This window comes from Tropicimonas sediminicola (assembly GCF_900188335.1).
Lineage (GTDB): Bacteria > Pseudomonadota > Alphaproteobacteria > Rhodobacterales > Rhodobacteraceae > Tropicimonas > Tropicimonas sediminicola.
Genome location: NZ_FZOY01000002.1, coordinates 56,714 through 112,810 on the forward strand (window position 1 = coordinate 56,714; position 56,097 = coordinate 112,810).

Annotated in this window: 55 protein-coding genes (2 of these 55 only partly in view); 25 read left to right on the forward strand and 30 right to left on the reverse strand. The window is 66.6% G+C overall.

The annotated features are described in order from the left end of the window. A protein-coding gene (locus tag CHB86_RS04505) for a trimethylamine methyltransferase family protein (protein ID WP_089231727.1) crosses the window boundary here: on the reverse strand, nt 1–64 show its start. It extends 1,478 nt beyond the left edge of the window; only the first 64 of its 1,542 coding nucleotides appear in the window; it begins with the start codon at nt 62–64; its stop codon lies beyond the left edge, outside the window. Between the two features lie 113 nt (nt 65–177). Further along, nucleotides 178–1,179: an NAD(P)-dependent alcohol dehydrogenase gene (locus CHB86_RS04510; RefSeq protein ID WP_176442770.1), complete on the reverse strand. Its 1,002-nt coding sequence runs from the start codon at nt 1,177–1,179 to the stop codon at nt 178–180. A gap of 96 nt (nt 1,180–1,275) precedes the next feature. Here CHB86_RS04510 and CHB86_RS04515 point away from each other — a divergent pair, with 96 nt between their 5' ends. From CHB86_RS04515 to CHB86_RS04565, 11 genes are all read left to right on the forward strand, one after another. Then, nucleotides 1,276–2,202 (forward strand): LysR family transcriptional regulator, encoded by a 927-nt coding sequence (locus CHB86_RS04515; RefSeq protein WP_089231730.1) that lies wholly within the window; start codon nt 1,276–1,278, stop codon nt 2,200–2,202. A 178-nt stretch (nt 2,203–2,380) separates the two neighbouring features. Further along, nucleotides 2,381–3,946: a glutamine-hydrolyzing GMP synthase gene (gene guaA / locus CHB86_RS04520; protein WP_089231732.1), complete on the forward strand. Its 1,566-nt coding sequence runs from the start codon at nt 2,381–2,383 to the stop codon at nt 3,944–3,946. Continuing rightward, on the forward strand, nt 3,937–4,218 hold the full coding sequence (locus CHB86_RS04525) for a putative quinol monooxygenase (protein ID WP_089231734.1): 282 nt from the start codon (nt 3,937–3,939) through the stop codon (nt 4,216–4,218). Before guaA ends, CHB86_RS04525 begins: the two co-directional genes overlap by 10 nt. Nucleotides 4,219–4,462: 244 nt before the next feature. Continuing rightward, nucleotides 4,463–5,347 carry a DMT family transporter gene (locus CHB86_RS04530; protein ID WP_089231736.1) on the forward strand — a complete coding sequence of 295 codons (885 nt, stop codon included), beginning with the start codon at nt 4,463–4,465 and terminating at the stop codon, nt 5,345–5,347. Nucleotides 5,348–5,468: 121 nt separating this feature from the next. Beyond that, a complete protein-coding gene (locus CHB86_RS04535; protein ID WP_089231738.1) occupies nt 5,469–6,698 on the forward strand; it encodes an OmpP1/FadL family transporter in 1,230 nt (409 codons plus the stop codon). Nucleotides 6,699–7,112: 414 nt separating this feature from the next. Continuing rightward, the gene (locus CHB86_RS04540) at nt 7,113–7,988 is read left to right on the forward strand and encodes an ATPase (protein WP_089231739.1); all 876 of its coding nucleotides are present in this window, start codon (nt 7,113–7,115) and stop codon (nt 7,986–7,988) included. A 41-nt stretch (nt 7,989–8,029) separates the two neighbouring features. Continuing rightward, nucleotides 8,030–8,956, forward strand: a complete 927-nt coding sequence (metA, locus tag CHB86_RS04545) for a homoserine O-acetyltransferase MetA (RefSeq protein ID WP_089231741.1) — start codon at nt 8,030–8,032, stop codon at nt 8,954–8,956. After that, on the forward strand, nt 8,931–9,833 hold the full coding sequence (locus tag CHB86_RS04550; RefSeq protein ID WP_089231743.1) for an alpha/beta fold hydrolase: 903 nt from the start codon (nt 8,931–8,933) through the stop codon (nt 9,831–9,833). The genes metA and CHB86_RS04550 overlap by 26 nt, the downstream gene beginning before the upstream one ends. Nucleotides 9,834–9,874: 41 nt before the next feature. Continuing rightward, nucleotides 9,875–10,747 (forward strand): polyphosphate kinase 2, encoded by an 873-nt coding sequence (ppk2, locus tag CHB86_RS04555; protein ID WP_089231745.1) that lies wholly within the window; start codon nt 9,875–9,877, stop codon nt 10,745–10,747. Then, a complete protein-coding gene (locus CHB86_RS04560; protein WP_089231747.1) occupies nt 10,740–11,360 on the forward strand; it encodes a TetR/AcrR family transcriptional regulator in 621 nt (206 codons plus the stop codon). The genes ppk2 and CHB86_RS04560 overlap by 8 nt, the downstream gene beginning before the upstream one ends. A 236-nt stretch (nt 11,361–11,596) precedes the next feature. Beyond that, on the forward strand, nt 11,597–11,836 hold the full coding sequence (locus CHB86_RS04565) for a hypothetical protein (protein WP_089231748.1): 240 nt from the start codon (nt 11,597–11,599) through the stop codon (nt 11,834–11,836). A gap of 24 nt (nt 11,837–11,860) precedes the next feature. Here the strand turns inward: CHB86_RS04565 and CHB86_RS04570 are convergent, their stop codons facing one another. Then, nucleotides 11,861–12,496: a helix-turn-helix domain-containing protein gene (locus tag CHB86_RS04570; protein WP_089231749.1), complete on the reverse strand. Its 636-nt coding sequence runs from the start codon at nt 12,494–12,496 to the stop codon at nt 11,861–11,863. Between the two features lie 268 nt (nt 12,497–12,764). On the opposite strand from CHB86_RS04570, the gene CHB86_RS04575 reads away from it, so the two are divergent. The 3 genes from CHB86_RS04575 (at nt 12,765) to CHB86_RS04585 (ending at nt 16,523) form a co-directional block, all read left to right on the forward strand. Then, entirely contained in the window at nt 12,765–14,279 is a 1,515-nt protein-coding gene (locus CHB86_RS04575; RefSeq protein WP_089231751.1) for a class I adenylate-forming enzyme family protein, read from the forward strand. A 282-nt stretch (nt 14,280–14,561) separates the two neighbouring features. Continuing rightward, nucleotides 14,562–15,194, forward strand: coding sequence for a DsbA family oxidoreductase (locus CHB86_RS04580; RefSeq protein WP_089231753.1), 633 nt, complete (start codon nt 14,562–14,564; stop codon nt 15,192–15,194). An 84-nt stretch (nt 15,195–15,278) separates the two neighbouring features. Beyond that, on the forward strand, nt 15,279–16,523 hold the full coding sequence (locus CHB86_RS04585; RefSeq protein WP_281251209.1) for a multidrug effflux MFS transporter: 1,245 nt from the start codon (nt 15,279–15,281) through the stop codon (nt 16,521–16,523). Here the strand turns inward: CHB86_RS04585 and mfd are convergent, their stop codons facing one another. From mfd to CHB86_RS04600, 3 genes are all read right to left on the reverse strand, one after another. Continuing rightward, a complete protein-coding gene (gene mfd / locus CHB86_RS04590; RefSeq protein WP_089231756.1) occupies nt 16,524–19,982 on the reverse strand; it encodes a transcription-repair coupling factor in 3,459 nt (1,152 codons plus the stop codon). It abuts the gene before it with no gap. A 129-nt stretch (nt 19,983–20,111) separates the two neighbouring features. After that, entirely contained in the window at nt 20,112–21,989 is a 1,878-nt protein-coding gene (locus CHB86_RS04595) for a hypothetical protein (protein ID WP_245837743.1), read from the reverse strand. Nucleotides 21,990–22,319: 330 nt separating this feature from the next. Then, nucleotides 22,320–22,820: a component of SufBCD complex gene (locus CHB86_RS04600; protein WP_089231760.1), complete on the reverse strand. Its 501-nt coding sequence runs from the start codon at nt 22,818–22,820 to the stop codon at nt 22,320–22,322. 204 nt (nt 22,821–23,024) lie between these two features. On the opposite strand from CHB86_RS04600, the gene hemB reads away from it, so the two are divergent. Together hemB and CHB86_RS04610 are read left to right on the forward strand one after the other, a co-directional pair. Further along, nucleotides 23,025–24,026 carry a porphobilinogen synthase gene (gene hemB, locus CHB86_RS04605; protein WP_089231761.1) on the forward strand — a complete coding sequence of 334 codons (1,002 nt, stop codon included), beginning with the start codon at nt 23,025–23,027 and terminating at the stop codon, nt 24,024–24,026. A gap of 157 nt (nt 24,027–24,183) precedes the next feature. Then, nucleotides 24,184–24,753 (forward strand): lipid-binding SYLF domain-containing protein, encoded by a 570-nt coding sequence (locus tag CHB86_RS04610; RefSeq protein ID WP_089231763.1) that lies wholly within the window; start codon nt 24,184–24,186, stop codon nt 24,751–24,753. Nucleotides 24,754–24,768: 15 nt separating this feature from the next. On the opposite strand, the gene CHB86_RS04615 is transcribed toward CHB86_RS04610, so the two are convergent. The 6 genes from CHB86_RS04615 to CHB86_RS04640 all read right to left on the reverse strand — a co-directional run bounded on the left by CHB86_RS04615 (nt 24,769) and on the right by CHB86_RS04640 (nt 30,758). After that, complete coding sequence (locus tag CHB86_RS04615; protein WP_089231765.1) at nt 24,769–26,385, reverse strand: Na/Pi cotransporter family protein; 1,617 nt, start codon at nt 26,383–26,385, stop codon at nt 24,769–24,771. A gap of 88 nt (nt 26,386–26,473) precedes the next feature. After that, the gene (locus CHB86_RS04620; RefSeq protein ID WP_089231766.1) at nt 26,474–27,442 is read right to left on the reverse strand and encodes a DUF3179 domain-containing protein; all 969 of its coding nucleotides are present in this window, start codon (nt 27,440–27,442) and stop codon (nt 26,474–26,476) included. An 83-nt stretch (nt 27,443–27,525) separates the two neighbouring features. Beyond that, nucleotides 27,526–28,848, reverse strand: a complete 1,323-nt coding sequence (locus tag CHB86_RS04625) for a hypothetical protein (protein WP_089231768.1) — start codon at nt 28,846–28,848, stop codon at nt 27,526–27,528. After that, nucleotides 28,814–29,545 carry a gamma-glutamylcyclotransferase gene (locus tag CHB86_RS04630; protein ID WP_217898274.1) on the reverse strand — a complete coding sequence of 244 codons (732 nt, stop codon included), beginning with the start codon at nt 29,543–29,545 and terminating at the stop codon, nt 28,814–28,816. Before CHB86_RS04630 ends, CHB86_RS04625 begins: the two co-directional genes overlap by 35 nt. Before the next feature lie 102 nt (nt 29,546–29,647). After that, complete coding sequence (locus CHB86_RS04635) at nt 29,648–30,265, reverse strand: peptidylprolyl isomerase (RefSeq protein ID WP_089231770.1); 618 nt, start codon at nt 30,263–30,265, stop codon at nt 29,648–29,650. Further along, entirely contained in the window at nt 30,258–30,758 is a 501-nt protein-coding gene (locus CHB86_RS04640) for a peptidylprolyl isomerase (RefSeq protein ID WP_089231772.1), read from the reverse strand. Before CHB86_RS04640 ends, CHB86_RS04635 begins: the two co-directional genes overlap by 8 nt. Nucleotides 30,759–30,901: 143 nt before the next feature. On the opposite strand from CHB86_RS04640, the gene CHB86_RS04645 reads away from it, so the two are divergent. From CHB86_RS04645 to CHB86_RS04685, 9 genes are all read left to right on the forward strand, one after another. Beyond that, complete coding sequence (locus tag CHB86_RS04645; RefSeq protein ID WP_089231774.1) at nt 30,902–32,077, forward strand: phosphoglycerate kinase; 1,176 nt, start codon at nt 30,902–30,904, stop codon at nt 32,075–32,077. A 274-nt stretch (nt 32,078–32,351) separates the two neighbouring features. Then, nucleotides 32,352–32,615 carry a hypothetical protein gene (locus CHB86_RS04650; RefSeq protein ID WP_089231776.1) on the forward strand — a complete coding sequence of 88 codons (264 nt, stop codon included), beginning with the start codon at nt 32,352–32,354 and terminating at the stop codon, nt 32,613–32,615. 167 nt (nt 32,616–32,782) lie between these two features. Beyond that, nucleotides 32,783–33,376, forward strand: coding sequence for a hypothetical protein (locus CHB86_RS04655; protein WP_089231778.1), 594 nt, complete (start codon nt 32,783–32,785; stop codon nt 33,374–33,376). A gap of 222 nt (nt 33,377–33,598) precedes the next feature. Beyond that, nucleotides 33,599–34,528, forward strand: coding sequence for a class I fructose-bisphosphate aldolase (locus CHB86_RS04660; RefSeq protein ID WP_089231780.1), 930 nt, complete (start codon nt 33,599–33,601; stop codon nt 34,526–34,528). A gap of 243 nt (nt 34,529–34,771) precedes the next feature. Continuing rightward, nucleotides 34,772–36,529, forward strand: a complete 1,758-nt coding sequence (locus tag CHB86_RS04665; RefSeq protein WP_245837828.1) for an AMP-dependent synthetase/ligase — start codon at nt 34,772–34,774, stop codon at nt 36,527–36,529. A gap of 161 nt (nt 36,530–36,690) precedes the next feature. Continuing rightward, nucleotides 36,691–36,993: an FtsB family cell division protein gene (locus CHB86_RS04670; RefSeq protein ID WP_089231784.1), complete on the forward strand. Its 303-nt coding sequence runs from the start codon at nt 36,691–36,693 to the stop codon at nt 36,991–36,993. A 363-nt stretch (nt 36,994–37,356) separates the two neighbouring features. Beyond that, on the forward strand, nt 37,357–38,367 hold the full coding sequence (gene pdhA, locus CHB86_RS04675) for a pyruvate dehydrogenase (acetyl-transferring) E1 component subunit alpha (RefSeq protein WP_089231786.1): 1,011 nt from the start codon (nt 37,357–37,359) through the stop codon (nt 38,365–38,367). A 14-nt stretch (nt 38,368–38,381) separates the two neighbouring features. Then, nucleotides 38,382–39,755, forward strand: coding sequence for a pyruvate dehydrogenase complex E1 component subunit beta (locus CHB86_RS04680; protein WP_089231787.1), 1,374 nt, complete (start codon nt 38,382–38,384; stop codon nt 39,753–39,755). 10 nt (nt 39,756–39,765) lie between these two features. Continuing rightward, nucleotides 39,766–41,079, forward strand: coding sequence for a pyruvate dehydrogenase complex dihydrolipoamide acetyltransferase (locus CHB86_RS04685; RefSeq protein WP_089231789.1), 1,314 nt, complete (start codon nt 39,766–39,768; stop codon nt 41,077–41,079). Between the two features lie 13 nt (nt 41,080–41,092). Here CHB86_RS04685 and CHB86_RS04690 read toward each other — a convergent pair whose 3' ends face one another. The 18 genes from CHB86_RS04690 to CHB86_RS04775 all read right to left on the reverse strand — a co-directional run. Then, nucleotides 41,093–41,959, reverse strand: coding sequence for a hypothetical protein (locus CHB86_RS04690; RefSeq protein ID WP_176442772.1), 867 nt, complete (start codon nt 41,957–41,959; stop codon nt 41,093–41,095). Between the two features lie 10 nt (nt 41,960–41,969). Continuing rightward, the gene (gene cysE / locus CHB86_RS04695; protein ID WP_089231792.1) at nt 41,970–42,785 is read right to left on the reverse strand and encodes a serine O-acetyltransferase; all 816 of its coding nucleotides are present in this window, start codon (nt 42,783–42,785) and stop codon (nt 41,970–41,972) included. 98 nt (nt 42,786–42,883) lie between these two features. Beyond that, a complete protein-coding gene (locus CHB86_RS04700; RefSeq protein WP_176442773.1) occupies nt 42,884–43,594 on the reverse strand; it encodes a DUF2793 domain-containing protein in 711 nt (236 codons plus the stop codon). Next, nucleotides 43,587–47,513 (reverse strand): baseplate multidomain protein megatron, encoded by a 3,927-nt coding sequence (locus CHB86_RS04705; RefSeq protein ID WP_089231796.1) that lies wholly within the window; start codon nt 47,511–47,513, stop codon nt 43,587–43,589. Before CHB86_RS04705 ends, CHB86_RS04700 begins: the two co-directional genes overlap by 8 nt. Beyond that, nucleotides 47,513–47,992 (reverse strand): C40 family peptidase, encoded by a 480-nt coding sequence (locus tag CHB86_RS04710; protein WP_245837744.1) that lies wholly within the window; start codon nt 47,990–47,992, stop codon nt 47,513–47,515. Before CHB86_RS04710 ends, CHB86_RS04705 begins: the two co-directional genes overlap by 1 nt. Then, the gene (locus CHB86_RS04715) at nt 47,985–48,884 is read right to left on the reverse strand and encodes a DUF2163 domain-containing protein (RefSeq protein WP_089231797.1); all 900 of its coding nucleotides are present in this window, start codon (nt 48,882–48,884) and stop codon (nt 47,985–47,987) included. The genes CHB86_RS04710 and CHB86_RS04715 overlap by 8 nt, the downstream gene beginning before the upstream one ends. Then, on the reverse strand, nt 48,884–49,516 hold the full coding sequence (locus tag CHB86_RS04720) for a DUF2460 domain-containing protein (protein ID WP_089231799.1): 633 nt from the start codon (nt 49,514–49,516) through the stop codon (nt 48,884–48,886). Before CHB86_RS04720 ends, CHB86_RS04715 begins: the two co-directional genes overlap by 1 nt. Before the next feature lie 21 nt (nt 49,517–49,537). After that, nucleotides 49,538–50,200 (reverse strand): phage tail tape measure protein, encoded by a 663-nt coding sequence (locus CHB86_RS04725; RefSeq protein ID WP_089231801.1) that lies wholly within the window; start codon nt 50,198–50,200, stop codon nt 49,538–49,540. After that, a complete protein-coding gene (locus CHB86_RS04730) occupies nt 50,190–50,387 on the reverse strand; it encodes a rcc01693 family protein (protein WP_089231802.1) in 198 nt (65 codons plus the stop codon). Before CHB86_RS04730 ends, CHB86_RS04725 begins: the two co-directional genes overlap by 11 nt. A 4-nt stretch (nt 50,388–50,391) precedes the next feature. Continuing rightward, complete coding sequence (locus CHB86_RS04735; protein WP_089231804.1) at nt 50,392–50,715, reverse strand: gene transfer agent family protein; 324 nt, start codon at nt 50,713–50,715, stop codon at nt 50,392–50,394. Nucleotides 50,716–50,718: 3 nt separating this feature from the next. Continuing rightward, nucleotides 50,719–51,132: a phage major tail protein, TP901-1 family gene (locus CHB86_RS04740; protein WP_089231805.1), complete on the reverse strand. Its 414-nt coding sequence runs from the start codon at nt 51,130–51,132 to the stop codon at nt 50,719–50,721. A 36-nt stretch (nt 51,133–51,168) separates the two neighbouring features. Then, nucleotides 51,169–51,579 (reverse strand): DUF3168 domain-containing protein, encoded by a 411-nt coding sequence (locus tag CHB86_RS04745; RefSeq protein WP_089231806.1) that lies wholly within the window; start codon nt 51,577–51,579, stop codon nt 51,169–51,171. Then, the gene (locus CHB86_RS04750; RefSeq protein ID WP_089231808.1) at nt 51,576–51,923 is read right to left on the reverse strand and encodes a head-tail adaptor protein; all 348 of its coding nucleotides are present in this window, start codon (nt 51,921–51,923) and stop codon (nt 51,576–51,578) included. Before CHB86_RS04750 ends, CHB86_RS04745 begins: the two co-directional genes overlap by 4 nt. After that, nucleotides 51,920–52,519 carry a head-tail connector protein gene (locus CHB86_RS04755; protein WP_089231810.1) on the reverse strand — a complete coding sequence of 200 codons (600 nt, stop codon included), beginning with the start codon at nt 52,517–52,519 and terminating at the stop codon, nt 51,920–51,922. The genes CHB86_RS04750 and CHB86_RS04755 overlap by 4 nt, the downstream gene beginning before the upstream one ends. A gap of 164 nt (nt 52,520–52,683) precedes the next feature. Further along, nucleotides 52,684–53,859, reverse strand: a complete 1,176-nt coding sequence (locus tag CHB86_RS04760; protein ID WP_089231811.1) for a phage major capsid protein — start codon at nt 53,857–53,859, stop codon at nt 52,684–52,686. Nucleotides 53,860–53,902: 43 nt separating this feature from the next. Beyond that, a complete protein-coding gene (locus CHB86_RS04765; RefSeq protein WP_089232559.1) occupies nt 53,903–54,457 on the reverse strand; it encodes an HK97 family phage prohead protease in 555 nt (184 codons plus the stop codon). A 29-nt stretch (nt 54,458–54,486) separates the two neighbouring features. Then, the gene (locus tag CHB86_RS04770) at nt 54,487–55,680 is read right to left on the reverse strand and encodes a phage portal protein (protein WP_089231813.1); all 1,194 of its coding nucleotides are present in this window, start codon (nt 55,678–55,680) and stop codon (nt 54,487–54,489) included. 319 nt (nt 55,681–55,999) lie between these two features. Continuing rightward, nucleotides 56,000–56,097, reverse strand: the 3' end of a protein-coding gene (locus CHB86_RS04775) for a DNA-packaging protein (protein ID WP_176442774.1). The gene runs 1,246 nt beyond the window's last position; only the last 98 of its 1,344 coding nucleotides appear in the window; its start codon lies beyond the right edge, outside the window; it ends in the stop codon at nt 56,000–56,002.

Here is a 56,097-nt window from a genome sequence, read left to right on the forward strand (position 1 = left end):
CCGCCCGTCGGGCCGCCCCGCCGCCACCGCTGCGCCCGCGCCGCCGCCCTGCTGCTTCCGACATGTCTCGCCCTCGTCTGGATCCTGTTCGACCAGTATCTACCCTCTCGCCGCACGTTCTCAGCGAAAGTTTGCGGCCTGTGGAGGACAAATGCGACATCCGGGCGCCTGTCCGGATCAGGCGGCAAGTTCCTCCGCGTCGGTGAGGCTCCCCTCCACATCGAGGACGATCGCACCCGCCCGGTGGCGCGATTCCACGTGCCGATAGGCGGCGCGGATCTGCTCCAGGGGGTAGATCGTGTCGATCACCGGGCGAAGCTGGCCGGCCGCGATCATCGCGAGCAGGTCTTCGAGGTACTCCCGTCGATCCTCGTTCACCCCGACCCGAACGGAAGGCCCCCGCCGAAACCGGTTGGTCAGGGCGTGCAGAATGTCCCGCGCCCCCATGTTCAGCGGCACGAAGCGCCCCTCCTGCGTCAGTGCCGGGCGGGCCTTCGCCAGCGTGGTGACCCCGATGGTGTCGAGCACGACGTCCCAGCTTTCTCCTGACGCCGCGAAATCCTCCGCGCGATAGTCGATCACTCGCTCCGCCCCCAACCCGGCCACGAAATCGGCATGGGCCGCGCTGCAGACACCCGTGACCCGCGCACCGAGTGCCCGGGCGATCTGCACAGCATAGGCCCCGACCCCGCCGGAGGCTCCCAGCACCAGCACCGATTCGCCGGGCCGGACCTCGGCGAAGTCCCGCAGGAACACGAGCGCCGAGGTGGCGCCGAACGGCAGCGCCGCTGCCTCGTGGAAGCCAAGATCGGCAGGCTTGTGCACGATCGCCCCGTCTTCCGGCAGCAGGACGCGCTCCGCATGGGCGCCAAACGCGCTGAAGCCGAACACCTCGTCGCCTTTCTGGAAATGCGTCACGCGGCTGCCCACCGCCACCACGCGGCCGGCGAACTCCCCGCCAAGCACCGTCTTGCGGGGACGGCACAGGCCGAACATCAGCCGCCCGATCAGGCGGAACGGCGGTGGAAAGGCCGCCGCGCGCAGCCGCCAGTCGCCGGTCGTCACCGACCCCGCGACCACCTCCACGACGACCTCTCGCTCGCCGGGTACCGGAAACGGAACCTCCGCCAGCGAAAGGACCTCCGGCCCTCCGTAGTTTCTGTAAACCACCGCTTTCATAACCAGGCTCCACGATCCTTGTCCTGGCACCTGAATAATCCATGCGAAGGGATCCGGTGAATTGACCGAATCTGTCGAATCGCTATGCATATTCGCATGGATTGGAGATCGGTCACCTTCGACTGGAACCGCGCCCGCGCCTTTCTCGTCACCGCCGAGGAAGGCTCGCTCTCGGCCGCCGCCCGCGCCCTCAACGTCGCCCAGCCGACGCTGGGACGGCAGGTGTCGGCGTTGGAGCAGGAACTCGGCGTCGCGCTCTTCGAACGGGCCGGCCGCGGGCTGACCCCCACTCCGGCGGGGCTGGAACTGCTGGAACACGCCCGGGCGATGGGCGCCGCGGCCACCCGGCTCTCGCTGGCCGCCAGCGGACAGAGCGAGGAAATCGCAGGGCCGATCTGTCTCACCGCGTCAGATCTGTATTCGGCCTACCTCCTGCCGCCCTTCGTCGCCCAGTTGCGAAAGCTCTATCCCGGAATCACGGTCGAAATCCTGGCCTCCAACGCGCTGAGCGACCTGCGCCGCCGCGAGGCCGACATCGCGATCCGTAACACGCGGCCGGAAGACCCCGCGCTGATCGCCCGAAAGATCCGCGACGACACCGCCCGGTTTTATGCCACGCCAGGCTACATCGCAGGGCTGCCGACACCCGTCACGCTGGAATCGCTGAGCCAGGCGGATTTCATCGGCTTCGACCACGGCCCACGCTACCGGGAGCAGTTGAACGCTCTCGGCCTCGCGCTCGAGGAAGGCAACTTCCCGATCGTGACCGCCGACCACGTGGTGCATTGGCAGCTGATCCGCCAGGGCGCGGCCATCGGCGTCGTTCCGACGGCCCTGGGTGAAGCCGACCCCGCGGTCGCGCGGGTCCTTCCCGACCTGCCGCCGATCACATTCCCGATCTGGCTCGTCGCCCACCGCGACCTCGCCACCTCGCGCCGGGTCCGCACGGTCTTCGACCTGCTCGCGGAGTTTCTTGCCACGCCCGGCGGTCCCGACATCTCGCAGGACAGCGCTCCGGTATAAGGTCCGACGACCGCCCCCCGGGTAGCCGGGACACCGCTGACAGAAGCCCCGGACCGAGGGGCCATCGAAGCTCTCGCTGCCACCGCCGCGATCTTTCGGAGAAAGATCGTTTCCGTCCAGGGGCAGCGACATGCGCTGACCTCTTGCGCCGAACCCAAAGCCACCCTAGTCAGGCGCCATGACCAGCCAGATCCACGACCGCCTCCTGATCATCGACTTCGGCTCCCAGGTGACGCAGCTCATCGCCCGTCGCCTGCGCGAACTGAATGTCTATTGCGAGATCCACCCCTACCAGAACGTCACCGACGCCTTCCTGGCCGATTTCGCGCCGAAAGCGGTGATCTTCTCGGGCGGTCCGGACTCGGTCTGCCGCGAAGGCAGCCCGCGCCCGCCGCAATCCGCCTACACGCTGGGCGTGCCGATCCTCGGCATCTGCTACGGCCAGCAGGTGATGATGCAGGACCTCGGCGGCAAGGTCGAAGCGGGCGAGCACGCCACGGCAGAGTTCGGCCGCGCCTACGTCACCCCGGCGCAGGCGAAGCTTTCCATCCTCGATGGCTGGTTCGAGGGCGGGCGCGAGCAGGTCTGGATGTCCCACGGCGACCACGTGAGCGCGATCGCGCCCGGCTTCGAGGTCTACGGCACCTCGCCCGGCGCGCCCTTCGCCATCACCGCCGACACCGAGCGCCATTTCTATGCCGTGCAGTTCCACCCCGAGGTGCACCACACCCCGAACGGCCGGCGCCTGTACGAGAACTTCGTGAAGCTCGCGGGCTTCAAGGGCGACTGGACCATGGGCGCCTACCGCGAGGAGGCGATCGCCAAGATCCGCGAGCAGGTGGGCGACGGAAAGGTCATCTGCGGCCTCTCCGGCGGCGTCGATTCCTCCGTTGCCGCCGTGCTGATCCACGAGGCGATCGGTGACCAGCTGACCTGCGTCTTCGTCGACCACGGCCTGCTGCGCAAGGGCGAGGCCGAGGAAGTCGTCTCGATGTTCCGGGACAATTACAACATCCCCCTCATCGCGGCAGACGATTCCGAGCGGTTCCTCGGCGAACTGGAAGGCGTCACCGACCCCGAGGTGAAGCGCAAGACCATCGGCCGGCTTTTCATCGACGTGTTCCAGGAGCATGCCAACGAGGTCGGCGGCGCCGAGTTCCTGGCCCAGGGCACACTCTATCCCGACGTGATCGAGTCGGTCTCCTTCTCCGGCGGCCCCTCTGTCACCATCAAGTCGCACCACAACGTGGGCGGCCTGCCGGAAAAGATGGGCCTGAAGCTGGTGGAACCGCTGCGCGAGCTGTTCAAGGACGAGGTCCGCGCGCTCGGCCGCGAGCTCGGCCTGCCCGAGCGGTTCATCGGCCGGCATCCCTTCCCCGGCCCCGGCCTCGCCATCCGCTGCCCCGGCGAGATCACCCGCGACAAGCTCAAGATCCTCCGCGAGGCGGACGCCGTCTACATCGACCAGATCCGCAAGCACGGTCTCTACGACGAGATCTGGCAGGCCTTCGTCGCCATCCTGCCCGTCCGCACCGTCGGCGTGATGGGAGACGGCCGGACCTACGATTATGCCTGCGCCCTGCGCGCGGTGACGAGCGTCGACGGCATGACCGCCGACTATTATCCCTTCACCCACGATTTCCTTGGCGAGACCGCCACCCGGATCATCAACGAGGTGCAGGGGATCAACCGCGTCACCTACGACATCACCTCCAAACCTCCGGGAACGATCGAGTGGGAGTGAGACTGACCGGGCATTTTGACGTGCCCGCCGACCGACTGGCGGCGGTGACACGCGCCCTGCTCGACCACATCCGGCTCACCCGCGCCGAGCCCGGCTGCCGTCTGTTCGACGTGCAGGCCGATCCGGAGGTCCCGGGCCGCTTCACCGTTTCCGAGGAATTCGTCGACCGTGCCGCCTTCGAGGCGCACCAGGCGCGTATCGCGGGGTCGGACTGGGCCAGCGCAAGCGAGGGCATCGCCCGCCATTACCGGATCGAGGAAACCGACGCCTGACCGGAGCGCCGCAGCGCGCTGGCGGCAAAAGTTCTACGAAATTTCAGTGCCCTCCACTCACTTCCTGAAGTGACGTCGAAGAACGGCAGCTCACGAGACGAAACGACCCGTCAAACTTTCACCGGATGCGATGACTTCAGGAAGCCGCCGCCGCGCAGGGATTCCGACACCGCGCTCTTGCATCCGCCGCCATTTCGCGCAACGCCTTGGCAGCCCCCCATCATGTTCACGGAAAGCGACCCCAATGTACCAGGCCCATCCCCTGCGCGCTGCTCTCTGGATGTGCGGTGCCATCGCCTCCTTCTCGCTGATGGCCGTGGCCGGGCGGGCCGTGTCGCTCGAGCATGATACGTTCGAGATACTGCTCTACCGCTCCATCGTCTCCTTCGGGATCGTGCTCGTGGTGGGTGGCGCGGCCGGCGCGCTCGGGCAGGTCACCACGCGCAACATGAAGTGGCATCTCGCGCGCAATCTCAGCCACTTCACCGCACAGAACCTGTGGTTCTATGCCCTTGCCATCCTGCCACTGGCGCAGGTGATCGCGGTGGAATTCACCTCGCCGATCTGGGTCGCGCTGCTGGCGCCGCTGGTGCTGGGCGAACGGCTGACGGCGGTGCGGGCGCTGGCCGCGCTGATCGGCTTCGTCGGCGTCCTGATGGTGGTGCGTCCGCAGGTCGGGGGGATCTCGCCGGCGATGGTGGCGGTGGCGATCTCGGCGGTGGGCTTTGCCGGCTCCGCCCTCTTCACCCGGCGCCTGACCCGCACCGAGACCATCACCTGCATCATGTTCTGGCTGACCCTGATGCAGGCCGTCATGGGGCTGATCTGCGCGGGAATCGACGGCGACATCACCCTGCCCTCGGCACGGGCCATGCCGTGGCTGGCGCTGATCGGGGTCACCGGGCTCGCCGCGCATTTCTGCCTGTCGAGCGCGTTGGCCATCGCGCCCGCCGCCATGGTCATGCCGATGGATTTCATGCGGCTGCCGGTGATGGCTCTGATCGGGCTGCTTGTCTATTCCGAACCCGTCGACGCGATGGTGGTGCTCGGTGCGCTGGTCATTTTCGGCGCCAACTGGCTCAACCTGCGCGTGCGTCCCGAAAGCCGCAGACCGGAAACTGCGACTTGAATGTGACGGAGCGTCAAAATTGACGCAGCCATAAACCCGCTCATAGGGTTTGCGGACTAAAAGACAAAAAACGACGGCGTGAACGTGCGCCAATTACTGAAAATCTAGGGAAGAGACCACCATGAAGAAGCTTCTGACCGGTGCTCCGGTCATTGCGGCAATGGCCAGTGGGGCCTATGCCGGAGGACTCGATCGCACCGGCCAATCGATCAACGTCCTGTTCGAGGAAGGCGGCGCGACCGGCAGCTATTTCGAGCTGTCCTTCGCACAGACCAGCCCGGATCTGTCGGGCAAGGGCGTCGGGATCGCGGCAGCCGGGTTGCCGAGCGGCACCAGCTATTCGGATGTCGGAAACAGCTTCTGGAGCATCGGGACCGCGCTGAAGGTCCGCTTTAGCGACAAGCTGTCCGGCGCGCTGATCTTCGACCAGCCCTATGGCGCCGACGTTTCCTATTCCGGAAACCCGGGCAGCACGGAGCTTGGCGGCACCAGCGCCTTTGCCGAGACCAACGCGATCACCGCGCTCGTCCGCTACAAGTTCGACCAGCGTTTCAGCGCCTATGGCGGCCTGCGCATCCAGACGGCCGAGGGCGAGATCGACCTCAGTGGCCTCGCCTATGGCCCGACCGAGGCGATGTACCCGGCGCTGCCGTCTGAGGCCCGTCGCTCGGCCAACGGCTACAGTGTCGACCTCGACCGCGACACTGCGCTTGGCTATGTCATCGGCGCGGCCTACGAGATCCCGGAAATCGCCCTGCGGGCGTCGCTGACCTACAGTTCCGAGATCACCCACGAGATGAAGACCAAGGAAAGCGGTCCGAACGTCGAGGTGACCATCCCCGGCATCGGCGGTGTTCTCGTGAACCCCTACGAAGGTTCCTCGACCACCGACGTCAAGACGCCGCAATCGGTCAATCTCGACCTGCAGACCGGCATCGCGGAAGACACACTGCTCTTTGGCTCGGTTCGCTGGGTGGACTGGAGCGAGTTCCGGATCGATCCGAAGAACTTCGTGAACGCCACCGGCGGCGGGCTCGTCGAACTCGAGGACACGACGACCTACCAGATCGGCCTCGGACGCCGTTTCAATGACCAGTGGGCGGGATCGTTCGCGGTCAGCTACGAAGCGGAAACCGACAAGCTCGTCTCCCCGCTCGCGCCCTCAAACGGCCTCTGGGCCGTGGCGCTCGGCGCCTCCTACGACATGGGCGACGTCAAGATCTCCGGCGGCGCCCGCTACACCTGGCTCGGCGACGCGACGCCCGAGACCGGCACGCCGGACGTGGCGCGCGCGGACTTCAAGGACAACACCGCGCTGTCGCTCGGCATGCGGATCGCCTACGCCTTCTGATCGCCACCAATCAGACCGGACGGCCCCTCACTTGCGGGGCCGTCCAACCGACGCCCCACCTCGACTGTTTCGGCAATCCGCGCCCGGGCTCACTTGCGGCACTGGCATAGCCCCCGGAAGCCCCCACCCATTCGCTGAAGCTTCCCCTGATCGCATACCGGCCACCAGCCGGTGACGTGTGACCTGGGGATGGGCAGGCAGCGTCTGGGCGACGCGCCTCCCCCGGATCCACCGCCCGCGGCCGGTCTCGATTTCGCACCGCCAATGCCTTGGCCTCGGCGTCCCGTGGTGCCGTTCCCGTGCCTGCCGAGCGAACGTCCTGCCGTATCGCAGGACCGCGCCGTTTCACCGGACCCGCGCACCACAGGCGAATCGCTCTGGATCAAACCCGGCCGGGCCGCTACCACTCGGGCCATGAGTTACCCGCCCCGCCTCTATCCGGACGCCGCCACCTGGGCCGCCGCTCCGCAGAAACGCATCCTGCTCTTCGGCATGTCCGGGCTGGGCAAGACGCATGTGTCCCGGATGCTGCGCGCCGATGGCGCGTGGTTCCACTACTCGGTCGATTACCGGATCGGCACCCGTTACATGGGCGAGCTGATTTCCGACGACTTCAAGCGGCACGCCATGAAGGTGCCGCATCTCCGGGAGCTGCTGCTGTCGGATTCGATCTACATCGGCTCCAACATCACCTTCGAGAACCTCGCGCCGCTCTCGACCTATCTCGGCAAGCCGGGGGACGAGGCAAAGGGCGGCCTGCCGATCGAGGAGTACCGCAAGCGGCAGGAGCAGCACCACGTGGCCGAACGGGCCGCCCTGCTCGACACGCCGCATTTCATCGAGCGGGCCAGCGACATCTACGGCTATCCGCATTTCGTCTGCGATTCCGGCGGCTCGATTTGCGAGGTTGTGGACCCGGCCGACCCCGAGGACCCGATCCTGACCGCGCTTGCGGACTCGATGCTGCTGGTGTGGATCAAGGGGTCCGATCATCATGCCGAGGAGCTGGTGCGCCGCTTCAACCGCGCGCCCAAGCCGATGTGCTACCGCCACCCGTTCACCGAGGCCTGCTGGACCGAGTTCCTCGTGCAGAACGGCGTCTGCGAGGAGGCCGTCGACCCGGACGCCTTCGTCCGTTTCGCCTATCGACGCGCCATGGCGGCCCGTCAGCCGGCCTATGCCGCGATGGCCCGGAACTGGGGCGTCACCGTCACCGCCGAGGAGGTCGCCGAGGCCGGCAGCCCCGAGGCTTTCATCTCGCTGGTCGGGCGCGCCCTTGAGCGCGGCTGAGACCTGACCTATCTGAACGGCCTCAAACAGAAAGAAGAGCCATGCCGATCAAACTGCCCGAAACTCTGCCCGCCTATGATGTCCTTCTGAACGAAGGCGTCATGGTCATGGGCGAGGACCGGGCCGCCCGGCAGGACATCCGCCCACTCCGCATCGCGCTGCTCAACCTGATGCCCAAGAAGATCCAGACCGAGACGCAGTTCGCCCGGCTGATCGGGGCGACGCCGCTGCAGATCGACCTGCACCTGATCCGGATCTCCTCCCACGAGACGCGGAACACCGCCGCCGCGCACATGGAGGCTTTCTACAAGCCCTGGGTCGAGGTGCAGGACGAGAAATACGACGGCCTGATCATCACCGGCGCCCCGATCGAGCACCTTCCCTTCGAGGAGGTGACCTATTGGGACGAGCTGCAGCAGATCTTCGACTGGACCCAGACCAACGTGCATTCCACCCTTGGCGTCTGCTGGGGCGGGATGGCGATGATCAACCATTTCCACGGCGTGGCGAAGCACATGCTGGAACACAAGGCCTTCGGCTGTTTCCGGCACCAAAACCTCGCCCCCGCCTCGCCCTATCTGCGCGGCTTCTCGGACGACCTGCTGATGCCGGTCAGCCGCTGGACCGAGATTCGGCAGGACGAGGTCGAGGCCGTGCCGGCGCTGATCCCGCTGCTGTCCTCCGACGACACGGGGCCTGCGCTGGTGGAGGATCCCGAGCACCGGGCGCTCTATATCTTCAACCACTTCGAGTACGACAGCGGCACGCTGAAGGAAGAGTACGACCGCGACGTGTCGGAGGGGCGCGAGATCAAGGTGCCGGTCAACTACTACCCGCATGACGATCCGCAGAACCTGCCCACCAACCGCTGGCGCAGCCATGCCCACCTGCTTTACGGCAACTGGATCAACGAGATCTACCAGACCACGCCGTTCGACCTGAATGCCATCGGCACCGGGCACTGGTAACGGCGGTGGGCCGGACCTCGGCTACCCGCCGATCGGCCGGCTTCTGCCGGTCGGCGGCGGCATGGTCCATGCCCTGACCACCGGCAGCGGACCCGACGTGGTACTGCTGCACGGGGCCTCTGGGAACCTGCGCGATTTCACCTTCGATCTTGTCGGGCGGCTGGCGCGGGATTTCCGCGTCACCGCCTTCGACAGGCCCGGACTCGGCCATTCCGATCCGCTCCACGCCGACGGCGAGAGCCCCGCCGAGCAGGCCGCGGTGCTGGATGCCGCCGCGGGGATGCTGGGCCTCGGCCGGGCGGTGATTGTCGGCCATTCCTTCGGCGGCTCGGTCGCAATGGCCTGGGCGCTGGAGCATCCCGAACGCGTGGCGGCGGTGGTCACGCTCGCCGGCGCCACCATGCCCTGGCCGGGCGATCTCGGGCCGTGGTATCGCATCGCCTCCACGACCTTCGGCGCCGCGACCGTGGTGCCGCTGGTCTCGGGCTGGTTGCCGGACAGCTACGCCCGGAACTCCGTGGCCTCGATCTTCGCCCCACAGCAGCCCCCCGACGGATACCTCGAGCATGTCGGCATCCCGCTCACCCTGCGCCGCGCGGCCGTCCTGCGCAGCAACGTGCGGCAGGTGGCGGGGCTGAAACCCCATGTCGCGGCCATGGCGCGCCGCTACCCGGGCCTTTCTGTCCCGGTCGAGATCGTCCACGGCACCGCCGACACGATCGTTCCGGCTGCGGTCCATGCCCACCCGATGTCCCGTCTGCTGCCCACTGCCCGGCTCACCGAACTGCCCGGCATCGGGCACATGCCTCATCACGTTGCCCCGGATGCAACGCTGGCCGCGATCCGCAGCGCAGCGGTCCGGGCCGGATTGAACTGAACTCCATCCACGGACATACTGGAAAAAAAGAGGGAAATTCGATGTCCAGCCTGCCCTTCGATGGTGCCATCAGTGAGTTCTACAAGAAAAGTGCCCCGGAAAGCGTCCGCAAGGCGATCAAGGGTTCCGAAGGCAAGCCGATCCTCAACAGCAGCTACCCCTACCAGCAGCGGATGGGGCGCGACGAATACGAAGACACGCTGCACAAGCTGCAGATCGAACTGGTGAAGCTGCAGGCCTGGGCGCATCGAGCTGGCGAGCGGATCGCCATCGTCTTCGAGGGCCGCGACACCGCCGGCAAGGGCGGCGCGATCAAGCGCTTCATGGAGCACATGAATCCGCGCTCGGCTCGCGTGGTTGCGCTGTCTGCACCCACCAGTCGCGAAGCCAAGCAATGGTATTTCCAGCGGTACATCGAACAGATGCCGGCGGGCGGCGAGATTTGCCTGTTTGACCGGTCATGGTACAACCGGGGCGTTGTCGAGAAGGTGTTCGACTTCTGTACGGAACAGGAGCGGCAGGCATTCTTCAAGCAGCTCCCCGATTTCGAGAAACTCATCGTCGAGGATGGAATACGGCTGTTCAAGATCTGGCTCAACATCAGCCAGGCCGAGCAACTCAACCGGATGCTTTCGCGCGAGCATGATCCGCTGAAGCAGTGGAAGCTATCCAAGATCGACGTCGACGGTCTCAGGTTCTGGGAAGAGTATTCCGAGGCTATCTCGGAGACCCTGCACCTCACCCACGAGATCTATGCCCCCTGGACCGTGATCCGCGCCGACGACAAGCGCCGGGCCCGCATCGCCGCGATCCGTCTCGTGCTGAGCCAGATCGACTATGACGGAAAGAAGGAGAAGGTGGTCGGGAAGCCGGATCATCTCATTTGCGGGGGCCCTGCCCTGATACATGCCTAAGAAACGGGGCTATCATCACGGAAATCTGCGCGAGGCGCTGATCGATGCGGCGCTCGGGCTGATCGAACAGAAGGGACCGCAGGGCTTTTCGCTTTCGGAAGCCGCGAAGGACGCAGGCGTGACCCCGGCCGCGGTCTATCGCCACTTCCAGGGGCGCGAGGATCTGCTGACCGAAATCGCTCGGCAGGGGTTCGAGATCTTTGCCGATCTCATGGAATACGCCTTCGACAAGGGGCAGCCCTCGGCGCTCGCCAGTTTCGAGGCCACCGGCCGCGCCTACCTCGCCTTTGCCCGCAAGTATCCCGGCCATTACCAGGCGATGTTCGAGGCCGGATTGTCGCTGCAGTCGGACCCGCAGCTCGCCAAGGCGGCCGAGCGGGCCACCGGCATCCTCGAGCAGGCAGCCGAGCGCCTCATGGCACAGCTCCCCGCAGACCGCCGGCCGCCGCCGCAGATGGTCTCGGCCCATATCTGGGCGATGAGCCACGGCGTGGTCGAACTCTACGCCCGCGGCGCGCCCGGCAGCCGCGCCCCCTTCCCGGCCGACGACCTCCTGGAGACCGGCATCGGGATCTACCTGCGCGGTCTCGGCCTGCTTCCTCCGGACAGCTGATCCGCCGCCCGGCTGCGCGAATCATCGCAGGGCGGATTCGTCACGGACGGCGCTCCGATGTTCGCGCTAACCATCTGGTATTCCAGCAGTTCCCTGCCCGTGGCGAGAGGCATTTTCTTCCGTTCCGCCAATGGATTGACGCGATTCGCCGAATTGCTCTCGGGAAACTCTTCCGCATTGCAGCATTTCTCGGGTATCCTGACGTTCAGACAAGCACAGCCATGGGGAGGATGGTGATGACTTGGAGCGATATCCTGCAGGATTGGCACGGACAGCTCGAACGGCTTCACGACCTCTTTCCCCATGCCGATCCGGTGGCGTTGGCGCGGTTTCGCGGCAACCGGCGCTTGTTGGCCGAGTACATCGCCGATACCCATGATCTGACCGAGGCCGAGGGGGCCGAGGCGATCGAACTGCGGCTGATGCCCGGCGCCGCGACGCGGGATGTGAGCGTTTTCGCCTGCGCTGCCGAGTAAGCCCCGCATACGGCCAGGGACAGATCAGGTGAGCGACGTCACCCAGAGGATCGTGGCGTCGTCCTGGCTGACCGAAATCACGTTATGGCCCATCGTCGCGTCGTAATAGGCGCTGTCGCCGCGGCCCAGGTCGACCGGCGCGTAGAACTCCGTGAACAGCCGGATCACCCCCGTCAGGACCAGCAGGAACTCCTCGCCCTCGTGGCGCACCCAGCCGTCGAACTCGTCCATCGACCGCGCCCGGATGCGCGCCCGGTACGGCAGCATCTTCTTGCTTGTAAGCCCGTCGGCCAGCAGCTCGTGCTCATAGGTGGCCGTCGCATGGGCAGCGCCGTCACCGGACTTGTTCACCACCATGCGCCCGTTGGCCTCGACCTTCGGCGGCGGCGTGAAGAGCTGCGGCACCGAGATGTTGAGCCCCTCGGCGAGCTTCTTGAGCGCGTCATAGGTGGGCGACATCTGCCCGTTCTCGATCTTCGAGAGCGTCGAACGCGCCAGTCCGGCCTGTCCGGCCGCCTGCTCCAGCGTCCATCCCTGCGCCTTGCGCAGCGCCCGCACCCGTTCACCGAGGTCGAGCGGCTCGACGCGCTCCTCCTGCCCGGATTCACGCGCGATCCGGATGAGCTGCTTCGGGTCGGAGGGATAACTCTGGTCGGTCATGGACGGGTCATAGGGGATGCCCGGCCGCATTTCAATCCGCGGCTGCGGGAGGGCTGCACCGAGGCAGTCTTGCGTTGGCCACGGAGGGCGCAATCCGGGCGACGCCGCGCGCGCCGAAGGCGCGCCCGGCCCAACGGGAGGAGGCGCATCTCCGATGCGTCGACGACGGGCGGGAGCCGGCCGCCGTTGGCTCCGTCCCCGCGTCTCGGCTGACGTTCCGGCCTTTCCGGAGCTTGCCCCACGCGTCCGCCTCCGCTAGCCGAATGACATGACATCTTCGGTCTATTTCGAGACGGCCCCCGTGCCCCCGCCCCCCTCCTTCAACCTCGCCGCCCATGTGCTGGCGCAGGCCGACCGGCTTGCCGACAAGACGGCGCTCGCCATCGTCTCCCCGTCCCGTGCGTCGCGGTGGCGCTACGGGGCGCTGGCGCAGGCGGTCGAGGGTATCGGCGCGGGGCTGCTGGCCGCGGGGCTCACCCCGGGCGACCGACTGCTGATGCGCCTCGGGAACGAGGTCGAGTTCCCCCTCGCCTTTCTCGGCGCGATCTGGGTCGGGATCATCCCGGTGCCGACCTCGGCCGCCCTGACCTCCCCCGAGATCACCGCCATCGCCGCCGAACTCCGCCCCGCCGCCATCGTCGCCGCGCCCGACGTGGCCCTGCCGGACGGAAGCGACGCCCGGCTGCTCCCTGCCCTCGCCCTCCGCGAGATGGAGACGACCCCGCCATGCCCGCCGGCGATGGGGTCGCCCGACCGGCCCGCCTATATCGTCTATACGTCCGGCACCTCCGGTCGGCCGCGCGGCGTCGTCCATGCCCATCGCGCGATCTGGGCCCGGCAGATGATGTGGGAGGATTGGTACGCGCTGCAGCAATCCGATCGCCTGCTCCACGCCGGCGCCTTCAACTGGACCTACACGCTCGGCACCGGCCTGCTCGATCCGTGGGCGATCGGCGCCACCGCCCTGATCCCCGCCGCCGGCGTGACGCCCGACCAGGTGCCGCTTCTGCTCAAGCGCCACGACGCGACGATCTTTGCCGCCGCGCCGGGCGTCTATCGCCAGATGCTGCGTGGCGTCGACCGCCTCGACCTGCCAAGGCTGCGCCACGGCGTGTCGGCCGGCGAGAAGATGCCGGACGCGCTCCGCAACGCATGGCAAGCTGCCACCGGGACGGAGGTACACGAAGCGCTCGGCATGTCCGAATGCTCGACCTACCTGTCCGGCAGCCCCGCTCGCCCCGCGCCCGCCGGCAGTTCCGGCTATCCCCAAAGGGGCCGGCGGCTGGCGGTTCTCGATGCCGCGGGGCAGCCCGTGCCGCGCGGCACGCCCGGGACGCTGGCGATCCACCGCAGCGATCCCGGCTTGATGCTCGGCTACTTCGATGCCGATCTCGAAACGGAGGGCCGTTATCGCGGCGATTGGTTCCTGACTGGAGACACGGCTTCAATGGCCGGGGACGGCGCGGTCACCTATCTGGGCCGGGCCGACGACATGATGAATGCCGGCGGCTACCGCGTCTCCCCGTTGGAAGTCGAAGCGGTCCTCTGCAGCCACCCGGGCATCACCGAAGCCGCCTGTGTCGAGATCGAGGTCAAGGCGGACACGACGGTCATCGGCGCCTTCTACACCGGCCCGAAAGCGCTGCCTTCGGAAGCGCTCGCCGCGTTCGCCGCCGACCGGCTCGCCCGCTACAAGTGCCCCCGCCTCTTCACCCACCTGCCGGCCCTGCCCCGGTCCGGCAACGGCAAGATCGACCGCAAGAGCCTGCGCCTGCGTTCCTGACCCCGGCCCGCAGGGCTCCCGCCCGTCGTCGACGCATCAAGGATGCGCCTCCTCGCGTTGGGCCGGGCGCGCGCTTCGCGCGCGTCAGATCGCACCTCCACACCGCTCACGCCACCCGCCCGCCGAAGGCGGGCCACGCCCAACCGTTGCCGAGCGTGCCCGCCAGGGCACGCGAGCGCAGCGGGCGGGAGAGCCCGGCTTGTGGTCGGGCGCACCGCCACGCCGACGTGGGACCGCGACTTTTCCCTTGGCATCGGGCACATGGCTGCTACACGAGGCGGCATGATCAAGCTCGACATCCTCTCCGACCCGATCTGTCCCTGGTGCCTCATCGGCAAGACGCTGCTCTTCCGTGCAATGGAGCAGCGCCCGGACCACCCCTTCGTGATCGAATGGCACCCGTTCCAGCTCAACCCCGACATGCCGCGCGAGGGAATGGACCGCCGCGCCTATCTCGAGGCGAAGTTCGGTGGAAAGAAACAGGCGGTAGAGGTCTATGCCCGGATCGCCGAGGCGGCTGCGGCCGCGGGGCTGGAGATCGACTTCGGCGCCATCAAGCGCACGCCCAACACGCTCGATGCCCACCGCCTTATCCACTGGGCCGGGATCGAGCAGCGCCAGACCCTCGTTGCCGGCGCGCTCTTTGACGCCTACTTCCTGGAGGGCCGCGACATCGGCGACGCCGACGTCCTGGCGGACATTGCCGACAGCGCCGGCATGGACGCAGCCGTGGTGCACCGCCTGCTGGAGAGCGATTCCGATGTCGAGGACATTCGCACCCGCGACGCGAATGCCCGCGAACGTGGCGTGACCGGCGTACCGACCTTCGTGATCGCCAACACCCATGTCGTGCCCGGCGCGCAGCAGCCGGATCTCTGGGTGAAGCTCATCGACGAGATCAACGGCCAGCTCTAGCGCGGCCCCGGCCCGCACGGGCCGGCGGAAGCTTGCGCACAGGCCGCTGTGCGGTTTCTCACAATTGGCGGGTCGGACCCCTTCGTGTTAGCGGCAACGCCCAGAAGGATCCCAGACATGCCAAAACGCCTGCCACGGGTCGAATTCATCGCGCTCATCGCGATGCTGTTCGCCACCATTGCCTTTTCGATCGATTCCATGCTCCCGGCCCTGCCGGAGATCGCACAGGAACTGACGCCCGGAAATCCGAACCGGGCGCAGCTGATCCTGACCAGCTTCGTGCTGGGCATGGGCCTTGCGACGATCTTTACCGGGCCGCTGTCGGACACCTACGGGCGGCGTCCGGTGATCCTAGGCGGCGCGACCGTCTACATCCTGGGTGCGATCATCGCCTGGCGGTCGAGCACGCTCGAGATGATGCTGCTCGGGCGCCTGGTCCAGGGCTTCGGCGCCGCTGGTCCGAGGATCGCCGCCATCGCCATTGTCCGCGACCTCTATGCCGGGCGCGAGATGGCGCGGCTGATGTCCTTTGTCATGATGGTCTTCACCTTGGTGCCCGCCGTCGCGCCCACGATCGGGGCCGGGATCATCGCCCTGACCGGCTGGCGCGGTATCTTCGGGTCGTTCCTGCTGTTCTCCCTGCTGAGCGCCGCCTGGATGATGCTGCGGCAGGAGGAGACTCTGGAGCCCGCCAACCGCCGCCCGTTCAGCCCGTCGGCGCTCTATCGCGGCGTCGTCGAAGTGCTGTCCAACCGCGTCGTGCTGATCGCCGTCGCGGCGCAGGGGTTCTGCTTCTCGATCCTCTTCGCCAACATCAGCTCGATCCAGCCGATCTTCGACATCACCTTTGACGAGGGCGCCCATTTCCCGCTCTGGTTCGGCATGATCGGCCTGTTCGCCGCCGGCTCCAGCCTGCTCAACGCCACCCTCGTCGGCCGGTACGGGATGCGCCGGCTGGCGACCTATGCGCTCGCGCTGCAGTTCGGCATTTCCGCCGTCGTCTCGGTTCTCTTTGCCGAGGGGTGGCTGCCGGCGAACAGCGGCTTCGTGGTCTACCTGTTGTGGACCTGCTCGGTGTTCTTCCTGAACGGGCTGACGCTCGGCAACCTGAACTCCATCGCGATGGAGCCGATGGGTCATCTCGCGGGCCTCGCGGCCTCGGTGCTGGGGTCGGTGGGCACGGTGATCGCGGTGGCGCTGGCGGTGCCGATCGGGCTCGCGTTCGACGGCACGCCTTTGCCGCTCATGGTCTCCACCGCGCTGCTGGCCGCGATCTCCCTGATCCTCGTCCTGCGGATCAGGCGGGTGCAGGGCGCCCTGCCCGCCTGATCAGCGAGCCTTTGCGGGCGCCGCGACCTTGGCATGTTCGGCAAGGTCGCGCGCGATGGCGAAGGCGCCCTTGATCTTGTCGGCGTTGTTCTTCCAGTCCCGTCGCACGACGATCTTGTTGTCCTTGATCTTGGCGAGGCCGTTCTGGCCCTGCACGAATTCCACCAGCCCGGCCGGGTTCGCGAACTTGTCGTTGTGGAACTGGATCGTCGCGCCCTTGGGCCCCCCGTCGAGCTTGGCGATGCCGGCGCGCTTGCACATCGCCTTGATGCGCACGATCAGCAGCAGCGTGTTCACTTCCTTCGGGAGCTTGCCGAAGCGGTCAATCAACTCGGCCGCAAACCCCTCCAGCTCCACCTTGGTCGAGAGGCCGGAGAGCCGGCGGTAGAGCCCGAGCCTGACGTCGAGGTCCGGCACGTAGTCCTCCGGGATCAGCACCGGCACGCCGAGGTTGATCTGCGGCGCCCACTGGCCGTCGTCGTCGGTCAGCCCCTCGAACGCGCCCGACTTGATCTTGGAAATCGCCTCTTCCAGCATGGTCTGGTAAAGTTCGTAGCCCACCTCGCGCATCTGGCCCGACTGCTCCTCGCCCACGAGGTTGCCGGCGCCGCGGATGTCGAGGTCCTGGCTGGCGAGCGTGAAACCCGCGCCGAGGCTGTCGAGCGAGCCGAGGACGCGCAGCCGCTTCTCGGCGGCATCGGTCAGCTTCATGCGGGGCTTGGTCGTGAGGTAGGCATAGGCGCGCGTCTTGGACCGCCCCACCCGTCCGCGGATCTGGTAGAGCTGCGCCAGGCCGAACATGTCGGCACGGTGCACCACCATCGTGTTCGCGGTCGGTATGTCGAGGCCGCTTTCCACGATGGTCGTCGCCAGCAGCACGTCGTACTTGCCGTCGTAGAAGGCGTTCATCCTGTCGTCGAGCTCGCCCGCCGCCATCTGGCCATGGGCCACGACGTAAGACACCTCCGGCACTTGATCCTTCAGGAAGGCCTCCATGTCCGGCAGGTCCGCGATGCGCGGGACGACGAAGAAGCTCTGTCCGCCCCGGTAATGCTCGCGCAGCAGCGCCTCGCGGATGGTGACGCTGTCGAACTCGCTCACATAGGTGCGGATCGCCAGCCGGTCGACGGGCGGCGTGCCGATGATCGACAGGTCCCGCACGCCCGAGAGCGACATCTGCAGGGTCCGCGGGATCGGCGTCGCGGTCAGCGTCAGCACGTGGATGTCGGAGCGCATTTCCTTGAGCCGCTCCTTGTGCTGCACGCCGAAATGCTGCTCCTCGTCGATGATGAGCAGGCCGAGGCTGTGGAACTTCACCTGCTTGGCGAGCAGCGCGTGGGTGCCGATGGCGATGTCGACGGAGCCGTCCGCGATGCCCTTGCGGGTCTCGGTCGCCTCCTTGGCGCCCACGAAACGCGAAAGTTGCCGCACCTTCACCGGGAAGCCCCGGAACCGATCGGCAAAGCTCTTGGCGTGCTGACGGGCGAGCAGCGTCGTGGGCGCGATCACCGCCACCTGCATCCCCGACATCGCGGCGATAAAGGCCGCGCGCATCGCGACCTCGGTCTTGCCGAAACCCACGTCGCCGCAAACCAGCCGGTCCATCGGCATCCCGCGGTCGAGGTCCTCGAGCACATCCTCGATGGCCTTAAGCTGGTCGTCGGTCTCCTGGTAAGGGAAGCGCGCCGAAAACTCCTCCCAGGCATGGTGGTCGATATGCAGGACCGGCGCCTTTCTCAGGGCGCGCTCGGCCGCGATGCGCATCAGCTTGTCGGCGATCTGGCGGATGCGCTCCTTGAGCTTGGCCTTCTTGGCCTGCCAAGCCCCGCCGCCGAGCTTGTCGAGCAGCCCCTCCTCGTGGCCGAAGCGGCTCAGGAGTTCGATGTTCTCCACCGGCAGGTAGAGCCGCGCGCCCTCGGCGTATTCCAGGTGGATCATCTCGTGATCGGCGCCGAGCGCGTTCACGATCTCCAGCCCCTTGTAGCGGCCGACCCCGTGATCGACATGAACCACCAGGTCGCCGGGGCTGAGCGATTGCGCCTCGGTCAGGAAGTTCTCCGCCCGCCGCTTGCTGCGCGGCTTGCGGATCAGCCGGTCGCCCAGCACGTCCTGCTCGGAGATGACGGTCAGCCCGGTGCCTTCGAAGCCATGCTCCAGCGCCCAGACCACCAGGTAGAGCCCGCCCTTGCCCTCGGGCACATCGCGGAAGTCGGTGATCTCGGTCGCGCCGACGACGCCTTCGTCCTCCATCAGGCCGGCCAGCCGCTCCCGCGCGCCCTCCGAATAGCTGGCGACGACGACCTGTCCGTCCTGACGTTTCTTCTTCAGATGATCCGCCAGGGCGCCGAAAAGGCTCACGTTTTCCTGCTGGCGCTCGGGCGAGAAATTGCGCCCGATCCGCCCGCCGGCGTCGATCACACCGGGGCCGGTGCCCTGCGGCAGCGCGCTCAGCTTGAGCACCCGGTGGCCGGCGATCGCAGCCTCCCAGCCGGCATCGTCGAGATAGAGCGTGGCCGGGGCCGCGGGCTTGTAGACGGAATCCAGCCGCGCCTTGGACTTCATGGCCTCCAGCCGGTTGTCGTAGCTGTCGACGATCCCGTCCCAGCGAACCAGACGTGCGGCGTCGGTCTGGTCGTCCAGCATCACCGCCGCGTCAGGCAGGTAGTCGAAGAGCGTCTCCAGCCGCTCGTGAAAGAACGGCAGCCAGTGTTCCATGCCGGCGTGCTTGCGCCCCGCGCTGACCGCCTCGTAGAGCGGATCGTCCGTGCCGGCCGCACCGAACTCGATGCGGTAGGTCTGCCGGAACCGCGTGATCGCCGCCTCGTCGAGGATCACCTCCGAGACCGGCGCCAGCTCCACCGCCTGCAGCTTTTCCGTCGTGCGCTGGTTGGCGGTGTCGAAGCGGCGGGCGCCGTCGAGCACGTCGCCGAACAGGTCAAGCCGGATCGGGCCCGGATGCCCCGGCGGGAAGACATCGATGATGCCGCCCCGGACGGCATAGTCGCCCGGCTCCAGCACCGTCGGCGCCTGGGTGAAGCCCATCCGCACGAGGAAGGATTTCAGCGCCGCCTCGTCGATCCGCTCCCCCACCCGCGCGGCGAAGGCCGCCTCGCGCAGCACCGCCCGCGCCGGCACGAGCTGGGTTGCGGAATTGAGCGTGGTGAGCAGCACGAAGGGGCCGGGAATGCCCGCCGTCAGCGCCGCCAGCGTCGCCATCCGCCGCGCCGAGATCTCGGAATTGGGCGAGACCCGGTCGTAGGGCAGACAATCCCAACCCGGAAAATCCAGCACCACGGCGTTGGGCGCGAAGAAGTCGAGCGCCGCCCGCATCTCTGCCAGCCGCTTGTCGTCGCGCGCGACATGGACGACGGGCGCACCCTTTTCCAGCTCGCGGGCGATGAGCAGCGCGTCATAGCCTTCGGGCGCACCGCCGACGGTGATATGTGCTTGAGCTTTCATGACCGCAGTCACCTATGCCAGTGACCCGCGGTGTCAACGGGCTTTCGCCGCGCCGGCCTGTCCGGGGCCGGGATCGGCGGCGCGGGAGACCGCACCGCCGTTGGCCAAGGCCTTGCAGCCGATGCCGGATCAGCCGAAGTCGAAGGCGTCCTCCGCGCCCCGGATCTCGGACCGGGTGACATCCTCCAGCAGGATCCTGGTGTCGTCGTTGACGACGATCAGGGTGTCGTCGCCGCCGCCACGCTTGACGAACCGCAGGTCCTCGAACTGCAGCCCGGTGTCGACCATGTCGAACATGTCGCGATTGACGTTGAAGTCGGTGATCCTGTCGCGTCCGCCGGAGGTGCCATAGACGAAGGTATCGACCCCGCCGCCGCCGGTCAGCACGTCGTTGCCGCGGCCCCCGATCATGCGATCGTTTCCGGCATTGCCAAAGGCCGTGTCGTTGCCTTCGCCGCCCCGGATCTCGTCTGCGCCGCCATCGCCACGCAGCGTGTCGTCGCCGGCATTGCCGATCAGGCTGTCGTTGCCCTTGCCGCCTTCGATAGTGTCCTTGCCGGCGTCTCCCCTGGCCATGTCGTTGCCGCCGCCACCTTTCATGGTGTCGGCGCCGTCCTTGCCGAGCATCGTGTCGGCGCCGCCCTGGCCAAGAATGGTGTCGTTGCCCTTGCCGCCGTTCAGCGTGTCCTTGCCGGCGCCGCCGCGCAGTGTGTCCGCGCCGCCGTTGCCGTTGAGGGTGTCGTTGCCGCCGAGCCCGACGATCACGTCGTTGCCCGCAAGCCCGCTGATCGTGTCCGGTCCGGGCGTGCCGGTGAGGTTGTCGTCACCGCTTGTGCCCCCCTCGATTTCGAGCACGGCGAAGTTCAGCGGATTCACGATCGGGTTGTCGTCATCGTCCAGCACCTTGACCGTGCCCCGCGATGTGCCATCGGTCATCCAGAGCTCGAAATCGGTACTGGTTCCATCCTGTGCCCGGAAGAACACATGGTCGCCGGCCGCGGTCAGATTGAGCGGGTTGGAGCTCGAAGTGCCCGAGTAGATGTCCTTGATCAGCCGGGTGTTGCCCGTGGTGCCGTCGGTCACCCAGAGTTCCGTCCCCTCGCCCGGGCGGTATGCAGAGAACACGGCCTTGGAGCCGTCCCCGAATGGGGTGAAATACCGCGGGGAAGAGCTTCCCGAGCCGGGATTGATATCGAGCAGAAGGCTCGCGGTGCTGCCATTGGTGACGTAGAGTTCGCGCCCCGTGCCCGTATCCGTGGCCTCGAAGATCGCCCGGTTGCCCAATGTCGTGATCTCGTCCGGGCTGGAACTGCTCGAGCCGCTGTAGATGTCCGCAATCTGGAACGTGCCGCCGGTCGTTCCGTCGGACCGCCAGAGCTCGTAGCCGTCGGAGGCCGTGCGGGCGGAAAACAGGATCGCATCGCCCAGCCGCTCGAAATCGTTGGGATTGCTGCTGCCTGTGCCGGAATAGATGTCCAGAAGCAGCTCGGTTCCCGAGGTCGTCCCGTCGGTGATCCAAAGCTCCCGACCCGATGTGGAATTGTAGGCATTGAAGAGCAGAGACCCGTTCAGCACACCGTCCTGGTCGAGTGTCGGAGAGGAACTGCCCGCACCGGACTCGATGTCCTTGACCCGTTGCGTGCCGCCTGTCGTGCCGTTCGAGCGGTACAGTTCGAAGCCCGTGCTGCCGTCATTGGCGCGGAACAGCAGCAATCCGTCGAGATCCACGAAGTTCGAGGGACTGCTGGAGCTGGACCCCGGGTTGATATCCCTCACCAGCGACGTGCCGGCGGCAGTTCCGTCCGTCTTGAACAGCTCGAATCCGCTGTCCGGGCTGTCGGTGCGCGCCTCGAAGAAGACCGTGTCGCCGATCTGTATGTAGTCGTTCGGAGAACTGCTGCCGGTACCGAAGTAGATGTCACCCAGCAGCTCCGTGCCGCCGGGGGTGCCGTCGGTGATATATGGCTCGGTCCCGGACCGTGCGCTGTTGGTGGCGGTGAAGAACACCGACCCCAAGGCTGCGGTTGAGCTGTACGGGTTCGAGCCCCCGGTCCCCCCGTTTATGTCTTTCAAGAGGGTGAACCCGGTGCCGTCTCCGTAGACAACGTGCGGCTCCCGGCCGAGTGAAGAGTCGACCGCGCTGAAAAATACAAGGTAACGCATAAAGATCTCCCGAACATGGTATGCAAGAATGCACTGGGATCCTCAGTGTCCCATGGAAACCGCGTTCGGACAACCTTTGCTTTCCGTTGCGTCAATTTTGGGGCGTGACGCCCAAGGAATGGGCAAGCCCTGTCGGAGCGACCGGGCGGCCGAGGATTGGCGGCGGTTGATCGTTTAAAGGACGCCCAGCGACATGTTCTGCCACATGCCCCAGAACGCGGTGATGAAGATGGAGATCATCCCGATCAGCTGCGTCAGGAAACGGTGGATGTGCAGCTTCCGATAGAGGCCTTCGCCGTCGGCCGCGCGGATCTTGCGCGCGGTGTGGATCGAGAGCGCAAAGACGAGCCCCATCGGCAGCGCCAGCAGGAACACCGCCTGGGCGAACTCGATCCAGTAGACGAAGCCGAGGATTGCCAGCGTGGTCAGGAAGAAGCAGCCGATGGCCAGCATCCAGATTCCGGCGGTCTCTGTGATGTAGAGCAGCCGGTTGACGTTGACGCGCACCAGGTCGTGCAGGTCTTCCTCGGCCTGGCCGCCATTGCGGCGGGCGCGGGTGACCATGTCATAGGGGACGCCGAGCACCCAGTGGCTTGCGGTCGACCAGACAACGGCCAGGGCGATCCAGTACCAAAGGTTCGAAAACGATCGCATGTCGATCAGTTCGAACGCCATCTGGTACCAGTCTTGCACTCTGCATACTCCTGATTTGTCTGCCGTTCGCGCAAGACAGTGCGAAGGACCTGCGGGATGAGGTACCGCCCCGGACCCAAAGGTGCAACCCGCCGCGCCATCTGCGCGATTTGTCACCCTTGAGGTGGTTGCCGATCCGTCGCAGTTTGCGGCATTGCACGCATCAGGAAACGATAAGGCAGAGCCATGCGCCCCACCCAAGCCCCCTTTCCCGCCGGCCGTCTGCGCCGCCTGCGCAGCAGCGCCCCGCTGCGCGCCATGGTCCGCGAAAACGGGCTCGGCGTGGAAGACCTGATCTGGCCGGTGTTTCTCTGCGCCGGAGACGGCGTGACCGAGGAGGTGGCGTCGATGCCCGGCGTGCTGCGCCGCTCGGTGGATCTGACGGTCGAGGCGGCGGCGGAGGCGGCGGAGCTGGGCATCCCCGCGATCTGCCTGTTTCCCTATACCGACCCCGCCCTCAAGACGCAGGGCTGCGAGGAGGCCTGGAACCCCGGCAACCTGACCAACCGCGCGATCCGCGCGATCAAGGCCCAGGTGCCGGACATCGCGGTGATGACAGACATCGCGCTCGACCCCTACAACATCAACGGCCATGACGGCATCGTGGTGGACGGCGAGATCGTCAACGACGACACCGTCGAGGCGCTGGTCAAGATGGCGCTGGCCCAGGCCGCCGCCGGCGCCGACATCCTCGGCCCCTCCGACATGATGGACGGCCGGATCGGCGCGATCCGCAAGGCGCTGGAGGGCGCCGGGCACCGCAATGTCGCGATCATGTCCTATGCCGCCAAGTACGCCTCCGCCTTCTACGGGCCGTTCCGGGACGCGGTCGGCGCGACCGGCGCGCTCAAGGGCGACAAGAAGACCTACCAGATGGACCCGGCCAACAGCGACGAGGCGATCCGGCTGATCGAGCGCGACCTGTCGGAAGGCGCCGACATGGTAATGGTGAAACCCGGGATGCCCTATCTCGACATCTGCCGGCGGGTGAAGGACACCTTTGGCGCGCCGACCTTCGCCTACCAGGTCTCCGGCGAATACGCGATGCTGGAGGCCGCGGCCGCCAATGGCTGGCTCGACGGCGAGAAGGTGATGCTGGAAAGCCTGCTGGCCTTCAAGCGGGCCGGCTGCGACGGAATCCTCACCTATTACGCCCCGCGCGTGGCGCGTCTACTGAAGGACGGCTGACCCCCGGGACCGAGCAAAAGCAAGCGCGCGATCGGGCTGGGCGCACACATTGCCGTGACGGCAGCGTGACATGTCTACCGCACTGCATTATAAGACTGGCCAACCGGCGTGAAACGTCGGAGCAACAGGCATTCAGGCGACATCCAGGGGCAGTACCATGGACTCCAAATTCACACTCTCGCGCCGCGGTTTTCTCGCATCGGCAGTTGCCGGCACCGCGGTTCTCTCGGGTTGCGCAAATGGCGTCGGCTCGAATGGCGGCCCGCGCATCGACCAGCGGGTCGACGCGACGCGCAACTTCCTGTTCTCGACCTATCCGGGCACGGCGGAACTGGAGCAGAAGGCCTCGGGCGTGCTGTTCATGCCGCTGATCACCAAGGCCGGCTTCGGCGTGGGCGGCAGCTATGGCACTGGCGCTCTGCGGATCAACAATACGACGGTCGACTATTACGAGGCCATCCAGGCCAACGTCGGTTTCCAGGCCGGCGCGCAGCAATATGCCCACGCGCTGTTCTTCATGACGCCGGAGGCGCTGCAAGCGTTCCGCACCTCGCACGGCTGGTCGGCCGGCGCCGATGCCGAATATGCCTGGATCGACCAGGGCGGCAACCTGTCGGCCGAGACCCTGACCACTGCGGAACCGGTGATCGCGCTGGTCTTTGCCCAGGCCGGGCTGATCGCGGGCGCAACGCTCGAAGGCACCAAGTACCGCCGCATCATCCCCTGATCTTCGGATCGATCTCTAGTCCTGCGCCACGTCGATCCGTGCCTCCTCGGGCAGCGGCACGGCGGGCGCAGACATGTGTACCGCGTTCTGGTGCACCCTGATCCGCCACAGGTGATAGCTGACACGATGGAGCCAGCGGAGCGCGGTGATCTGCGCATGCGCCACCTCGTCGGGGATCTTGCCGTGAACGGCCTCCGTCACGAGGCGGTCGCGCGGTGACTTTCGCTGCTCGCGCATGATCGCGCGGAGACGGTCGAGCATCCGCTCCGTGGCCTCAGGATCGTCGGGCCGGGCATGGCGGGCGGCGCCCCCGGCCAGCAGCCGCCGCAGCCGACGCAGGCGTCCTGAATGCGACAGCACCTCGATCCTGTCGTCCTGGTCGCAGCGATAGAGCAGCCGGAACAGGTGATCGAGCGCGTGGAAGCTGCCGGCCACCTGGGCAGCGATCGCAGGAGCGCCGGCGGGCACCACGATCTTCCCCAGGTAGTCCTGTGTCTCGGCCAGCGCCGCCTCCAATGTTGCGCGGGAATGGTGCAGCGCGTCGGGCGGCGGCCCACCGTGCAGCTTCAGGACGAGGTGATCGGCCAGCGCCGTTGACAGCCCGTCGACCGCCGCCACCGTCACCTCCGTGGCAATCCGCGGCGCCGACAGCAGGGCCGGGTCGAGCCCGCGGGTCAGCGGCCCGGCGCGCTCCGGCACCATCCATTCGATCATCCGCGCGAAGGGACGTGCAAGCGGCAGTACAAGAAGCACCCCGAGAGCGTTGAACATGCTGTGAAATCCCACCAGCGCGATCTGCCCGTTCCCCTCCGCGATCAGCGGCGCGACGAGGGTCGAAAAGGGACCAAGCAGGAAGAAAGCCAGCACGCCGGTCAGGATGTTGTAGATCACATGCGCAAGCCCGGTGCGCCGCGCCATCGTCCCGCCGCCGACCGTCGCCAGAAGTGCCGTGACGGTGGTGCCGACATCCATCCCGATCACCATGGCCGCCGCCTGCGGAAAGCTGATCGCCCCGGCTCCGAGGGCCGCGAGCGCGGTGGCGACCCCGGCCGAGGAAGATTGCGTGACGAGGGTGATCAGCAGGCCGATCCCCACCAGCTCCAACCGTCCCAGAAGCGTGTCGGACGGAAAATCTGTGGGGGTGACGACCCCCTCGAAAGCGGCGAGCGCCAGTTTCATCTGGTCGATGCCGATGAACAGCAGGCTGAACCCCGCGAGCGCCAGCCCCGCCCGCGAAAGCTGTGGCCTGCCGGACAGGTGCAGCAGCGCCCCGAGAAAGACCGCCGGCAGCATCGCCGTGCCGAGGTCGAGCTTGAAGCCGAGCGTGGCGACGATCCAGCCGGTCATCGTCGTCCCGATATTGGCGCCAAAGATGATCCCGAGCGCCTGTGGAAACGTCAGCATCCCCGAGGCGACAAAGCCAACGGCGGCGACGGTGGTGGCGGATGACGACTGGATGGCGGCGGTGGTCAGGGCGCCCGTCACCGCCCCGCTGAGTGGGGTGTTGGTGAAACGGCCCAGAACGTCTCGCATCTTTCGCCCGGCAAGGCCCTTCAGGCCGGCGGTCAGCATCGCCATGCCAACCAGAAACACGCCGACCCCGCCAAGCGCGGAGAGGACACCCCAGATCATGGTCGAAGTGTATCACCCTGTGGTTTCGGGAAGAAGTGCCGACCGCCGGGTCAAAAGAGCGCCCTGGTGGCGGGCCATCCGGGCGACCTCAGTCGAGCATCCAGCGCCCGTTCGGGTAAAAGGCGTGGAAGGCGAAGGCGAACATGACGTCGTGGGCGACATCCCTGCCCTGCCCGTCGCGCACCCGGATGGAGCCGACATCACGGCCCCGGGCGATCTGGCCGCTGTCGAGCGCCGAGGCCTGCCCCGCCTGCCAGGAAATGGTGACCCCGGCTTCGGTGATCTCTCCGGAGGCAGCCAACCTGTCGAGCGGCCAGGCGCGCGCACCCACGCGGACGACCCGGGCCATCGCGGGGATCCCGTGCGGCGGCATCTCGCCGTTGTAGAGGAACGGGGTGCGGGAGCTGTCGTAGTTGGCGTAGGGGTTCCGGCCATAGGACCGGTTGTAGTCGGGCTCGGCCATGACCAGCCCGTCGGGGTTGCGGCTGCGGAACTCGGCCCAGCTTTCCATCCAGCTCGGCACTTGCTTCAGCTCCGTTCCGGTGTAGCGCCCGACGATCCCCTCGCCGATCGCCTGCTGCCACCAGCTCTCGGTTTCGCGGTCGTACATCACCATGTCGGAAAAGCGCAGCTTGCCGGAGACGCCAAAGCTCAGCGTCCGTCCCCCGACCCTGCGGTCAAAGGTCAGCGCGGAGTTGCAAAGCGGGCAGAAGGTCACCGCCACCGGCACGCCGCCCACGGTGTCGTTGACGATCTCGTGCCAGGTCAGGTAGCGGATCGGATAGGCGCGCGGGGTGGCCTTGCCGATCTCCACGGTGATGACCGGTTCACGGTCACCGATCCGGGACTCGTCCGCCGCGCGGTGGAAGCCGGGATCCGAGATCGCCGGGATCCCGTCCTTGGGCGGCCCCCCGGAGATGATCTCGCCCCAGTCCCGGATCGAGGTCTTGGCGAAATCGGTGTCGGGCCATTCCCGTTCCCAGATCCCGGGATTGGCCAGTGCCACGCCCGACCACAATGTAAGGATCGCCGCTGGCCAAAGCATTCGCCTCCACATCACCCTCTCCTCCCCGGTTGGCAACGTAATGGCCGAAGCCTGACAGGCACGGAGCCATCCGGCCAGCCCGGCTCACGCAGGGTTCAGCGGCCGTTGGAGGCGCGTGATCCGCCGTGATCGAGCGGGCGCGCGGCAAGGAGTACCACGAGGACCGCCGAGACGAAGACCGGCACGAGGTGCCGCGAATAGGCGAACCCGACCAGGAAGGGCGCGCTGTAGCTCAGCGCCAGCAGCAGGAACAAGCCGCCGGCGCGCCGGCGCATCGGGCTGGTTTCACGGCGCAAGAGCCAGGTAAGGCTCAGGCCCAGGGCCGCGAAGAGGAGCGCGCGGTTCACCAGCATCGAGCCGGTGTGCAGCACCACCTTGGAGGTCCGGTTCCGGTTGAACTCGAAATCCCGGATACCGAAGAGCATGTTGGAAAGCTTCCGGCCGGTGTTTCGGAGGGCCTGGCCGGGGTGCTCTGTCACGAAGTCCAGGGCGAGCCCCGTGTAGTACCGGTGCGCCTCCCATTCCGATCCGAACTGCGGGGCTGCAGTCCGGGCCTCGGCGGCAAGCTCGTCCAGGTGGCGACCGGGATAGATCTCGGCGAAGCGCGGGTTGTTCCCCTTCCAGAGGTTCCAGCCATTGGTGGAGGAGCTTGTGGAGCCCACGGCAAAGGCGCCCGTCCTCGCCGCCGAATACCCCCCCCACGCCACCGCTGTCGCGAGAACCGCGAGCAGCGGCAAGGTCCGGAGGAGCGGCGAGCTCCATCGGGCCGAGAAGAGCAGCGCGACCGCGAAGGTGCCGCAGAACAGGAAGGCGGAGCTCTTGGTGAGATAGGTGACGGCCAGCAGTCCGGCCAGAAGCAACCTGTCCCACGGCGTGCGCTCCGCGATGGCCAGCGCGAGGATGGACGGGATCAGAAAGCCGAGCAGCGCCTCCTCGTAGCTGAGGGTCAGCATGGTGAAGGCGTTGAAGGGAATCGCGAAAAGGAGCAGAAGCCCGGCTGCCGCCGCTCCGGCCGGAACCATTGCGCGGCGGCAGAAGAGCGCGAAGCACGCCGCCAGCAGCCCACCGAGGATCAGGTTCTTGGCCACGAGCATCGCCGGGATGCTGCCCGTCCAGCTCCACAGGAGCGCGTAGAGATGCGGCAGGAAGGGTGGCCGGCCGGTGTAGTCTCGGTAGCCGTCGCTCTCGACGTAGTAATGCCCCTCCTGCAGGATCGCCGCGATCCGGGGTCCGAAGCCGGCCGGCATGTCGAAGATCGTGTCGTAGCCTATGCGATAGGCGAGAAGGAAGACGGAAACCGCCCCGGCAATGCCCAGGCAGAGCAGCGCCGCACCCGTCCAGAGGATAGCGGGCCGGCTCATCGGCAGGGCGACGGCCTGCGGGTCATCGGGCGAGGTCTGCCGCCAGCGCGCGCGCATCCCGGAGCAGGTCGACGAGGTCCGGGTCCTCGATCCCAAGGGCTTCGAAATGCCTGACGATGTTCTCGAGGTATTCGAGACTGGTGCCGAGGATGCCCTTTCCCGTCGCGATATGGCGGACCTGCGCCTCGCGGGAGAGTGTCAGGTCGATGATATCGGCGCTCTCGTCGGCCACGAAGGCCAGCGCCCGGACCGGCCCCGCCACCGTCTCGGCCATCAGGAACTCCGGCGCATAGGCCGGCCCGATCCGCTCGCGGCGCCAGAGGATCTCTGTCTCGACGGGAATGTCCGCCTCCGCGATCCGGAACACCAGCCCGTCGCAGCCATCGCCCGGCGCAAGTCCCGCCATCAAGCCCGGCGCGTCCGGCGTGCCCCGCCCGCCAACCTCGACCAGGCAGAAGACGCGCTCGTGATCCGGCACATGGGCCCGGCGCACCTCCCGGAAGCGAAATGCCGGGTCCCACATCAGCGAGCCGTAGCCGAAGACCCAGAGATCCCCGCCCGTCCAGTTCTCGAAGAGCTGCCTGCGGCAGGCCTCCCGCTCCTCGTCTGGCATACGGAATTCGACCATCCCCGGCGTGGTCTCGATCAGCTCGTCCAGGTCGGAGGGCTGGAAAGTGCGGAAGAAGGAGGTTTCGGGGTCCTTGATCAGGCCCCGCAGACCCGGGTGGAGATGGAAGGGATCGTTTTCGGACACCTGGTCCCTCCTGTTCCGCGCGGGCTGGACGCCGGGGCCTGGCCGTTCCGACGGGCCCCGGCAAGCTTGCATCCCCGGCGCGACGGCCGCGCCGGGCGTGTCTCAGCGTTCGACGCTCACCGAGACCATCCGGTCGGGATCGGCCACCGAGCCGTTGGCGGCGGCATTCCCCTTCTTGATGGCATCGACCACGTCCATGCCCTCGATCACGCGGCCGACCACCGTGTACTGGCCGTTCAGGTGCGGCGCCGGGGCGAACATGATGAAGAACTGGCTGTTGGCCGAATTCGGGTTCTGCGACCGGGCCATGCCGACAACGCCCCGCTCGAAGGAGACATCGCTGAACTCGGCCGGCAGGTCGGCCATCTCGGAACCGCCCATTCCGGCGCGCGAGGTGTCGCCACCCGCCTTGCCGAACTGCACGTCGCCGGTCTGGGCCATGAAACCGTCGATCACGCGGTGGAACACCACCCCGTCATAGGCGCCGGAGTCGGCCAGAGCGGCCAGCCGCTCGGCATGTTGGGGCGCCACGTCGGCCAGCAGGTCGATCACGATCCGCCCCTCGGTCGCGCCGCCGACCTCGATCACGAGGTTCGGCCCGGCCGTGTCCTCGGCCGCCGCGGCCGGGCTATGGCTGCCGTTGGTCAGCAGGAAGAAGCCGGCGATGAAGGCCAGCCCGGCGGCAAAGAGCCCGCCGGCGAAAAGCTTGCTGTCAGACATCTGCCGCCACCTTGACCGAGATCATGCGATCGGGATTCGCCGGCGGCTCGCCGCGGGTGATCGCGTCGACATGCTCCATGCCCTGGATCACGCGGCCATAAACGGTGTACTGCCCGTTCAGGAAGTCGTTGTCCTTGAAGTTGATGAAGAACTGGCTGTTGGCCGAGTTCGGGTTCTGCGAACGGGCGGCGCCCAGCGTGCCCCGGGCGTGCGGCAGCTTGGAGAACTCCGCCGGCAGGTCCGGATGCTCGGAGCCGCCGGTACCGGCGCGGCGCAGGTCGCCGCCGGCCTTGCCGTGGGCCACGTCGCCGGATTGCGCCATGAACCCGTCGATCACCCGGTGGAACACCACGTCGTCATAGGCACCGGCGCGCGCCAGGACCTTCATGCGCTCGCAATGCTTGGGCGCCACGTCGGGCAGCAGTTCGATCACCACCTCGCCGTCCTTCAGCTCCATGATGATGGTGTTCTCGGGATCCTTGATTTCGGCCATCGGGCCCTCCTCGATCTTGCATGGCGGGTATTCCCCCCGCGGGTCGGCGCGACCCTAAACCGCGTTAGCGGAAACCGAAACCCCATAGCTGCTCTCCGGGGCTTGCGATAGGAAGCGCGTGAGCCTTTCGAAAGGAGCCTCTGATGAGCTGGAAGACCCTCGACGACATGGACCTTGACGGCAAGATCGTGCTGGTTCGTGTCGATATCAACGTACCCGTCAAGGATGACGTGGTGACCGACGCGACCCGGATTGAACGCATCGTGCCGACGATCAAGGACATTCTCGCCAAGGGTGGCAAGCCCGTGATGCTGGCCCATTTCGGCCGGCCCAAGGGCCAGGTCGTCCCCGAAATGAGCCTGAAGATCACGGTGCCGACGCTGGAGGAGAAGCTGGGCCAGTCCGTGACCTTCATCGAGAAGCCCTCCCGCGAGGCACTCGAGGCCTTGCCCGCGAACGCGGTGGTGCTGGTGGAGAACACCCGCTTCACCCCGATGGAAACCGACAATGACCCCGAGATGGCAAAGTTCCTCGCCTCGCTCGGCGATGTCTACTGCAACGACGCCTTCTCCGCCGCACACCGCGCCCATGCCTCGACCGAAGGCGTGGCCAAGCTGCTGCCGAACTGCGCCGGACGCCTGATGGCGCAGGAACTCGGCGCGCTCGAAGCCGCCCTCGGCACGCCGGAGCGGCCGGTCGTGGCCGTGGTCGGCGGTGCCAAGGTTTCCACCAAGCTGGACCTGCTGGGCAACCTGATCGAGAAGGTGGATCACCTCGTGATCGGTGGCGGCATGGCCAACACCTTCCTGGTGGCCAAGGGCGTCGAGATCGGCACCTCCCTCGCCGAGCGCGACATGGCCGACACCGCCCGCGCGATCCTCGAGAAGGCCGAGGGCACCGGATGCACCATCCACCTGCCGGTGGACATCGTGGTCGCCGGTGAATTCGCCGCCGGTGCCGCCAACGAGGTTCTTCCGGTTGACCAGTGCCCGGCCGACAAGATGATCCTCGACGCCGGCCCCGCCACGGTGGAAGCGCTCAAGGGCGTCTTTGCCGAGTGCAAGACGCTGATCTGGAACGGCCCGCTCGGCGCCTTCGAGATCGAACCCTTCCACAAGGGCACCTTCGACGCCGCCCTGGCCGCCGCGGCCCTGACCGCCGAAGGCAAACTCAAGACGGTCGCCGGCGGCGGCGACACGGTCTCGGCGCTCAACAAGTCCGGCGCGGCGGAGAACTTCACCTACATCTCCACCGCCGGCGGCGCCTTCCTCGAATGGATGGAAGGCAAGGAGCTTCCGGGCGTCGCCGCTCTCGGCTGAGCTCCGCCCAGGTTGACCGCGAAGGCCGGGCCAAGCGCCCGGCCTTTTCTCGTTGTTCATGTTCCCCAGGCATCTCGGAAGTGCCGCTGCGGAAGGCTTCGTCCCAAGTTTCGCGCAAGTATCTGATACTAATTACTTTAATATTTTCACGCGCCACTTGCACGGCGTGCCCTGGCATCCCAATTACCAGCAATCCGGGCGCGAGGCTCCGTCCGGCGACTGCAGGCGCGAGAACGTGCCGAGAGTGCCATCCTCCATGGATCGTAAACACCACATGCGCCTTCTTCTTGCCAGCGCCCTTGTCACCCTGACTGTCATGCCCGCCGCCGCCGATGAAACCGAGGGTCTTATCCTCGCATATGACCGCGTGGCGAACATCCTCGTGCTCGAAGACCTGACCGTCTGGCCGATCGCGGCGGATGTTGCCGTCCCCGAGGACCTGCAGGCCGGCGACCGCGTGACGATCGATTTCCGGAGCGATGGCGAGAACGGCGTCGGCGGGATCAATGCGCTGACCCGCACCGCCAGCGCCCAGTAAGCGGATTTCGGCGGAGGCGCATACCTCCTGCCGCTTGGGCCGGCAGCCTCACCGAGGCCCGGCCCGTTTCCGCTTTTGCAGCGGTCGGGCGTTTCAACTCCGCCGCCGTCTCTCTATGATGTTCGAACTCGCGGCCGAGAGCCTGATCGAACGCATGGAGTTCCGTATTGCGCAAAGCCATCGCCCTGGCCCTCGCCGCCCTCACGGCCCCGTTCCCCTCCGCGGCGGACGGCGTGCCTGTTTCCGACTACCGGACGCAATGCGTCGAGGAAGTGAAGTACCTGACAGCGAATCCGCGCCCCGAGGGCAGCCCGAAGCTGGGTGATTGCGTGCGGGACGATATCACGACCGGACAGGTCGACATGCAGTCCATGGGCTTCGCGGTGATGTCGGACACCCCCGGCCCAAACGTTCAGAAGCTGATCGGCGCCGGGTTTCCGGCGAAGACGGCGCAGGGCGCGGTGGTTGTCGGCACGCTGAACAAGCTCTTCCTGGAGGGCAGGCTCGCGAGCACGGCCTATCTCGACGCCATGGCGCCGCTGATCGATGCCGGTGCGCTCGTGCTCTTCGGCAACGGCCCGCTGGATATCCTGAGCGAGTTGCTCCGCAGCGCGCCGGAGCCCGAAACGGTCTGCGGCTTCGCCGAGATCGTCGGCGGGTTCGACGTCTTCGAAGACCGCGCCCTGCCCCGTTCGTTCGCCGACAGCAACCCGGCCTTCGGCCCGGCCGAGCGCGAGGTGCTGGCAGGCTGCGGCCTCTGACCGCGGCGGATTTTCAACTCTGGATCTTCCGGTTGCCACGCCTTCACCCGGCGCCTCCGAGGTTCCGCATGAATTTGCGTCGAAACCGTGTTTCGCGGGCCCGAAACCTGCTTTCACAGCGCTCATCCTGCGACTTGGCGTCCAGTTAGCGCTAACCCGCTTGCGTCCCGATCAACAGGCTTCTACCCCGCAACTGCAATCCACAGCATAGGGATCGAATCCATGAAAGCCACCAGAGCTGTTAGCCGTATCCTCGCGAATTACGAGGGCGAAACGCCGGGCGTGAAGGCCAACCTCTGCCGCATGCTCATGGCCGGGAAGCTCGGCGGCACGGGCAAGATGATCATCCTGCCCGTCGACCAGGGGTTCGAGCACGGCGGGCACCGTTCCTTCTGCCCCAACCCGGCAGGCTTCGACCCGCATTACCACTACCAGCTGGCAATTGACGCCGGGCTCAACGCCTATGCCGCCCCTCTCGGCTCGCTGGAAGCCGGCGCCGACACCTTCGCCGGCCAGATCCCGACGATCCTCAAGGTGAACTCCGCCAACTCGCTGATGTCCGGCACCGCCGCCAAGAACCAGGCCGTCACCGCCTCGGTCGACGATGCGCTGCGCCTCGGCTGCTCGGCCATCGGCTTCACAATCTACCCCGGCTCCGACGTGATGTTCGACATGTTCGAAGAGATCGTCGAGATGCGCAAGGAAGCCGCCTCCAAGGGCGTCGCCACCGTGATCTGGTCCTATCCGCGCGGTGAAGGCGTGACCAAGGACGGCGAAACCGCGATCGACGTCGGCGCCTATGCTGCCCACATCGCCGCCCTGCTTGGCGCCCACATCATCAAGATCAAGCTGACCACCGACCACGTCATGCAGGACGAGGCCCGCAAGGTCTATGAAGAGAACGGCGTCGACATCTCGACCCTGACTGCCCGCGTCAAGCATTGCGTCGACAACTGCTTCGACGGCAAGCGGATCGTCGTCTTCTCGGGCGGTGCCAAGAAGGGGGCCGACAGCGTCTACGACGACGCCCGCGCCATCCGCGACGGCGGCGGCAACGGCTCGATCATCGGTCGGAACTCCTTCCAGCGTCCGCGCGCCGAGGCGCTCGACCTCTTTGCCAAGCTGGTGGACATCTACAAGGGCAAGGCCTGATCCCACGCGCCGGCGTGCAACATGCGCCGGCATCGAAAGACAACACGGCCCGGGACCCGCGAGTCCCGGGCCGTTTTCGTTGCGGCAATTGAAAGGGTTCCCGGCCGGGGCCCATCTACCTATGATTGCAGGACGAACCCTGCGAAGGGCCGTGACGCCGGCGCAAATGCGGCGGCCAACAAAAGTAACGGGAGGATGGGCGCCATGGGGGTGGACCTGATTTCGGCCGCAGCGGCCGGAACGATGTATGGCCTTCTGCAGGCGCGAACCGAACGCGCGCCAGATGCTCCCGCCTATCAGCAATTTGACAAGGCCACGGGCGCATGGAGCAGTGTCACCTGGCGCGAGGTATTGGCACGAGTAGACAAAGTCGCGGGCGCGATGGCCGCCCTGGGCCTCGCCAAGGGAGACCGGGTCGCGATCTTTCTCGGCAACTGCCTCGACTGGATCTGCTACGACATGGCCGCCCACAAGCTCGGCCTGCCGGTGGTGCCGCTTTATACGAACGATGCGGTCTCCAGCACCGCCTACGTGCTGTCGGACGCCCGGCCAAGGCTGGTTCTCATGGACAATGCGGCGCGCTGGCAGAAGATCCGGGACGCATTGGAGCGGTCCGATTTCATCGACGCGGTCTGGATCCACGACTCTGCATCCGACGATACCCTGCCCGCCCCGGCTGTGGCCTTTTCCGATGCCCTCGAACAGGCTTCCGGGGTCGACACCCAGAAGCAGAGCGCCCCGGAGGACGTGGCCGCGCTGATCTACACCTCCGGAACCACCGGCGCGCCGAAGGGTGCCATGTTGACCCACCGTGCGCTGCTCGCCAATGCCGAGGGCGTGGCCGCCGTCTTCCCGCCGGTCACCGACGACGTCTTCCTGTCGATCCTGCCGCTGGCGCATGGGTTCGAACGGACGATGGGATATGTCCTGCCGATGCTCGGCGGCGCCTGCGTGGCCTATGCCCCGTCGTTGCTGCGCCTGCGCCAGGACATGGCGACGCTGCGGCCGACGGTGATCATGGCGGTGCCGCGCTTCTACGAATCGATCTATTCGGCCGCCCGGCGCTCCGCCAGCGAGAGCCCCGTCCGCCTGCGCCTTTTCGAAATGACAGGGCAGATCGGCTGGAAGCGCTTCGCCGCCCGTGCCGGCGTCGGCCCGGGCCCAAGCCTCGGCGAGCGGCTGATCTGGCCGCTGCTGGACAGGCTGGTGGCAAGCAAGGTCAAGGATGCGTTCGGCGGCAGATTGCGCGTGGCGGTGTCTGGCGGTGCGACTTTCCCGCCGGAAATCGCGCGCGACCTGATCGGTCTCGGAATCCCGATGGTGGAGGGGTACGGGCTGACCGAGGCCGGCCCCGTCGTGACCGCCTCCCTGCAAAAGGATTACCTGCCCGGCTCCGTGGGCTTCGCTCTGCCCGGAATCGAGGTGCGTCTGACTGACAAGGGGGAGATCCGGGTCCGCTCGCCCGCCGCGATGAAGGGTTACTGGCAGAACCCGGAGGCGACGGAGGCAATGATCGACCCGGAGGGCTGGCTCAGGACGGGCGATCTCGGCGCAATCGAGGGCGGGCGGATCAGCGTCACTGGCCGGCTCAAGCACATCCTCGTTCTCTCCAACGGCGAGAACGTCAATCCCCGGCCTATCGAGACCGAGCTCGAGGCCGACGCGTTGTTCGATCAGGTCTGCGTCGCCGGCGATGGCCGCCCGTACCTGGCGGTACTGCTGGTACTAAACGGCGAGATCTGGGAAGAGCTCGCAGCCTCCCGTGGCCTCGACCCGGAACGCCCGAATGCTCCTGAGGCCGAGAAGGTTCTGCTGCCCCGCGTCAAGGCGCACCTCAAGGATTACCCAGCCCATCAACAGATCAGGGCTTATCACGCGATGCTGGAGGAATGGACGGTGGAGCAGCGCCTGGTGACGCCGACGCTCAAGCTCCGGCGCGAACGCATCGTCGCCACCTTCGCCGAGCAGATCGCCGCGCTCTACGCACGCGAACGCGGCTGATCCCGGCCACGGCGGGGTTGCCCTGTGTTGCAGCGGCGACTCACTTCCGTCACCGAAATGGGCAATTGCGGACGTCGCGCGGCTTCGCAGTTCCATTCACCTGGAGAATCTGACAGGTTTGCCAGACAAGCCCCCGTCCAGAGGGGCCCCGAGGCAGAAGCATGAGCAGTTCCCAATCGCGTCCCGCGTTCAAATCGGCCGTCTTTCTGACAGTGAGCCTCTCTTTGGCGATGTATTTCACCTTCGCCGCCGTGCAGGGCGACTATGGCCTGTTCCGCCGCATCGAGATCGAAGCCGAGACCCGCGCCATGGAAGCCGAGCGCGCGCGACTCGAGGTCGCCGTCGCCGAGATGCGCAACAAGACGCAGCGCCTGTCCGAGGATTACCTGGACCTCGACCTGCTCGACCAGCAGGCCCGCGAGATCCTGGGCCTGATCCGCGCCGACGAAATCGTCGTCCGCTGATTCCCGCTTGACCGCCTGGCCGCCTGGCCGCCTGGCCGGGACCGAACCGCCGGACATCTCCCTTGGTCATCTCCCCAACTCGGCAAACCAGCGACGTGCCGGAGCGCCATGTTTGCGCAAACGAAGGCGTTCCACACTGCAAGATCGTCCGAATTGCGCGCTCTTCCGCAGCCCGTGCGCCAAGCCCGACAATCGACCGCCGCCGCCCTTACATGCCACCGTCCCGCGCCGTGCATAACGGCTTTTCAGCCGTCCGGGGCTCATTCGCTGCCTCAGCGGCACTTTTTAGTATGCAGTGGAACGCAGGGTCTGCTAGTTGATAATTCAACGTTAAACTACTTTTCGAAGAGGGAGGCCCTGCGTATGGCAACGCGACGGACGACGAAGAAACCGAACGTCTCCAAGGAGGAGTTGCTCGGTTACTACCGCGACATGCTTCTCATACGGCGTTTCGAGGAAAAGGCCGGCCAGCTCTACGGCATGGGCCTCATCGGCGGTTTCTGCCACCTCTACATCGGCCAGGAAGCGGTGGTCGTCGGTCTCGAAGCCGCGGCCGAGGAAGGCGACAAGCGCATCACCTCCTACCGCGACCACGGCCACATGCTGGCCTGCGGCATGGACCCGAAGGGCGTCATGGCCGAGCTCACCGGCCGCGAAGGCGGCTATTCGAAGGGCAAGGGCGGCTCGATGCACATGTTCTCCAAGGAGAAGCATTTCTACGGCGGTCACGGCATCGTCGGCGCCCAGGTGCCCCTCGGCGCCGGCCTCGCCTTCGCCGACAAGTATCTCGAGAACGGCCGCGTGACCTTCACCTATTTCGGTGACGGCGCCGCCAACCAGGGCCAGGTCTACGAGACCTACAACATGGCCCAGCTCTGGGATCTGCCGGTGATCTTCGTGATCGAGAACAACCAGTACGCCATGGGCACCAGCGTCGCCCGCTCCACCAAGTCGCCGAGCCTGTGGGAACGCGGCGCCGCCTACGGCATCGCGGGCGAGGAAGTCGACGGGATGGACGTGCTCGCCGTGAAGGCCGCGAGCGAAAAGGCCGTCGCGCACTGCCGTGCGGGCAATGGCCCCTACATCCTCGAGGTGAAAACCTATCGCTACCGCGGACACTCGATGTCCGACCCGGCGAAATACCGCACCCGCGAAGAGGTGCAGAAGATGCGCGAGGAGCGCGACGCCATCGAGCACGTGCGTCAACTCCTCCTCTCGGGCAAGCATGCCACCGAGGACGAGCTCAAGGCGATCGACAAGGAAATCAAGGACATCGTCAACGAAGCTGCCGAATTCTCCAAAGAGAGCCCCGAGCCCGCGCTCGAAGAGCTCTGGACCGACATCTACGCCGAAACGGCGCCGCAGAACGCCTGAGGGGGAAACACGACATGGCAACCGAAGTATTGATGCCCGCATTGTCGCCGACCATGGAGGAAGGCACCCTGGCCAAATGGCTGGTCAAGGAGGGCGATACCGTGTCCTCCGGCGACATCCTGGCCGAGATCGAGACCGACAAGGCAACGATGGAATTCGAAGCCGTCGATGAAGGTATCGTCGGCAAGATCCTCGTCGCCGCCGGCACCGAGGGCGTGAAGGTGAACACGCCGATCGCCGTGCTGGTCGAAGAGGGCGAGGACGCAGATGCCGCCGTGGCCTCAGCCCCCGCGCCGGCCGCCGAAGCGCCTGCCCCGGCCCCCGCGCCGTCTGCACCCGCCGCCGCCGCTCCCGCAGCGCCGGTCGCGAGCGCGACGCTGGAACCGGATTACCCCGAAGGCACCGAGATGAAGTCGCAGACCGTGCGCGAAGCCCTGCGCGACGCCATGGCCGAGGAGATGACCCGCGACGAGACGGTCTACCTGATGGGGGAAGAGGTTGCCGAATACCAGGGCGCCTACAAGATCAGCCAGGGCCTGCTCGACCAGTTCGGCGCCAAGCGCGTCGTCGACACGCCGATCACCGAGCATGGCTTTGCCGGTCTCGCCGTCGGCTCGGCCTTTGGCGGGCTTCGCCCGATCGTCGAGTTCATGACGTTCAACTTCGCCATGCAGGCGATCGACCATATCATCAACTCCGCTGCCAAGACGCTCTACATGTCCGGCGGCCAGATGGGATGCCCGATCGTGTTCCGCGGCCCGAACGGCGCCGCCGCCCGCGTGGCCGCCCAGCACAGCCAGGACTACGCCGCCTGGTATGCGCAGATTCCGGGCCTGAAGGTCGTGATGCCGTACTCCGCCTCGGACGCCAAGGGGCTGATGAAGACCGCGATCCGCGATCCCAACCCGGTGATCTTCCTGGAGAACGAAATCCTCTACGGCCGGTCCTTCGACGTCCCCGTACTGGACGACTACACCGTTCCGTTCGGCAAGGCACGGATCTGGCGCGAAGGCACCGATGTGACGATCGTCTCCTTCGGTATCGGCATGACCTATGCCCTCGAAGCGGCCGACAAGCTGGCCGAGGAAGGCATCTCCGCCGAGGTCATCGACCTGCGGACCCTGCGCCCGATCGACTACGACACCGTCCTCGCATCGGTCATGAAGACCAACCGCTGCGTGACCGTCGAAGAAGGCTGGCCCGTCGCGTCGATCGGTAACCACCTGTCCTCCTACATCATGACCAACGCCTTCGATTATCTCGATGCGCCGGTCCTGAACTGCACCGGCAAGGATGTGCCGATGCCCTATGCCGCGAACCTTGAAAAGCACGCCCTGGTGACGACCGCCGAAGTGATCGACGCCGTCAAGGCCGTGACCTACCGCTGAGGAGCGAGACATGCCGACCGAAGTTCTGATGCCTGCCCTGTCTCCGACGATGGAGGAAGGGACGCTCGCCAAATGGCTTGTCAAGGAAGGGGATGAAGTGTCCTCCGGCGATCTCCTGGCCGAGATCGAGACCGACAAGGCGACGATGGAGTTCGAAGCCGTCGACGAGGGCGTGATCGGCAAGATCCTCGTCCCCGCCGGGACCGAGGGTGTGAAGGTCAACACACCGATCGCGGTCATGCTCGGCGACGGCGAGAGCGCCGACGACATCGGGGCGAGTTCCGCCCCCGCGCCGGCAGCCGCCGCTCCCGAGGCCGCGGCCGCCGCTGCGGTTCCCGCTGCGGCAGAACCCGCCACCTCCGGCGCCCCTGCCCCGGCAGCCCCCGTCGCCTCCGACGGCTCGCGGGTCTTCGCCTCGCCGCTTGCCCGCCGGATTGCGGCCGACAAGGGGCTGGACCTGAGCCAGATCAAGGGCTCCGGACCGCGTGGCCGTATCGTCAAGGCCGACGTGATCGATGCGCAGCCGTCCGCTTCCCCGGCGCAACCCGCAGCCGCCGCCCCGGCGGCAGCCGCACCCGCCGCAGCCCCGGCCGGGCCGTCGACCGACGCCGTGCTCAAGACCTATGCCGACCGGGAGTTCGAGGAGATCTCGCTCGACGGCATGCGCAAGACCGTCGCCGCCCGTCTCACCGAGGCGAAGCAGACGATCCCGCATTTCTACCTGCGGCGCGATATCAAGCTCGATGCCCTGCTCAAGTTCCGTTCCACGCTGAACAAGCAGCTCGAGTCCCGCGGCGTGAAGCTGTCGGTGAACGACTTCATCATCAAGGCCTGCGCCCTTGCGCTCCAGCAGGTTCCGGAAGCCAACCGCGTCTGGGCCGGCGACCGGATGCTGCAGCTCAAGCCGTCCGACGTGGCGGTCGCCGTGGCCATCGAGGGCGGTCTCTTCACCCCGGTTCTCAAGGACGCCGAGATGAAGTCCCTCTCCGCGCTCTCGGCCGAGATGAAGGATCTCGCCGGCCGTGCCCGCAACAAGAAGCTGGCGCCGCATGAGTACGTGGGCGGCACCTTCGCCATCTCCAATCTCGGCATGTTCGGCATCGACAACTTCGACGCCGTCATCAACCCGCCGCACGGCGCCATCCTGGCCGTCGGCGCGGGCGTGAAAAAACCGGTGGTGGGCGATGACGGCGAACTGACCGTGGCGACCGTGATGTCGGTCACCCTCTCGGTCGATCACCGCGTCATCGACGGTGCGCTCGGGGCCGAACTGCTCAAGGCAATCACCGAGAACCTCGAGAACCCGATCGGCATGCTGGCCTGATCCCGTCGGCGCCTCAGGGCGCCGACACGCCAAACTCGCGGAGGACCGCCTCGGCCTGCGGTCCCCGCACCCCGTGATCGGCAAATAGCCAGCCGCGCGCCCCGTCGCGCCCGAACTTGCTGCTCACGTTGTCTTCGTGATTGACCGCATAGATCATCGCCGGAAACGGCACCGCGTCCAGCGGCTGGCCCATTGCGGCCATGTGGGGGGCCAGCACCTGGTGGTTGAGCGGCAGGGTGCAGAGGATGCGCTTGGCGGTCCGCTTTCTCGAAAGATCCACCCCGATGACTGCGCAGGAGCCGCACATCTCGTCAAAGGGCATGCCGGAACTGTCCGCCGACAGCCGTGTTACCAGTGGGCGGTTCACGTCCCACATGTAGCCATCCGTCACGATATAGCCGCGCCCGTTGTTGTCCGACCGGAGGAACGCGCAAAGCCCGGGATGCGCAACATCGTCCGCATCCAGCATCACCACATAGGCCGGACCGTCCAACTGATCGACGATGGCCCGTGCCCCGATCCGGTGCTTGGCCTGCTTGTCGATGCCCTGGATGCGGTTCATGCCTTTCGGCGCAGGCACAAAACGTAGCTCATGCCGCGTCTTCAGCCCCTCGGGCAGATCCTGCCCGCAGAGGAAAACACTGATCCCGTCGCCTTCCTGCCGGTCGACGCTCTCCAGCGTGGTCCGGAGTCGGGCAACCACGCCATCCCAATCCGCCGCATCCTCGCGACCGATCAGCTTGATGAGGAAAACAATCCGTGGCGCTTTGCCGGCATCGAACCCGGGAAGGGCAAAACGCCGGTGCATGGCAGTGAACGGCCCATGGACCCGGTTCAACCACCAATAGGGGTCGCGCAGACGCCGGCCCGCCTCGGTCAAGGAGATCATCTCAGCCCGCGGCGCCGTCCTTGATCACCTGGTCCATCGAGACCCCGGGCTGCGAGCACCCCGCCTCTCCGACGATCCGGGCCGGAACTCCGGCAACCGTCACATGCGGCGGCACCGGTTCTAGCACCACAGATCCGGCCGCCACGCGGCTGCATTCGCCGATCGTGATATTCCCGAGGATCTTCGCCCCGGCTCCGATCAGCACGCAGTTTCCGACCTTGGGATGACGGTCGCCATCTTCCTTGCCGGTCCCGCCCAGCGTCACCGAGTGCAGCATCGACACGTTGTTGCCCACAACGGCGGTCTCCCCGATCACGATGGAATGCGCGTGGTCGATCATCACACCGCGCCCGATCTTTGCCGCGGGGTGAATATCCACGCCGAACACCTCGGAGACGCGCATCTGCACGAAATAGGCCATGTCCTGCCGGCCGTTCCGCCACAGCCAGTTGCCGATCCGATAGGCCTGGATCGCCTGGTATCCCTTGAAGAACAGGATTGGCTGAACGAACCGGTGGCAAGCCGGGTCGCGATCCACCGTCGCCACGAGGTCGGCCCGCGCCGCCGCCCCAAGATCGGGATCGTCGGCATAGGCCTCGTCCCCGATCTCGCGCAGGATCTGCTCGGACATCTCGCCCGATGCCAGCTTCAGCGACATACGATAGGCCAGCGCACGCTCCATCGTCGGATGGTGCAGCAGGCTGGAATGGATCAGCCCGCCCAGCAGGGGCTCGGACGCAACCGCCTCCGCACCTTCCCGCTTGATGCGCGCCCAAACCGGGTCGACCGTCGCCAGACGCTCCTTGATCTCGGCCATTGCCAGCCTCCTGTTCACGGTGGAGATCATACCATTTAATCGGAACACCGCGCACAAGAAACCCCAGAACACGCAAAGTTGGCTGGCAAGGCCCGGCCTCAGCCCGGCAGGGATATCCGGTAGCAATGCAGCGCAAGCCGCAACTTTCCACCGCCGAACGTCCCCCCGGTCGGCGTCAGCCGCACCGCGGTCTCGGCATAGAACGTCATCGGTTGTGACAGCAGGCCGGTGCAATAGGACCCCGCGGCCACCCCCATGCCCGCGCCGAATTGGCCTTGCGTCGCCGGCGTGCCGAGGCTCCAGCTCGAGAGCCCCCCGGTCAGGGTTTCGGTCACCCGCGCCGAACAGGCAAAGACCATCGAATCCTTCGGAATCATCAGCGTCGTGTTCTGCGCGCTCCCCGCCGCGACAACGTGCTCGGCGCCGATCACCTCGATCCGCGACGCCGCCCCGCTGTCCGTTCCGGCCAGCCAGTCGGTGCTCCAGGCACCGTTCAGGAATACGGCGGAACTGTACTCGTCCTCGATCCAGGCCCGCCACCCCGCCAGCGGCTGCGCAAATACCCAGCCACCGTTGGAGCCGATGGCAACCCTGCCCGCCTGCCCGACCCAATCGCCTTGCGCCCCGGCAGCCACGGCATAGCAATCGCCATCCACGACGCCCGTAGCCGGCGGCTCGGTCAGCTGCCGGGACTTCAGCCGCAGCTGGGTAAGCCCGTCCAAACGGACCAGCGCCTCGTTCACGGTCACATGTTTCTGCGCCTGCGCGGGTTGCAGCAGAGGCAGCGTCAGCGAAGGGGTGTCAGTCATTGATCTCAAGACTCCTGAAAGGTCCGGCTCCGAAACGGTCGGAAATCTGCGCGACGCTGAGCGTGAAGCCCCCGTCGCTTCCATCGAGCGCGCGTTGCGCTGCGCTGTAGCTCCAGCTGGAGGTTCCGACGGTTTCTTCCCTGAGGACAACGCCGCCCGCCTCGACCCTGAGCAGGTAGAGCTCCCGCTCCTCGCCCAGAGGCACCTCGTAGGCCTGCCAGCTGTCTCCGTCGGTTCGGGTTCGCCGTACCCAGTTGAAGCGCTTGGTGCCGCCGGCATCCGTCGAGACCCGAAGATGCGCCGGCCTGTAGGGCCGCAGCCCCACCCCGTCGAAGGACTCGACCATGTGGGTGTACGAGGTGCCATCGTAGGATTGCGAGGCCGGCCCGACCCGGTAATGCCGATCCAGCCCACGCAGCGCATCCGCCATCTCGATCTGTTGCGGCGCGCCGTCGAGCAACACCACGAGACTGCCGACCGGCCACTCCGCTGGCATCACCCCGTCGGTGCCCGCCTGCCCCCGCAGGCGCAGGCCAAGCTCGTAGGTGTCGGTCTCGACCAGCGTCGCCTCGGCGAACTGGAACACCTCCCAATTCGCCCCACCGGCATCCCCGATCGCGGCCACGTTGGCACCGTTCAGCATCGCGGTCTCGGTGACCGACGACAACAGTCCCGATCCGAACCGCACGCGCAAACCAGCCCCTCGGTCGAGGACCCCCGGCTCGGCCCGCTGCAGAATGCTCTCCGTGATGCCGATCGTGGCGCGGCTCTCGACCACGCTGTTCAGCTCGTACCCGTCATCCTCGCTCGAGGAATACAGCGCAACACTCCCCGGCCAGGGCCGCGCGGTCACGGCCAGATGCGGTGCGACGGGATCCTCGCTGCCGGTCAGAAGCGGAAGATCCATCAGGACGGGATAGACCGGCATCGGCGCCAGATAGGGCTTCAGGCGCAACCCCTCGGCAACATCCGTCGCGGGCCTGTAGACGCCGGGTTCCACGCGCACCGCCTCGAGGCTCAGCGCCTCGCCTGCCTCTGCCCGGTCCACGCGATACAGAGCCTCGCTCCCGTCGCTCGAAATGCGGACAACGTCTCCCGCAACCACGTCGCGCCGGGAGGGCGGCAGCTCCAGCCGAACCGTCTCCCTGGCGACACGCGCCTCCGCGAGCCACCTCTCCACGACCCTCTGCGCCTCTGCCCCGGAGAGCGACATCGGCAGCTCGGAGGTCGACACGACAGCATCCGTCTCGTCCGGGAATACGGCCTCCGCCGCCCGAGTGTCGAAATCACCCGCTGCCTGCACGTAGTTCAGGCGTACACGCCCCGACATCTCGGCCTCCGGCGCCCGCACCTTTTCCACCCGTCCCTCGAGTTCGGATGTGTAGGCCACCCACTCCGGATCGATGTCCAGATCGACGCGCCCCGTGCGGGTCCGGAAATGCAAGTGTCCCTCATGCTCGCTCGCATCGAACCCGTGCGCCAGCATCAGCGGCTGGATCGCGGATCGCGCCCCGGCCACCTCCTCTATGGCATAGCCATGCACGATCCCGTGCAGCGACGAGACATCGACATTCCCGACCCCGGAACGGGCACAGATCTCGGACACAACCGCGGCAAGCGTCTCGGAACTGGTCCGCCCGTTCAGCCAATGGCCGGTGACATAGTTCTCGCCATCCTGCCAAAGCGTATCATTGCCGGGAAAACTCGGGAACGGGCGCGCATCCCATGCCCAGACATGGGCCCTGTCCATGTCCACCATCGGACCGCCGTAGAGGGACGAGACCGGGTTGTTCCCCGCCTCCCGCCAATAAAGATGCATCGCCCGCAAATATTGCGCCTGGATCAGGTCATCCCGCGTGCCGCTCGAATAATGCGGCACGGTCGACTCCGAAGACTTGGGATCGACGAACTTGTTCGGCTCGTTGGTGCCCTTGTCGATCGCCGCGCAACCGAGTTCCGTGAACCAGATCGGCTTGCTCTCCGGCTCCCAATCGGTCGGACCATTCTGGCGGACGCCCCCGATGCGCTCATGGTGCCGGTTCTTCCACCAGTTCAGGATGTCCTTGTAACGGAACACCCAGGGCTCGCCATGCGCCCCATCGGTGATCGGCACCCGGTCCTGAGCGTCTCTCCCGGCCTCGTCGGCATAGTACCAGTCATACCCTTCGCCGCCGGCGATGTTGCTGCGCAGGTAGCCAACATCGTAGATCGACTGCCAGTCGACATCTGCATGGTCGGGCCCGTCGCGCCAATCGGACAACGGCATGTAATTGTCGATCCCGATGAAGTCGATTTCCGGATCCGCCCAAAGCGGGTCGAGATGGAAGTAGACGTCCCCCGTCCCGTCCTGCGGCTGATATCCGAAGTACTCACTCCAATCGGCCGCATAGCTGATCTTTGTTTCCGCTCCGAGGATAGTCCGCACGTCAGCCGCAAGCCGCCTCAGCTCCGCCACGGCCGGGAAGCTTCCCTCCTCGCCGCGAACACGGGTCAGGCTGCGCATCTCAGACCCGATGCAGAACGCATCCACCCCGCCCGCCAGCGCACAGAGATGCGCGTAGTGCAGAATGAACCGCCGAAACGACCATTCCTGCGGGCCGATCATGTCCACCGTCGAGGAACCGGGCGCGAAATCCGTCACCGTCGCCTCGCCGAAGAACTCGAGCACCTCGTCCGTGGCCACGGCCGTTTGGTCCGGGCTGCCCGGCAGTCCCGGAGCCAGCGAGGTCGTGATCCGGCCGCGCCAGGGCAGCACGCTCTGACCCGTGCCGCCCGTCCAGGGATCGGGGAGCGCATTGCCCTCCATCTGCTCCATCAGGATGAAAGGATAGAACAGCACCTCCCTGCCAGCGGCCTTCAGCGCACGGATCGCCTCGATCACGGACTGGTCGGTCGGCGTGCCACCATAAACGGCCCGCCCGTCCTGCTTTGGCACCGTCCCCGCATCCGCCCGCGGAAGTCCGCTGACCCGCCACGGCATCCGGTTCCCGTCAACCTCCGTCTGCTCGACCTTCGGCCGGATCCGGCAGGAGCCACAGCGCAGATCATCCCCGAACCAGGAAACCACCAGCGAAACGGAACCGCACTTCGGCAGTTCCTCAGTCAGGTGCTCCAGCGAGGTCGCAAAGTCCGTCTTGCCGCTCGGAGAATTGACGTTCGCAGAGGTTTTCCAGCCGATCCCGTTCGAATACTCGACCGGCGTGGTCGCCAGCGCATATTCCCCGGTGCCCGGGATCATCGCCACCGCACCGATCATCTCCGACAGGCTCCGTGCCTCCTCCCGAACATGGGCGGAATCGGTCGCCCGGATCACCTCGAAGGAGAACTGCGGCACGCGATTGCCAAAGGCGTCAAGCTGGAGATCCTCGAAAACCACATAGGCCAGCCCGCGGTAGGCAGGCGCATTCTCGGTGCCCTCCACCGCCTCGATCTTCGGGTCCGGCAGCTGGTCCTCGGTCCCGGAATAGACCCGCATGTTCAGCCCGTCGCGGTCAAGTTCGACCCCATCGGCCCAGATGCGCCCCACGCGCAGGATCTCGCCCTCGCAGAGCGCAACCGCGAGGCTGACGGAGTATCGGTAGCTTTTGGTCGTCGTCCCGCCGCCACCGCCCTTCCCGCCCACGGTGCTCGTTTTGGACTTCTCGCGGAATTTCGAGGACCAGATAACCTGTCCGCCAAGGCGCATGCGCCCGTAGACCTGGTTGATCGCGGTCCCTTCGCTCGCACCCGTCAATCGGAAGCGCTCCAGCCGGCCGGTCTCGATGACCTCGCTGCCCCCGCCCATCAGTCGCTGGTCGATCACCCTGCCAAGCGTCGCACCGACGGCACGCCCGATGACAGCCGTGGAAATCCCGAACGCCGTGCCGCCGACCGCGCCGCCAATCGCCGCGCCGGCCGCCGCAAGTACAAGTGTTGCCATCATCGAACTCCTTGCGGAAATGCGAAACGCGCCACAATGCGCTTCCTCCAGGGATCGGAGAGCGCGGATTCCAGCACGCTGTGACCGCTGTAGGCGTGAATGAAACTCGGCCGGCCATCCCGCTCGGCGACGATCCCAAGATGCTTCGCAACACCGGCCGCGCGCATCCGGAACAGCACAACCTCACCGGGCCCCGGTGTACCCGGAAGCTCGAGACGGACCAGGTGCCGCTCTGCGGCCCGCCAGAGCCGCTCGTCACCGGCTGCCTCCGACCAGTCCTGCGTGTAACCGGGTACGGCTTCCGGCTCCTCACCGAAAAGCTCCCGCCACACCCCTCGGACAAGCCCGAGGCAATCGGCACCCGCGCCCTTCACCGAGGCCTGATGGCGATAGGACGTCCCGATCCATCCGCGCGCCAGGCCAACAATGCGGGCCCCGTCCTCGACGGCCCCAACCGACATCGCTTGAGGGTCAACCATTGAGGCTCCCTCCATCGTTGTTGTCGTCCTGTTTCGGATATGCGGTGAGCCAATCCTCGCCCGGAACATGCGGAAAGCCGCGAAAGTTCAGGAAATTGCTGAATTTTTCCCGGCAAGTCAACGCCCGCTTGTCGCAGCCAGCCTCCAGCCGGACCGTGTCTCCGACCGCAAAATCCGAAGGCAACGCCTGCCAAAGCTCCACCACACGCGCGCCATCCCCGAGCCGGTCTCGCTTGACCAGCCCAATCAGCCCGCTGGCGACCCCGTCCCGCACGACAAGCCGGCCCCGTTCGAACCAGCGGTCTTCATGCTCGCCGGCATCCGGAAGCGTGAGCACCGTGCCACCCGAGATTGAGAGCACGATGGCCTCGAGCGCAAAGCCCGGAGTGTCAGTGTCGAAACCACACCGGACATCACCGAGCACGGCAGAACAGGTGGATTGATAGACATTCCCCTGCGGCTGGTTCAGCCCCTCCGTCACACCGCGAAGCTCCGCCTTGAACAGATCGCCCGACCGGGTGACCTCGCCGAGACTTCCCCCAAACTGGACCATGCGGTCCTCCGTATCCTTCCAGTTCACCAGCCATGAGGTCACCGCCGCGCCGTCGTAACGCCCCGCACCGATGTCATCCTCGGTGATTGCCGACCCGCTCAGCGCGCCCACGGCCTCGGTGTTGTTCACCGCCAGCCCGGTCGTCTGCTCGAGCGCCGAGGCAGTAAATCCGGAGGCCGCAGCAAATGTCATGCCGTCGAACAGGACGTCGACGTCGTGGTCGGTGAACCCCAGCTGTTTTCCATCCTTGCGGACAACCAGCCAGCAGCGGCAAACCGTCGTGCAACCGCTCGCGAGATGCTCCAGCAGACGCTGGCCCGATGCACTGAACACCGCCATCAGACCCGCACCTCCACGACCGGCACATCCGGGATCTCCCCGGCTTCGAATCCCACGGCCGAGATCCGGATGGACTCGGTGTCGAACCGGACCGGCACGTCGAACTCGAACCCGGCCGTCACGCTGGCCCCTATCACGGGGGCGGTCGCAAAGGTCACGATCCCGGTCGTTGTATCGACGCTCCAGGCAGTGTTCGAACTCTGCGCCACACCATCGACGGCCACGCGCACCGTGCCGGCCACGGGCTTTCGGATCGGACGGACATATTCGGAGCTGCCCGACAGGTAACGACGGCTGAGCTGGAATTCTGTCGTTACGCCGTCGCCCTCGCCCAGGATCTGGTCCGTGGCGCTCACGTCCTGCGACGGGAGACTGGACTTGAAGTCCGTCCAGTCCTTCCAGCGAAACCCGTGCAACTGCCCGCTCCGACCTTCGAAGAAGGCGATCAGCAGTTGCAGATCGTCCAGCGACCGCACCCCGACGCCCGCATCATAGCGCCGACGGGAATGGGCCCAGGGCGTGTTGCGCTCCTCGAACCCGTTGGCAAGCGTGACGATCTCGGTGCGCCGCTCCGGCCCGCCGATCGAGCCAAAGCTCAAGGCCGCCGGGAACCTGACCTCGTGAAACCCCATGTCCGATACTCCTCGATTGCCTCACCGGTTGCGCTGGCCGCGGCCGAGCATTCGGCCGACCTGGGCCGCGATCTGCGTCTGGCTCTTGCGAAAGCCCTCCGCATCCGGCGTGGAAATATTCATGACGACCTGCACCGACCGCGAACTGCTCCCGTCTGCCTTGACGCCAAGCTTGCCATCCGCACCGCGGGTCAACGGCATGATCGCCTCAGGCCCCGCCTCGCCCATCAGCCCGGTGCCACCGCGCATCGGAAAGGTCGTGGGCGAGGTCACGACACCTCCCTTGGCAAACGGCATCACCCGCCCCTGGCTGAAGCTCGCGCCATTTGCGAAGGCGGCCGCACCGACCCCGGCTATACCGGAGGCGATCATGTCGCTCACCTGGCCCGTCACCGGCTTGATCGCGGCCGAGTAGGTCGCGTTCACGATCGACTGCGCGACGAGCTGCAGGGCGTCCGACGCCTTCAAGCCGTCGAACACCAGCCCGTCGAACGCCCGCCGCAACCCGCCGCCAATGCTCGACGACAACGTGCCGACGCTCGCGCTTGTATTCGCCATGTTCAGCTGCATCTTCTGCAGCTCGCCACCAAAGACAGCCACCAGCGAGCCGGCGCCGTTCAAGGTGCTTTCCAGCGCCTCGATCTGCGTGTCGAGGGCCTCCACGTCATCCGGGTCAAGCGCCATCGCCGCCCCCTTTCCATGTATCGGGATAAGCGCGCGCCAGCTCGTCGAGCCGCGCGCGCGTCAACGGTGTCTGGGTGGCGTCCGCCCCCAGCATCACCATCAGTTCCACCGGGGTCAGCCTCCAGAAGGCCTCCGGCGCGAGCCCGAGCTGGCACAGCCCGAGCCGCATCAGGCCAGCCCAGTCCATGCGCTCAGCCCTGACTGTCCGGCAGGGAGAAGGCCCGGGCCAGCAATTGCGCCGCCACCTTCGCCGCCTCCGTTGCGCCGCCAGCCACTTCGACCGTCAGCAGGTCGGCCACGGTCCCGCCCCAGCCGCCGCCGCGCAGGCCGGCGACCACCAGCGCAAGCACATCGCGGGCCGAGAACCGCCCCGCCTCGAAGCGCTCGACCAGGTCGATCAGCGAGCCTTCCGCAAGCCCCGCCTCAAGCTCCGCAAGGGCGCCAAGCGTCAGCTTGCAGACATGCGGCTCGCCGTCGAGGTGAAGCGTCACCTCCCCCGTCCACGGGTTCGCCATGGATCAGATCGCCGAGAACAGCAGCACCCCGGCCGAAGCCAGCGACATCTCGTAGGTGGCCTCGCCGTCATGGCTGCCGGAATACTCCAGCGAGGTGATCTGGAACGCCCCCTCCACCGTGCCAAAGTCGGGAATGATGACCTGGAACATCGGCGTCTCGGCGGCAAAGAACGCCTCCCGCGCCCGCTCGTCGGTCTGCGCGTCCTTGAAGACGCCCGAGCCACTGATCGACGCGCTGCGCACCCCGGCGCCCGCCATCAGCTCGCGCCAGCCGCCTTGGCTCTCCAGCGACGTGATGTCGATCGTCTCGGCGTTGAAACTGATCCGCGTCGCCCGCAGGCCCGCCGCGGTCTGGAACTGGCCGCCGCCAGTCATGTCGATCTTGATCAGAAGATCCTTGCCGGATTGTGCGCCCATGGCCGTTCTCCGTTGTCGTGTTCAAGTTGTTGGATGTCATTCGTCCTCGACCCGCGCCTCGTAGCGCAAGTCGATGCGTCGCTTGGCGCCGGACCCCACGCGCCGGGCCTCGGCTTTGAGGAACCGCATGTGTACGATCCGCCCCCGCATGAGCGCAGGCGGCGCGCCGTCCAGCGCGTCCGATATCGCCACCGCAACGGCCTTGGCCCCGAGAAACCCGCCGCTCTCGCTTACCACGCTGACGGTGAACCGATGCCGCGCCCCGTTGCCGGTCTTGTCGCCCGCCGGAAGAGCGGTCTCGTGCCCGAAACTCACGTAAAGCGAGGGAACGGTGCCGGAGGGAACCGCGTCGTAAACGTCGCTGCCGACCAGCGCCGAAACGCCCGCATCCGCCAGCAGGTGCTGGTAGAGCGCCGATTGTAGCGCAGCAGCCGTGCCATAACTCATGCCGACACCTCCTCTTCACGCGTGAAGCAGGTCAGGAAGCGGCCGCGCGCGTCGGCGTCGGCCACGGCAAGGATCCGGAAAACCCGGGCGCCCTCCCGGAACCTCTGATCCGGTTTCGGCCGGCTCGGCGCGCCCGGTGCCGCCGAGCGGACGGTGATGCGGTAGGGCACGCTGGAAAGCGTCAGGAACTCCTCCTCCGTCTCCTTGCCCGTCCCGGCATTCACCTCGGCCCAGAGCGTCCCGAGCACCGTCCAGCTTTCCTCGAAGCCCCCGGCGCCATCCGGCGTCCGCTCCAGCGTCTCCAGCGTCAGCTTGCGGGTGAGATCCGGTTGCAGCACGCTCATCGCGCGCCCCCGCCCAGAAACCGGACGTTGCGCCAGCGGTCCACCAGAGACGAGACCCCATACGGCATCACCGCCCCGCCCACGCGCATCTCGTGCCGGTATTCGTAGTAATAGGCCGCCAGCAGCATCACCGCCTGTGCGAGATCGGCGGGAACGTCGGCCCAGGTCGGCCCGAACCCAGCGGTGAACTCGATCACCACGGAGCCCTGCGGCGGGATCGTCGGCAGCATGCTTCCCCGCGCCATCATCAGCGGGCGATGGGTGTCCTGCTGCAGCCGATACTTGGACGGATCGACAAGGCTCTCCCAATCCAGGCAGTCAACGATCCTGACCGCGTTGATCACGCTCACCGGCGCCACCGGCAATGTCTGCGCCCGGCCGTCGCGCCAGCCCATCAGGCTCAGGCTGAAATCCCGTTCCAGAAGCGCCTTCCCGGTCCAGGCCTCCACCGCCGCGATGGCGGCCCTCAGGAATGTCTCCAGCAGGCTGTCTTCGGCCCCCTCGTCGGCAAACCCGGTGCCAAGGCGCAGGTGGTCCCTGAAGTCCGCAACCGGCAGTGCTGCCGCAGGCGCTGTGGTCTGCTCGACTAGCATCATGCATCTCTCCGAATGTTTTCGCCCCTCGAAGGCTGTAACGGCAGGCGCGCACCCCGCATCGCTCGGACGGAGGGGAGCAGCTGGACAACGCGGTGAGAACCTCATGGCACGCACCTGCCAACGGGCCCGGCCCCCCGAGGCCGGACCCGTCATTCCCGGAAGCGTCAGCTCACCGAGAATTTCAGGACCTTGATCGCGGCGAAGTCGCTCACGTCGCCACCCACGCGCTTCGTTGCGTAGAACAGAACGTGCGGTTTGGCCGAGAAGGGATCACGCAGCACCCGAAGGTCGGGGCGTTCCGCCACGGTGTAGCCGGCCGCGAAGTCGCCAAAGGCGATGGCGGTCGCGCCACTTGTGATGTCGGGCATGTCTTCGGCGATCAGCACCGGATAGCCCAGAAGCCGCGCCGGCTCGCCGGCGGCCAGACCGTCCGACCACAGGAAGCGACCGTCGCCATCCTTGAGTTTGCGAACCGTGCCGGCGGTCTTGGAGTTCATCACGAAGCTCGCGCCGCCCCGGTACTCCGCGCCCAGCGAATAGACCAGGTCGATCAGCGCGTCGGCGCTGGCAAAGGCACCATCGGCGCCCGAGGCGACATAGCCGATGCTGCCCCAGGTCCAGGCCGCGTCATCCACCGTCGGATGGGTGAGAAACCCGGTCGGTTTGTCCACGCCATCGCCGTTGACGAAAGCCGCGGCTTCGGCGCGGGCGAACTTGTCGGCGATGCGTCCGGCGAGCCAGCCGTCAATGTCGAAGGCGCTGTCATCCAACAGGCGCTGGCTGGCCTTCGGCATCGCGGACAGCTCGTGCAGCGGAATGGTGATCCGCTCGATCTGCGGCGTGTCGGTCTCGATGGAGCCGCCAGTCTCGGTCGCCCAGCCGGAGCCCAGCTCGCCGTGATCGATCAGCACATCGAAGGAGGTGGCTTCGACCGTCACCACGTTGGCGATCGAGCGGATTGAGGCGTCCGACTTGAGCACGCTCTTGATCACCGCGGCGGTCTCCGGGTCGACGAGGTAGCCGCCATCGGCCGCGACGGCGGTGGAGAGCGCCTTGCCCTCAAGGTGCAGCCCGCGCAGCGCGTCATCGTCACCCGAACGCAGATAGGCCTCGAAGGCCTTCTGATGCGGGGCACCCTCGGCCTCGGCGGAGGTGGCAAGCGCCGGGCGTCCGGCAATCATGGTTTTCCGATCCAGCATGGTCAGTCGCTCTTCCTGCTTGTGAATTCGTGTCTTGATGTCGGCCTGAAAGTCCCTGAAATCGTTCAGGAACCCGATCATAGCCGAATTGAGTTCGGGCACATCCTGCCCGGTCCGAGCCTTCGTCTCGGGTGTGCTCATCGCTTGAGTCCTTCCAGCAAGGGCTTGGGGAGGTTGGCGCGGATCACTCCGCCGCCAGGTCACGGCGGGCCGCTTCCAGCGCCTCCGCCAACTCGCGCATCAGGCCGGTCTCCGGGGTATCCCCCTTCGCCCCAACCCGCGCTTCGGGAAGCATCGGGAAGGTCACAAGCGACACCTCCCAAAGCTCCAGGTCGTGCAGGAGCCGCTGGCCCCGCGCATCCTTCTCGGCCCGCTTCGTGCGGTAGCCGATCGACAGGCCGTCGATTGCGCCCGCGCCGATCAGCGCGGCCGCCTCGCGGCCCTTTTCAACCTCGGTAAGGATCCGGCCCTTGACGAAGAGCCCGCGCTCATCCTCCCGAACCTCGTCCCAGACGCCGATCGGCTGCGACGGGTCGTGCTGCCACAGCATCTTCACCCGCCGTTCCGCCGAGGCCATTGCCTTGAGCGAGGCCGCATAGGCCCCGGGCTGTACCACGTCGCCGCCCTGGTCGCTCTTGCCGAACAGCGAGGCATAGCCCTCGATCACCGCGCCATCGGTCACCGTCAGCGCGGCCTCCATCTGGCAGAACTTGCGCTCCAGTCCGGAGCCGAATTTCATGTCCATGATCAGATCCCTCTCTTTCGCCCTCAGACACCGCCATCCACGACGGGCGGCAGGCCCAGCAGGGCGCGTTTCTCCGCATCGGTCAGGAAACTCGCGGCCCCGATCCGCGCCCACTGCGCCTCCCGCTCCACGCTGAGCGCCGGGATCTGGTCGAGGTCCGGCGCGAGTGTCACCACCTCGCCCGAGAAGCGGGACAGCCAATCGGCAATCGTCGCCGCCACCCGCGTCGCCAGCGGCAGCACGGTCAGCCGGTAGAACGCCCGGTTCGCCTCCTGGTAATTGGCGTAGGTCATGTCGCCCGGGATCCCGAGCAGCATCGGCGGAACCCCGAATGCTGTCGCGATCTCGCGCGCCGCGTCCCGCTTGGTCTCCTGGAACTCCATGTCCGACGGCGAGAACCCCATCGGCTTCCAGTCGAGCCCGCCCTCGAGCAGCATCGGCCGCCCGGCGTTGCGTGCGCCCTGGTGGTGCATCTCCATCTCGCTCAGGAGCCGGTCGTACTGGTCTGCCGTCATCGTCCCCGGTCCGCCATCCGCACCCCGGTAGACAATCGCCCCCGAAGGCCGCGCGGCATTGTCCAGCAGCGCCTTCGACCAGCGCGACGCACTGCTGTGCACGTCGATCGCCGTCGCCGCTGCCTGCATCGGCGAGAGCCCATAGTGGTCATCCTGGGGATGGAAGCTGCGGATGTGGCAGATCGGGGCGACCTCTGCAGCCATGTCGAACCGATGTTTCCGCCCGCCCACCGTGTATTCATAGGCCACGGGCCAGCCGTCCTTGCCCGGCACCAGGTTCATCCGGTCACTTCGGAGCACGTGCAGCTCGAATGGCATGCCTCCCGAGCCAACCGCCTCGATGTATCCGTTCCCGGAAAGCAGGATCTGACCGAAAAGCGCCTCCAGAAGGTCCGCCCGGCCCTGCGCGCCGTTGGGCCTTGCCAGCAGTGACAGGACCGGATGCGTCTCGTACCGACGGCCCGTGTCCTGGCAAACCAGCGGCACCGCCGCCGCAGCCTCGGCGATCAGCTTCACGCAGCGAAACCCGATCGGATTTCCGACGAATCCGCTCTTGGTCAGCGAGGCCGTATCCCTCGGCGACCAGACGACCCGCCCGGCCCCCTGCCAGGCAATGACCGGCCCCGTTGCCGAGGCCTTGCGTTCCGGAGGTGAGGCCGTCTGCGCCTCCCCATCGGACCGTCGCAGGAAATCCAGTACCATGCGCTTTGCTCCTTCGTTTCCCAAGGGGCGCGACGCCCCGGCATTTCTCGTCCGGCCCCCTGCCAAACGGCAGGGGGCGGGCACGCCGGGAGAGGGCGCGCGCTCAACCGGCGCGCACCACGATCTCCCGTCTGTCTCTTGAAGTTTCGCTCCCCGGCGAGAACGTCACGCCAGGCACGTCCAGGACCGCGAAGGCCGCTTGGCCGGCTCAGGGTATTTCCACCAAGAAGAACGGAGCATCGCCCCTTCTTCTTGGCCCAGATAGCCAAATTCCGTCGCCGGCCCTACTCTCCCACGATGACCACTTGGCGCTGCGGGGTCACAGCGTCCTGAGCCTTGGCCGCCGGAATTGCCCCGCCGGCCCGATCATCAACTCCGTCATTGCCCAGACCAAAGCATCGAGCCGGTCGGGCGAGC

What these genes read in the sequence shown, in the direction of transcription:
- CHB86_RS04510 (WP_176442770.1), bottom strand. Translation starts at nt 1,179, where the DNA reads ATGAAAGCGGTGGTTTACAGAAACTACGGAGGGCCGGAGGTCCTTTCG.
- CHB86_RS04515 (WP_089231730.1), top strand. Translation starts at nt 1,276, where the DNA reads ATGGATTGGAGATCGGTCACCTTCGACTGGAACCGCGCCCGCGCCTTT.
- guaA (WP_089231732.1), top strand. Translation starts at nt 2,381, where the DNA reads ATGACCAGCCAGATCCACGACCGCCTCCTGATCATCGACTTCGGCTCC.
- CHB86_RS04530 (WP_089231736.1), top strand. Translation starts at nt 4,463, where the DNA reads ATGTACCAGGCCCATCCCCTGCGCGCTGCTCTCTGGATGTGCGGTGCC.
- CHB86_RS04535 (WP_089231738.1), top strand. Translation starts at nt 5,469, where the DNA reads ATGAAGAAGCTTCTGACCGGTGCTCCGGTCATTGCGGCAATGGCCAGT.
- CHB86_RS04540 (WP_089231739.1), top strand. Translation starts at nt 7,113, where the DNA reads ATGAGTTACCCGCCCCGCCTCTATCCGGACGCCGCCACCTGGGCCGCC.
- metA (WP_089231741.1), top strand. Translation starts at nt 8,030, where the DNA reads ATGCCGATCAAACTGCCCGAAACTCTGCCCGCCTATGATGTCCTTCTG.
- CHB86_RS04550 (WP_089231743.1), top strand. Translation starts at nt 8,931, where the DNA reads ATGCCATCGGCACCGGGCACTGGTAACGGCGGTGGGCCGGACCTCGGC.
- ppk2 (WP_089231745.1), top strand. Translation starts at nt 9,875, where the DNA reads ATGTCCAGCCTGCCCTTCGATGGTGCCATCAGTGAGTTCTACAAGAAA.
- CHB86_RS04560 (WP_089231747.1), top strand. Translation starts at nt 10,740, where the DNA reads ATGCCTAAGAAACGGGGCTATCATCACGGAAATCTGCGCGAGGCGCTG.
- CHB86_RS04565 (WP_089231748.1), top strand. Translation starts at nt 11,597, where the DNA reads ATGACTTGGAGCGATATCCTGCAGGATTGGCACGGACAGCTCGAACGG.
- CHB86_RS04570 (WP_089231749.1), bottom strand. Translation starts at nt 12,496, where the DNA reads ATGACCGACCAGAGTTATCCCTCCGACCCGAAGCAGCTCATCCGGATC.
- CHB86_RS04575 (WP_089231751.1), top strand. Translation starts at nt 12,765, where the DNA reads ATGACATCTTCGGTCTATTTCGAGACGGCCCCCGTGCCCCCGCCCCCC.
- CHB86_RS04580 (WP_089231753.1), top strand. Translation starts at nt 14,562, where the DNA reads ATGATCAAGCTCGACATCCTCTCCGACCCGATCTGTCCCTGGTGCCTC.
- mfd (WP_089231756.1), bottom strand. Translation starts at nt 19,982, where the DNA reads ATGAAAGCTCAAGCACATATCACCGTCGGCGGTGCGCCCGAAGGCTAT.
- CHB86_RS04600 (WP_089231760.1), bottom strand. Translation starts at nt 22,820, where the DNA reads ATGGCGTTCGAACTGATCGACATGCGATCGTTTTCGAACCTTTGGTAC.
- hemB (WP_089231761.1), top strand. Translation starts at nt 23,025, where the DNA reads ATGCGCCCCACCCAAGCCCCCTTTCCCGCCGGCCGTCTGCGCCGCCTG.
- CHB86_RS04610 (WP_089231763.1), top strand. Translation starts at nt 24,184, where the DNA reads ATGGACTCCAAATTCACACTCTCGCGCCGCGGTTTTCTCGCATCGGCA.
- CHB86_RS04615 (WP_089231765.1), bottom strand. Translation starts at nt 26,385, where the DNA reads ATGATCTGGGGTGTCCTCTCCGCGCTTGGCGGGGTCGGCGTGTTTCTG.
- CHB86_RS04620 (WP_089231766.1), bottom strand. Translation starts at nt 27,442, where the DNA reads ATGTGGAGGCGAATGCTTTGGCCAGCGGCGATCCTTACATTGTGGTCG.
- CHB86_RS04625 (WP_089231768.1), bottom strand. Translation starts at nt 28,848, where the DNA reads ATGCGCGCGCGCTGGCGGCAGACCTCGCCCGATGACCCGCAGGCCGTC.
- CHB86_RS04635 (WP_089231770.1), bottom strand. Translation starts at nt 30,265, where the DNA reads ATGTCTGACAGCAAGCTTTTCGCCGGCGGGCTCTTTGCCGCCGGGCTG.
- CHB86_RS04640 (WP_089231772.1), bottom strand. Translation starts at nt 30,758, where the DNA reads ATGGCCGAAATCAAGGATCCCGAGAACACCATCATCATGGAGCTGAAG.
- CHB86_RS04645 (WP_089231774.1), top strand. Translation starts at nt 30,902, where the DNA reads ATGAGCTGGAAGACCCTCGACGACATGGACCTTGACGGCAAGATCGTG.
- CHB86_RS04650 (WP_089231776.1), top strand. Translation starts at nt 32,352, where the DNA reads ATGCGCCTTCTTCTTGCCAGCGCCCTTGTCACCCTGACTGTCATGCCC.
- CHB86_RS04660 (WP_089231780.1), top strand. Translation starts at nt 33,599, where the DNA reads ATGAAAGCCACCAGAGCTGTTAGCCGTATCCTCGCGAATTACGAGGGC.
- CHB86_RS04665 (WP_245837828.1), top strand. Translation starts at nt 34,772, where the DNA reads ATGTATGGCCTTCTGCAGGCGCGAACCGAACGCGCGCCAGATGCTCCC.
- CHB86_RS04670 (WP_089231784.1), top strand. Translation starts at nt 36,691, where the DNA reads ATGAGCAGTTCCCAATCGCGTCCCGCGTTCAAATCGGCCGTCTTTCTG.
- pdhA (WP_089231786.1), top strand. Translation starts at nt 37,357, where the DNA reads ATGGCAACGCGACGGACGACGAAGAAACCGAACGTCTCCAAGGAGGAG.
- CHB86_RS04680 (WP_089231787.1), top strand. Translation starts at nt 38,382, where the DNA reads ATGGCAACCGAAGTATTGATGCCCGCATTGTCGCCGACCATGGAGGAA.
- CHB86_RS04685 (WP_089231789.1), top strand. Translation starts at nt 39,766, where the DNA reads ATGCCGACCGAAGTTCTGATGCCTGCCCTGTCTCCGACGATGGAGGAA.
- cysE (WP_089231792.1), bottom strand. Translation starts at nt 42,785, where the DNA reads ATGGCCGAGATCAAGGAGCGTCTGGCGACGGTCGACCCGGTTTGGGCG.
- CHB86_RS04700 (WP_176442773.1), bottom strand. Translation starts at nt 43,594, where the DNA reads ATGACTGACACCCCTTCGCTGACGCTGCCTCTGCTGCAACCCGCGCAG.
- CHB86_RS04705 (WP_089231796.1), bottom strand. Translation starts at nt 47,513, where the DNA reads ATGGCAACACTTGTACTTGCGGCGGCCGGCGCGGCGATTGGCGGCGCG.
- CHB86_RS04710 (WP_245837744.1), bottom strand. Translation starts at nt 47,992, where the DNA reads ATGGTTGACCCTCAAGCGATGTCGGTTGGGGCCGTCGAGGACGGGGCC.
- CHB86_RS04715 (WP_089231797.1), bottom strand. Translation starts at nt 48,884, where the DNA reads ATGGCGGTGTTCAGTGCATCGGGCCAGCGTCTGCTGGAGCATCTCGCG.
- CHB86_RS04720 (WP_089231799.1), bottom strand. Translation starts at nt 49,516, where the DNA reads ATGGGGTTTCACGAGGTCAGGTTCCCGGCGGCCTTGAGCTTTGGCTCG.
- CHB86_RS04725 (WP_089231801.1), bottom strand. Translation starts at nt 50,200, where the DNA reads ATGGCGCTTGACCCGGATGACGTGGAGGCCCTCGACACGCAGATCGAG.
- CHB86_RS04730 (WP_089231802.1), bottom strand. Translation starts at nt 50,387, where the DNA reads ATGGACTGGGCTGGCCTGATGCGGCTCGGGCTGTGCCAGCTCGGGCTC.
- CHB86_RS04735 (WP_089231804.1), bottom strand. Translation starts at nt 50,715, where the DNA reads ATGGCGAACCCGTGGACGGGGGAGGTGACGCTTCACCTCGACGGCGAG.
- CHB86_RS04740 (WP_089231805.1), bottom strand. Translation starts at nt 51,132, where the DNA reads ATGGGCGCACAATCCGGCAAGGATCTTCTGATCAAGATCGACATGACT.
- CHB86_RS04745 (WP_089231806.1), bottom strand. Translation starts at nt 51,579, where the DNA reads ATGAGTTATGGCACGGCTGCTGCGCTACAATCGGCGCTCTACCAGCAC.
- CHB86_RS04750 (WP_089231808.1), bottom strand. Translation starts at nt 51,923, where the DNA reads ATGAGCGTGCTGCAACCGGATCTCACCCGCAAGCTGACGCTGGAGACG.
- CHB86_RS04755 (WP_089231810.1), bottom strand. Translation starts at nt 52,519, where the DNA reads ATGATGCTAGTCGAGCAGACCACAGCGCCTGCGGCAGCACTGCCGGTT.
- CHB86_RS04760 (WP_089231811.1), bottom strand. Translation starts at nt 53,859, where the DNA reads ATGAGCACACCCGAGACGAAGGCTCGGACCGGGCAGGATGTGCCCGAA.
- CHB86_RS04765 (WP_089232559.1), bottom strand. Translation starts at nt 54,457, where the DNA reads ATGAAATTCGGCTCCGGACTGGAGCGCAAGTTCTGCCAGATGGAGGCC.
- CHB86_RS04770 (WP_089231813.1), bottom strand. Translation starts at nt 55,680, where the DNA reads ATGGTACTGGATTTCCTGCGACGGTCCGATGGGGAGGCGCAGACGGCC.